The organism is Enterobacter cloacae complex sp. SHL018 (genome assembly GCF_049237905.1).
GTDB lineage: Bacteria > Pseudomonadota > Gammaproteobacteria > Enterobacterales > Enterobacteriaceae > Enterobacter > Enterobacter hormaechei_C.
In genome coordinates this window covers 168,576-226,246 of sequence record NZ_JBMKJE010000002.1, presented here as the reverse complement: position 1 = coordinate 226,246, position 57,671 = coordinate 168,576, and the positions used below count along the sequence as shown (strand labels likewise).

Here is a 57,671-nt window from a genome sequence, read left to right as displayed (position 1 = left end):
CCTTTTTGCACAGCCTCTTTGAAGAGCTTGATTTCACCCAGCCTGTCAGTGAGGAGTGGGTGCTGAAGATGTTGCAGAGCGGAGGCTATGACGCGCACTGGCAGCCCGTTCTCACTGACTGGATCAACGCCATTTTGCAGGCGCCGCTGACGACGCAGGGCTTCTCTCTTCGCCAGTTAACGGCCAAAAATAAGCAGGTTGAGATGGAGTTTTATCTGCCCGTCGCAGGCCCGCTTAAGGCCGACGCGCTCGATGCGCTTATCCGTCAGTACGATCCGCTGTCAGCCGGTTGCCCGCCGCTGAACTTCCGTCAGGTGCAGGGCATGCTGAAAGGGTTTATCGACCTGGTCTTCCGTCACGAAGGACGGTACTACCTGCTGGATTACAAATCGAACTGGCTGGGCGAGAACAGCGAAGCCTATACCCAGCAGGCGATGGCGGCAGCCATGCAAATGCATCGCTACGATCTGCAATATCAGCTCTATACCCTGGCGCTGCACCGCTATTTGCGCCACCGTATTGCGGATTATCGCTACGACGATCATTTTGGCGGTGTCATCTATCTGTTCCTGCGCGGGGTTGATGCTGCCGATCCGCGCTCCGGGATCTTCAGCACTCGTCCGGATGCGGAATTGATTAATAAAATGGATAACCTGTTTGCAGCAAACACGGAGGAGATGGCATGACGATGCAGGACTTATTGCTGGATGCGGTAGAGCAACGCGTGCTGCGTCAGCTGGACGTGCAGTTTGCCATGATGATTGCCGCTGACCAGCCCGCCGTGATGCTTGCCGCTGCCCTGTTGAGTAAAGATGCCGGAGAGGGGCATGTGTGTCTGCCGCTCTCGCGTCTGGTGGCTGACGAGAAAATGCCGCCTGTCCTCCAGTCCTGCTTTGCGCTGCTGGGAGATAAGGTGGACTGGCAGAAAATCTTGCGTGAATCGTCAGCCGTCGGGCCGGGAGACAACCAGGCACCGCTGATCCTGACGGGGGAGCGCTTATACCTGAACCGCCTGTGGCGAAACGAACTGACGGTAGCGCGTTTCTTTAGTGAGACCAATGCGCCGCTTCCCTGCGACGAAGCACAGCTTCGCCAGACGCTGGACAGGCTGTTTGACTCCGGTGAGGCCACAGACTGGCAGAAAGTGGCGGCAGCCGTCGCCCTGACGCGGCGGATCTCGGTGATATCCGGCGGCCCGGGAACCGGGAAAACAACGACCGTCGCAAAGCTGCTGGCAGCCCTGATACAGCTTTCAGGCGAGCAGCGATGCCGTATTCGTCTGGCGGCGCCCACCGGGAAGGCCGCGGCGCGTCTGACCGAATCACTGGGCGGTGCGATGCAACGGCTGCCGCTCACCCAGGAGCAGCTTGCGCTTTTCCCGGGTGAAGCAAGTACTCTGCACCGTCTGCTCGGCGCGCAGCCGGGTAGCCAGCGGCTGCGCTACCATGCGGGCAATCCGCTGCATCTGGACGTGCTGGTGGTGGATGAAGCCTCCATGATCGACCTGACCATGATGTCGCGCCTGATCGATGCGCTACCACCCCATGCGCGCGTGGTTTTCCTGGGCGATCGCGATCAGCTCGCCTCTGTAGAAGCCGGGGCGGTGCTGGGAGATATCTGTACCTACGCCAGTTACGGTTATACCGCCGCGCGGGCGCAGGAGCTCGCCCGTCTGACCGGTTGCTCGCTTGAACCCGATCACACGCCGATCGCGGGCGCACTGCGTGACAGCCTGTGCCTGCTGCAAAAAAGCTACCGTTTCGGTAGCGACTCCGGCATCGGCCAGCTGGCTGCGGCGGTCAACCGTGGCGACAGGCACGCCACGCGCACGGTGTTTGACGGTACCTTCACTGACATTGAAAAGAAATCGCTGCAAAGCGGGGAAGAGTATCAGGCTATGCTTGAGGAGGCTCTCCAGGGATACCAGCATTTTCTGAGCTGCGTGCAGCAGCGCAGTCAGCCCGGGCAGGTCATCGCCGCATTTGGCGAATACCAGCTTCTGTGCGCATTACGGGAAGGGCCGTTTGGCGTCGCGGGCCTGAACGACAGGCTGGAGCAGCTGCTGGTGCAGAAACGCAAAATTAACCGTCAGCTGCATTCGCGATGGTATGAGGGCCGACCAGTGATGATCTCCCGCAACGACAGTGCGCTGGGGCTGTTCAACGGGGATATCGGCATTGCGCTCGATCGCGGTAACGGTCTGCGCGTCTGGTTCCAGCTACCGGACGGTAGCGTGAAGTCCGTCCAGCCCAGCCGCCTGCCAGAGCATGAAACGGCATGGGCGATGACGGTACATAAATCTCAGGGCTCCGAGTTCAACCATGCGGCGCTGATCCTGCCGACACAGCTGTCGCCGGTTGTGACCCGCGAGCTGGTCTACACCGCCATTACCCGTGCGCGCCAGCGTCTTTCACTGTATGCGGATGAGCGCGTGTTGAGTCAGGCGATTGCCACTCGTACCGAGCGCAGAAGCGGATTAAGCGCGATATTTGAATCTGTCTGAGTGAACGCCCTCTCCAGCAGGAGAGGGTGACTGTTATCCCAGGTCCGCCATTAACACCTTCGAGCGGCGCTGGTAGTTGTACATCTCTTTCTTACTTTCCGGCAGGGAATCAATATCCACCGGCGTGAAGCCGCGCTCCTGGAACCAGTGAATGCTGCGCGTGGTAAGCACGAACAGCTTGCTCAGACCCATCTGGCGCGCCTGTGCCGCCACGCGTTCAAGCAGCAGCTCCCCCCGTGAGGAGCTTCGGTAATCAGGATGCACGGCGACGCACGCCATTTCACCAATCTGCTCTTCCGGGAACGGATAAAGTGCCGCACAGGCAATGGTCAGGTTATCCCGCTGAATGATGGTGAACTTGTCGATCTCCATCTCCAGCTGCTCGCGGGATCGGCGAACCAGAATGCCCTGTTGTTCCAGCGGACGGATCAGCTCCAGAATGCCGCCGATATCGTTGATGGTGGCACGGCGGATCTGCTCGGCGCTCTCCATGACGATCTGCGTACCGATCCCGTCACGGGAGAACAGCTCCTGCAACAGCGCGCCGTCTTCCTGATAGCTGATCAGGTGGCTGCGGCGCACCCCGCTACGGCACGCTTTAACGGCGCCGCGCAGAAAACGCACGGTACCGGAATAGTAATCGCCTTCTGCTTCCAGCGCTTCGACGCGCGCCTGGGCTTCATTCGGAAAAAGTTCTGGCACAATCACGCCCTCATCGTTCACGACACCCTGTGAGGAGCAAAAGCCGATCATTTTTTCCGCTTTCAGCTTGATGGCCAGCTGGGTGGCAATCTCTTCTGAGGTCAGATTAAAACTTTCACCCGTTACGGAGACGGCAACAGGGCCCATCAGAACGATCGCGCCATTGTCTAACTGGCGGTGAATGGCTTCTTCATCAATACGGCGGATGCGGCCGCTGTGGCAGTAATCCACGCCATCGTCCACGCCGAGCGGCTGAGCGATGATAAAGTTGCCGCTCACCACGTTGATGTGCGCGCCCTGCAACGGCGTATTATTCAGGCTCATCGACAGGCGGGCGGTGATATCGAGCTGCAACAGACCCGCCGCCTGTTTGACCAGCTCGAGGGTTTTCGCATCCGTCACGCGCGTGTGTTTGTGGTAGATCGGCTCATGGTGATGGGCGGCCAGGTTGGCTTCAATTTGCGGACGTGCGCCATACACCACCACCAGACGGATGCCGAGGCTGTGCAGCAGGCCGATATCATTGACGATGCTGGAAAAGTTTTCATGCTCAATGGCTTCGCCGCCAAGCATGATGACAAACGTTTTTCCCCGATGGGTGTTGATATAGGGAACAGAATGGCGGAATCCCTGGACCAGTTCGGTTCTGCGTTCCTTAACCATGACACAACCCTTAGTGAATGTTTATTCGTAATTTCTGTATTTTTATTCGATTGTGACCGCGTGTGCAAGCCTAAATTTTCTGCGACCCACAGAAAATAATAAGTAATCCGTGCGTTAACGTATGATTGTTTACCCTTTTATAGATGACAGTTTATGCGTCATTCGTTAAAGTTTTCGGTCAATTTGGGCGTTTTGTTCATCAATCAGATTTCTTGCTCGGGAGAAGCATGTCGGGATCCAATTCAGCAATAAGCCGCCGCCGCCTGTTAAAAGGGGCCGGGGCGATGTGGTTGCTTAGCGTCAGCCAGGTGGGTCTTGCCGCCACAAGCCAGGTAGTCGCGGTGCGCGTCTGGCCGTCGTCGACCTATACGCGCGTGACGGTCGAGTCCAATCGCGTGCTGAAATACAAGCAATTTGCCCTCAGCAATCCTGAACGTGTGGTGGTTGATCTCGAAGGTGTAAACCTCAACTCCGTGCTTAAAGGCATGGCAGCTCAGATCCGTGGCGACGATCCGTTTATCAAATCGGCGCGCGTCGGGCAGTTCGATCCGCAAACCGTGCGCATGGTGTTTGAGCTGAAGCAGAACGTGAAACCTCAGCTCTTTGCCCTTGCGCCTGTAGCCGCCTTTAAGGAGCGTCTGGTGATGGATCTCTATCCGGCGAATGCGACGGATATCCAGGATCCGCTTCTGGCATTACTTGAGGATTACAACAAAGGCGATCTCGACAGCCAGGTTCCGCCAGCGCAAAGTGGCCCACAGCCGGGCAAGGCGGGGCGCGATCGCCCGATTGTGATCATGCTCGATCCTGGCCACGGCGGAGAAGATTCCGGCGCCGTCGGGAAATATCGCACCCGCGAAAAAGATGTGGTGCTGCAAATTGCCCGTCGTCTGAAGGCGTTGATCGACAAAGAGGGCAATATGCGCGCCTACATGACGCGCAACGAAGATGTCTTTATCCCGCTGAAGGTCCGCGTGGCAAAAGCGCAAAAGCAGCGCGCGGATCTGTTTGTCTCTATTCACGCGGATGCCTTCACCAGCCGCCAGCCGAGCGGATCTTCAGTGTTTGCCCTGTCAACGAAAGGGGCGACCAGTACCGCCGCGAGATACCTGGCGGACACGCAGAACGCCTCGGATTTAATTGGTGGCGTGAGCAAAAGTGGCGACCGTTACGTCGACCATACGATGTTTGATATGGTGCAGTCGCTGACCATTACCGACAGCCTGAAGTTTGGTAAAGCGGTGCTGGGCAAGCTGGGCCGGGTCAACAAGCTGCACAAAAACAGCGTCGAGCAGGCCGGATTTGCGGTACTGAAAGCGCCGGATATTCCGTCCATTCTGGTCGAAACCGCGTTTATCAGTAACGTGGAAGAGGAACGTAAGCTCAAGACGGCTAAATTCCAGCAGGAAGTGGCGGAGTCGATTCTGGCGGGGATCCGGGCCTACTTCTCAGACGGGGAAACGCTGGCGCGGCGGGGGTAGGGCATTAAGCCGGGTATCATGCCCGGCATTTTCACAAACGCCAGATACAAAAAAACACCCTTCAGGGTGTTTATTGTTTTAAGAAGTGTTGGTTGCGGGGGCCGGATTTGAACCGACGACCTTCGGGTTATGAGCCCGACGAGCTACCAGGCTGCTCCACCCCGCGTCCGTCTTTCTACACTTGTAGAAACTTACTTCTTCAAATTTGATTGGTTGCGGGGGCCGGATTTGAACCGACGACCTTCGGGTTATGAGCCCGACGAGCTACCAGGCTGCTCCACCCCGCGTCCGTCTTTTTGCTTCGTATTTCAAACCACATCTGCGTTGACTTTCCTCGTTCACCTCAGTCACTTACTGGAGTAAGTTCCTAAGGATTCACTGCGTCGTCGCCTTGCTGTGATTCGAACTACTTCGCAAAAACTTCTACTGTCGTAGAAGATACTTCATCAAATTTTAATTGGTTGCGGGGGCCGGATTTGAACCGACGACCTTCGGGTTATGAGCCCGACGAGCTACCAGGCTGCTCCACCCCGCGTCCGTGGAAGCGCACTATACTCGGATAGGTTTGTGATGCAACCCCTTTTTCACATAATTCATTATTTTGTATGCAAAATGAACGGTAAAAGCCACTTTGGACTATTTTTTGTGCAGAATTTGCCAAAGGGAAGGCGATTGCATTTCATTAACACGGTGGGTTTGTTATCTTCATCTCGCGGAATTGGGCAACTAAAAGACGAGATATAATGAAAGGACGTTGGGCGAAGTATCTGATGACAGGCGCAATGGTGGCGATTCTTGCGGCTTGCTCTTCCAAACCGACCGATCGCGGTCAACAGTATAAAGACGGGAAGTTATCCCAGCCTTTCTCTTTAGTTAACCAGCCAGACGCCGTGGGCGCTCCGATCAATGCCGGAGACTTCTCCGAGCAGGTCTACCAGATCCGCACTGCTTCTCCGCGTTTATACGGTTCGCAGAACAACGTCTATAGCGCCGTGCAGGACTGGCTGCGTGCAGGCGGTGATACCCGCAATATGCGCCAGTTTGGTATCGATGCCTGGCAGATGGAGGGGGCGGATAACTACGGTAACGTCCAGTTTACCGGTTACTACACCCCGGTTGTCCAGGCGCGACACACACGCCAGGGCGAGTTCCAGTATCCCATTTACCGTATGCCGCCGAAACGCGGTCGTCTGCCGTCCCGCGCCGAGATCTACGCTGGCGCGCTGAGCGAAAATTACGTGCTGGCCTACAGCAACTCCCTGATGGACAACTTCATTATGGACGTGCAGGGCAGCGGCTATATTGATTTTGGCGACGGCTCGCCGCTGAACTTCTTTAGCTACGCCGGGAAAAATGGCCATGCCTATCGCAGCATCGGTAAGGTGCTCATCGACCGTGGCGAAGTGAAACGAGAAGATATGTCGATGCAGGCGATCCGCGAGTGGGGCGAAAAACACAGCGAAGCGGAAGTGCGTGAGCTGCTTGAGCAGAACCCATCGTTTGTCTTCTTCAAACCGCAGAACTTTGCGCCGGTGAAAGGGGCGAGCGCCGTCCCGCTGATTGGCCGCGCTTCTGTGGCATCGGATCGTTCGATTATCCCGGCAGGTACTACGCTGCTGGCGGAAGTTCCACTCCTCGACAACAACGGCAAATTCAATGGCAAGTATGAATTACGCCTGATGGTGGCGCTGGACGTGGGTGGGGCGATCAAAGGCCAGCACTTCGACATTTATCAGGGCATCGGCCCGGATGCCGGCCATCGTGCAGGCTGGTATAACCACTACGGACGCGTGTGGGTGCTGAAGGCAGCGCCGGGTACCGGAAACGTATTCAGCGGCTGATTGTGGTATTCTGAGGGCAAGACGGATTACGGTTCAGGGTGAGGAATACCTCACCCTTTTTACATCTGAGGTTTTATGTCTGTGGTAATCAGCGATGCCTGGCGCCAGCGTTTCGGCGGCACGGCACGGTTATATGGTGAAAAAGCCCTGCAACTGTTCGCGGATGCGCATGTCTGCGTGGTGGGCATTGGTGGTGTGGGTTCGTGGGCGGCAGAAGCGCTGGCGAGAACCGGCATTGGCGCAATTACGTTGATTGATATGGATGACGTCTGCGTCACTAACACTAACCGTCAGATCCACGCCCTGCGTGATAACGTCGGTCTGGCGAAGCCCGAGGTGATGGCGGAGCGTATTCGTCTCATCAACCCGGAGTGTAGTGTGACGGTGATCGACGACTTTGTGACGGCAGATAACGTCGCGGAGTACATGAGCAAAGGCTACAGCTATGTGATTGATGCCATCGACAGCGTGCGGCCAAAAGCGGCGCTGATCGCTTACTGTCGTCGTTACAAGGTGCCGCTGGTGACAACGGGCGGCGCGGGTGGACAAATTGATCCGACGCAGATCCAGGTGGCGGATCTGGCGAAGACCATTCAGGATCCGCTGGCCGCTAAGCTACGCGAGCGCTTAAAAAGCGACTTCAACGTGGTGAAAAATAGCAAAGGCAAGCTGGGCGTGGACTGTGTGTTCTCGACAGAAGCGCTGGTTTATCCGCAGGCGGATGGTTCGGTCTGTGCAATGAAAAGCACGGCGGAAGGGCCAAAGCGGATGGATTGTGCCTCAGGGTTTGGAGCGGCCACCATGGTGACCGCCTCCTTCGGCTTTGTGGCGGTCTCTCACGCCCTGAAGAAGATGATGGCGAAGGCGGAACGTCAGGCCTGAGCCTGATGGGCGGCATCCAGTACCGCGTCGTTTAGCGCAATCAGTCCCTGACCGCGCGAGGCGCTAAGCTGCGCGCGAAGTCCCAGCTCATCAAACAGCGCCAGCGGAGAATGCGCCAGCAGCTCTGCGGCGCTTTTCCCTTCGATTGCGGTCAACAGCACCGCCAGCAGACCGCGAACAATGCGTCCCTCGCTGTCGCCGAAGAAATGCAGTTTCTCTCCGGATACGCTAAACCCAAGCCAGACGCGGTTCTCGCAGCCTGCGATCTCCTTCGCCTGTGATTTCAGCTCGTCTGACAGCGTGGGCAACTGTTTACCCAGCAGGATCAGCTGACGATATTTATCTTCCCACTGCGTGAGCGGGACGAAGGTCTGTTTTAACGTCTCTTCAGTAATAACGGTGCCGAACGGGTGCCCGGCTAAAGCTGAACTTGTCATTAATCCACCAGTAATTCCAGGGCGCGGTCGACGGCGGAAACCAGCGCATCGACGTCGCTTTTTGTATTGTACGGTGCAAACGAGGCGCGCAGGGTACCGCTCACGCCAATGGCCGCCAGCAGCGGCTGGGCGCAGTGCTGTCCGGCACGCAGGGCAATGCCGTATCCGGCAAGCAACGTCACCATGTCGCTATGGTGCACGCCCGCGAAATCAAAGGCGAGCAGGCTGGAGTCCTGGACGCGGAACGAGCGAAAACCCGGACGTTTTTTCAGTTCTTCTTCCGCCAGCGTCGCCAGACCCCGGCTCCAGCTTTCAGCCTGAACCACGTCCGTTTCTGCCAACCATTCGAGCGCTGCGCTCAGACCGATAACCCCGGCCACGTTTGGGGTACCGGCTTCCAGGCGGTAGGGTACATCCTGCGTTTTAAAACCGTCGAAGGTGACTTCGGTAATCATCTTGCCGCCGCCGAGCCACGGCGTCATCCGGGCCAGCAGTTCAGCTTTGCCGTACAGCGCGCCGATACCGGTTGGCCCGTACAATTTGTGTCCTGAGAAGGCATAGAAGTCGATATCCAGCGCCTGAACGTCAGCCGGAAAATGCACCACACCCTGCGCACCGTCGACCATCACCACCACGCCGCTGGCATGGGCAATCTCAATGGCACGCGCCAGATCCGGGCAGCCGCCGGTGACGTTGGACATCTGCCCCAGCGCCAGAATACGGCTGCGCGGCGTAATCAGCTCAGGCAGACGCGCCACGTCAGGCAGGAAGTCCGCACCCAACGGGAGCTTTACAACCTGTGCCCCGGTTTGTTCGGCCACCATCAGCCAGGGTACCAGGTTGGCGTGGTGTTCCGCCTCGCTGACGATGATCTCATCCCCGGGCTGCAACAGCGGACGCGCGTAACATTGCGCCACCATGTTAATGGCCTCGGTGGTGCCCCGCGTCCAGACGATGTTCTTACCGCTGTCAGCATTGATCAGGCGCGCGACCTGATCCCGTGCGGCTTCGTATTGCGCCGTTAAGCGCTGCGCGTCGGCATACTGGCTGCGGTGCACGTTCCCGGCGCTCAGGCTGTAAAACTGGCGGGTTGCCTCAATCACCGCCTGCGGTTTAAGGGCCGTGGCGGCGCTATCAAGATAAATGCCGGCATCGGCCAGCGCAGGAAACTGTGCGCGAAACTGCGCAGGACTGAAAGCGTTCATGGAATTCCTCATATCGATTCTACGATCGTCGCGCAAATTCATCGGCAGGGCAAGGAAGTTGATATCTATCAGATTTGTCTGCTTATCCTGGCGAGTCTGAAAAAGCAGGTTATGCTAAATAGTGTTAGGCGGATGTTTTAGCCTGTTATAAATCGAGGTTTGAATAGCATTAATTGCTAAAGGAGATAATCATGAAAAAGACAGCTGCAATCATTTCTGCCTGTGCGTTGACCTTTGCCCTGAGCGCCTGTTCTGGTAATAACTACGTAATGCATACCAACGATGGTCGATCTATCGTCTCTGAAGGGAAACCGACAACCGATAATGATACCGGGATGATTTCATACAAAGATGCTAACGGGAACAAACAGCAGATCAACCGCAGTGACGTGAAAGAGATGAAGGAAATCGAGCATTAACAGTTAGATAAGCGAAAAAAAAGCACCGCAAGTTGGCGGTGCTACATTAATCACTATGGACAGACAGGGTAAATGTACAGGAAGTGAAAAATTGGTAGCGTTGCTACCGTGGTCTGAATCGCAGACCAATTGCAAACACAACAACACAACATCACAACCGTAAGCCAAAAGCCCTTCAGAACACGCATTCCAAAAAAAGCTTTTCGTTCCGGCTCAGGAAGTGCCGCCACTATAGGTATTTGCTGGTAGTTCCTCAACGGACAAATTATAATGGCTCAGATAAAAAAAACTAATAGGTTAAACGTTGTTTCCTATATGTTAAATCTCGTTAACATCTAAGCCAGATAACCATGTCCAAGCGATTGCCACCCCTAAATGCATTACGTGTTTTTGATGCAGCAGCACGCCACCTCAGCTTCACCCGCGCAGCCGATGAGCTTTTTGTGACACAGGCCGCAGTAAGTCATCAAATCAAGTCTCTGGAGGATTTTCTGGGGCTTAAGCTGTTCCGTCGACGCAACCGTTCGTTGCTGTTGACCGAAGAGGGGCAGAGCTATTTTCAGGATATTAAAGAGATTTTTTCCCAGCTGACGGAAGCCACGCGCAAACTTCAGGCCCGGAGCGCAAAAGGCGCCCTGACTGTGAGTTTATTGCCCAGTTTTGCCATTCAGTGGCTGGTGCCGCGACTCTCAAGCTTTAACTCAACTTATCCGGGAATCGATGTCCGAATCCAGGCGGTGGACCGTCAGGAAGACAAGCTGGCAGATGATGTGGACGTGGCGATTTTTTACGGTCGCGGTAACTGGCCGGGCTTGCGTGTGGAAAAATTATACGCAGAATATCTGTTGCCGGTCTGTTCACCGCTGCTGCTGACGGGGGATAAAGCGCTCAAAACGCCCGCCGATCTGGCGCAACATACGCTTTTGCACGATGCTTCGCGTCGCGACTGGCAAACTTATACCCGCCAGTTAGGTCTTAATCATATAAACGTGCAGCAGGGTCCCATTTTTAGCCACAGCGCGATGGTGCTACAGGCTGCTATTCACGGGCAGGGCGTGGCGTTGGCAAACAACGTTATGGCGCAGTCCGAAATTGAGGCAGGCCGTCTGGTTTGCCCATTTAACGATGTACTGGTCAGCAAGAATGCATTTTATCTGGTTTGTCATGACAGTCAGGCAGAACTGGGTAAAATAGCCGCTTTCCGGCAGTGGATACTGGCGAAAGCGGCAAGCGAGCAAGAAAAATTCCGCTTCAGGTATGAACAATAACGTTTGTGTGCCGGGCACGCATCAATTCAGGACTTAAACATGACCAGCCGATTCATGCTGATTTTCGCCGCGGTGAGTGGCTTTATTTTTGTAGCTCTGGGCGCGTTTGGCGCGCATGTCTTAAGCAAATCTCTGGGCGTTGTGGAGATGGGCTGGATCCAGACCGGCCTTGAATATCAGGCGTTCCACACGCTGGCAATTTTTGGGCTGGCGGTGGCGATGCAGCGCCGCATCAGCATCTGGTTTTACTGGAGCAGCGTCTTTCTGGCGCTGGGTACCGTACTGTTCAGCGGCAGTCTTTACTGTCTGGCGCTGTCGCATTTACGCCTGTGGGCGTTTGTTACACCTGTCGGCGGCGTCAGCTTCCTGGCGGGTTGGGTGTTAATGTTTATCGGAGCTATCCGTCTGAAACGCAAGGGCGTTGTTCATGAATAAGGTTGTTTTATATTGTCGCCCGGGGTTTGAGAAAGAGTGCGCCGCGGAAATCACCGATAAAGCGGCGAAGCGTGAAGTCTTCGGATTCGCTCGCGTCAAAGAGAACGCGGGCTATGTGGTATTTGAATGCTATCAGCCTGATGATGCCGACAAGCTGGCGCGCGAACTGCCGTTCAGCTCATTGATTTTCGCCCGTCAGATGTTTGTCGCGGGCGAACTGCTGAAAGATCTTCCGCCGGAAGATCGCATCACGCCGATTGTTGGCCTGTTGCAGGGTGTGGTGGAGAAGGGCGGCGATTTGCGCGTGGAAGTGGCCGACACCAACGAAAGCAAAGAGCTGATGAAGTTCTGCCGTAAGTTCACCGTGCCGCTGCGCGCGGCGCTGCGTGATGCGGGTGTGCTGACAAACTACGAAACGCCAAAGCGCCCGGTCGTGCATATCTTCTTTATTGCGCCAGGATGTTGCTACGCCGGCTACTCGTATACCACCAATAATTCGCCGTTCTTTATGGGGATCCCGCGTCTGCGCTTCCCGGCAGATGCGCCGAGCCGTTCAACCCTGAAGCTGGAAGAGGCGTTTCACGTCTTTATCCCGGCGGACGAGTGGGACGAACGTCTGGCAAACGGCATGTATGCCGTCGACCTTGGCGCGTGCCCGGGCGGCTGGACCTATCAGCTGGTGAAACGCAATATGTGGGTTTCGTCTGTGGATAACGGCCCGATGGCGCAAAGCCTGATGGATACCGGGCAGGTCACCTGGCTGCGTGAGGACGGCTTCCGCTATCGCCCGAACCGCAACAACATCTCCTGGATGGTGTGCGACATGGTAGAAAAACCGGCGAAAGTCGCGGCGCTGATGGCCTCCTGGCTGGTGAACGGCTGGTGTCGTGAGACGATTTTCAACCTCAAGCTGCCGATGAAAAAGCGCTACGAAGAGGTGTCGCAGAACCTGGCCTATATTCAGCAGCAGCTGGACGAACACGGGATTAACGCGGAAATCCAGGCGCGTCAGCTTTATCACGACCGCGAAGAAGTGACGGTCCATATCCGTCGCTGGTGGGCGGCAGTGGGTGGGCGTCGCGACGAGCGATAACGTTTGTAACGCCCGGTGGCGCTGCGCTTACCGGGCCTACAAAATCGTGTAGTTGTTTTAACGTTCTAACCTTAACTGCTGTAAATTCCCGTCCAGCTGTAAATCCGTCTGTAGCGTCGCCACCTCCCGGCAGATAAACGCCATCTCTTTATGCGCCTCCAGCTTTTTGCGCCATTTTTCCGGCACTTCATCAAGCCTGGCGTAAATTCCTTCCAGACTCTGAAACTCCGTCAGCAGCTGTGCGGCGCTTTTGGGTCCAATACCGGCGACACCCGGCACTTTAGAGCTGCTGATCCCCGCCAGCCCCCAGTAATCCGGCAGTTGCTCAGGCGATACGCCAAACTCGCTGGCAATGAATGGCGCGTCCAGCCAGCGTTTTTGAAAGTAGTCCCGGATGCGGATCGTTGGAGAGAGCAGCTGGCAGTAGCCTTTGTCGGTTGAAACGATAGTCGCCTGATGCCCGGCGCTCGCGACTTTAACCCCCAGCGTTGCGGCTAAATCGTCAGCCTCATTACCGTGGGCGCCCCAGCACGGAACGCCGCGCTGCTCAAAGGCCGCGCGGATAGCGGGCATTTCTGCGTGCAGATCGTCCGGCATCGGCGCACGTCCGGCTTTGTAGTCCGGCAGGCGCTGGTGCCGCCAGCCGGTATTGCGTGCTTCATCGTCGAATACGGCAACAGCGTGGGTGGGTTCGCTATGGCGAATGAGCTGCTCCAGCGCGTGTAAACAGGTGTCCTTGCAGGGGGTGCCCTGTACTGCATGAATACGGCGAATCAGGTTAAGTGCATCGACGATAAGCAAATGAACGGCCACAGATAATCTCCCTTCTGTCTAATGGGTGAAGGGTAACACTGAGCGCAGCATGAAACTATGAATGGTGGGGAAAACAGGAAGAAGCCTCGCAAAACGAGGCTTCCTGAGAGGCTTAATCGCAGGTGACGATCTTCATCGCCAGGCCACCGCGGGAAGTTTCGCGGTATTTGGCGTTCATATCTTTACCGGTTTCGTACATGGTTTCGATAACCTTGTCGAGGCAGACGCGCGGTTCGCTGGTACGACGCAGCGCCATACGGGCCGCGTTCACCGCTTTCACAGAGGCGATGGCGTTACGCTCGATGCATGGCACCTGGACCTGTCCGCCGACCGGATCGCAGGTCAGCCCCAGGTTATGTTCCATGCCGATTTCCGCCGCAATACAAACCTGCGCAGGACTTGCGCCCAGTAATTCGGCCAGACCCGCCGCCGCCATAGAGCAGGCGACGCCCACTTCACCCTGACAGCCCACTTCCGCGCCGGAAATCGAGGCGTTCATCTTGTACAGTGAGCCAATCGCACTGGCGACCAGCATATACCGCGCGAGTGAGTTTGCATTCACTTCACGGATAAACTTGTCGTAATACGCCAGAACCGCCGGAACAATTCCGCACGCCCCGTTGGTTGGCGCGGTGACGACGCGGCCACCCGCGGCGTTCTCTTCGTTCACCGCCAGCGCGAACATGTTGATCCAGTCGACGACGGCCATCGGGTCGGTGGTGGTTTTGTCGGTGCTGACCAGCATGCGGCGCAGCGCAGCCGCACGGCGCGGAACACGCAGTTTACCCGGCAGCACGCCTTCGGTGGTGATCCCGCGCTCAATGCCGCTGCGCATCACTTCCCAGACGTTAGCGAAGTGCTGTTCCAGCTCCTCTTTGCTGTGCAGGGCCAGCTCGTTTTTCATCATCAGGCCGGAGAGAGAAAGGCCTGTCTCCTGGCAGTGACGCTGTAAGTCGGCCGCGTTTTTGTACGGGTACGGCACGTCAACGGCAGAATTAGTGCTTTGACCAAAATGGTCCTCGTCGACGATAAACCCGCCGCCGATGGAGTAATACGTCTGGCTGTAAACCGCTTTGTCACCGGCCAGCGCGGTAATGCGCATGCCATTTTCGTGCAGCGACAGGTTATCCGCATGGAAATTCATGCAGTGATCAACCGGGAATTCAACCTCATGCTCGCCGTTCGCCAGCAGCAAACGACCATGGGTGTTCACGTCCTGGATAAAGCCAGGTATTGCATCAATATCTACGGTATCCGGCAGATTACCCGCCAGCCCCATGATAATGGCAATATCGGTATGGTGGCCTTTACCGGTCAGGGAAAGGGAACCATATACATCGACAACCACGCGGGTGATGTCGTGCAAAATGCCGCGTGCAATCAAGTCATCCGTGAATTGTTTACCGGCTTTCATTGGTCCGACGGTGTGAGAGCTGGAAGGACCAATACCGATTTTGAAGATATCGAATACGCTAATCATGATGCGTCCATTGCTTCAGTCAGAGGGGAGAAGTGCGCCGTCCGCAGACGGCGCAGGAGGTATTAGCTGAACAGCGAGTAGAAAATAGCGGAGATGGCAATCAGGCCCATCACAACAACGAACACGTTGCTGATATGGCCGCTGTATTTACGCATCGCAGGCACTTTCTGAATCGCGTACATCGGCATCAGGAACAGGATCATCGCGATAATCGGGCCGCCCAGGGTTTCAATCATGCCCAGAATGCTTGGGTTCAGGGTGGCTACCGCCCAGGTGGTCACCAGCATGAACAGCGCAGTGATTTTGTTCAGACGGTTGATTTCAATGGTCTTGCCTTTACCACGCAGAGATTTAATCACCATGCCGTTGAAGCCTTCACGTGCGCCCAGGTAGTGGCCCAGGAAGGATTTGGTGATGGCGATAATTGCGATGATCGGCGCCATCCACGCAATCAGCGGTGCGTTAAAGTGGTTTGCCAGGTAAGACAGAATAGAGATGTTCTGCTCTTTCGCCGCCGCCAGATCCGCCGGGGAGAGGCTCAGCACGCAGCTGAACACGAAGAACATTACGGTCAGTACCATCATGATGTGCGCGCGAGCCAGGATGCTGGAGCACTTCTTCTCTGCGCCATTGCCGTACTCTTCACGCTTCGCTACTGCGAAGGAAGAGATGATTGGCGAGTGGTTGAAGGAGAACACCATCACCGGGATCGCCAGCCACAGGGTCAGCAGCAGACCGTTGCCGGTCGTGGATGCGCTGCTCAGAGACAGGGTTTCCAGCGCAGCGCCGTTCCACTGTGGGATCAGGTATAGAGCCAGCACCATCAGAGCCGCAACAAACGGGAACACCAGCACGCTCATCGCTTTCACAATCATCTGCTCGCCGAAGCGCACGATGGTCATCATACCGACGATCAGGATCAGGGACAGAATCGCACGTGGCGGCGGGGTCATCTGAAGCTGGTGCATCATAAAGCTTTCTACGGTGTTGGTGATAGCAACGCTGTACACCAGCAGAATCGGGTAAATCGCGAAGAAGTAGAGCAGGGTAATCAGCTTACCTGCGCCGACGCCGAAGTGTTCTTCAACGACTTCAGTGATATCTTCGCCCGGGTTTTTACCGGACAGCACGAAGCGGGTCAGGCCTCGGTGCGCAAAGAAGGTCATCGGGAAGGCAATGAGGGCCATGATGATCAGCGGGATCATACCGCCGACACCTGCGTTGATAGGAAGGAACAGTACACCAGCGCCGATTGCTGTGCCGTACAGGCCAAGCATCCACATGGTATCCGTTTTGCGCCAACCGCTTCGGGATTCAATCGAAGCAACGGTGCTGGTTTGAGTGGTTTCCATCTGTATCTCCTGGAGGAAGCAAATTGTCAGGTTTTTAGTCAAATCCGATGAAAAAGCGCCTGACGGTAATATGAAATTCGTTCAGTGACGGTTTTTTAATAATTTTTGCCCGTAACTATTGGCGGGCGGAAAGATACATTCTAGTTATGAATCTATCAGTGATCTCGATCCCAAATGCAATAATCCACTTGTGATGTGGGTATCTTTAGACCATTTATCTGTTAAAAAAACATCAAAGAGAATTTACGGGCGCGAAGGCTACCATTAACGACATGTTTTCGAAAAGGTCGACCCGCGAGATAGGTGTCTTTCGCTGTAAAGAAATGGGATTTTAGGATTTTCTGGCGGGTAATTTCGATTAAGGCTGATTATTTATGGTTTCAAAAACGAGGTAATCGTTTGCGCAGACGTCAGATTTGTTAATAACATTGAAGATCGCTATGAATTACAACACGAATAAAAAAGCCGGATGACGATCCGGCTTGAGAGGAGAGGAATGTCGCTTTACTTGATGATTTCGTAACACGGAATATAGGCAGAGCCTGGAAGCTTCATGCGGTGCTGAGCGACAAAGCCCTGCAACATATCATCCATGCGGCGCATCATCTCCGGATCACCGTGGATCTTATACGGGCCAAACTCTTCAATTGCGCGTATCCCCACCTCTTTCACGTTCCCCGCCACGATGCCAGAGAAGGCGCGACGCAGGTCGGCAGCCAGCACTTCCACCGGCTGATCCGGATAGAGTTTGAGGTTCGCCATGTTCTCATGCGACGGCTCGAAGGGGATCTGAAGATCCGGTGCGATACGGATGGACCAGTTAAAGCTGTAGGCATCACCGGTATCACGACGATTCTCTTTCACCAGCGGCATTGCTTTTTTCATCTGACGGGCCACTTCTGCGGCATCGTCAATAATAATGCGGTAGTGACGGCGCGCGTCTTCGCCCAGCGTATGCACGATAAACTCGTCCAGCACGCGGAAGTAGTCGGCGCTCTCTTTCGGGCCGGTCAGGATCAGCGGCAGAACCTGATCTTTGTTGGCCGGGTTCATCAAGATCCCGAGCAGATAAAGCAGCTCTTCCGCCGTACCTACGCCGCCCGGGAAGATAATAATGCCGTGCGCGATACGGACAAACGCCTCAAGACGTTTTTCGATATCCGGCATAATAATCAGTTCGTTAACCAGCGGGTTAGGCGGCTCAGCGGCGATGATCGACGGCTCGGTCATGCCGATAAAACGGCCTTCTTTATAGCGTTGCTGCGCGTGACCTACTGCCGCGCCTTTCATTGGTGCTTCCATCGCGCCAGGACCGCAACCGGTACAGATATTCAGTTCGCGCAGGCCGAGCTGCGTCCCCACGCGGCGGGCATACAGGTATTCGGTTTCGTTAATAGAGTGACCACCCCAGCAGACGACCATGTTCGGCGCTTCGCCCACGTGCAGGGCGCGGGCGTTACGCAGAATAGAGAAGACCAGGTTAGTGATATGAACGGAACTTTCCAGGTCAAGATGCTGGAAACGTCCGGCGTTGCTGATCTGTCCGTTAACAAACAGAATGTCGCGCAGCACGGCAAACAGGTTGGCCTGAAGTGAGCGAATAATACGCCCGTCGACAAAAGCGTCTTCCGGCGGGTTGATCACTTCCAGCTTCACCCCGCGCTCGCGGCGCAGCACGTTGATATCAAAACTTTCGAAGCGGGACAGCAGCTCTTTACTGTTGTCGGTCAGGCTTCCGGAGTTCAGTACGGCAAGTGAACAGTTACGAAACAGTTGATAAAGGTCGCTACTGGCGGTGCGTTTAAGCATGTCCACTTCCAGCTGCGACAACATATCCATAGAGCCAAGCGGGCTAATATGTGTAATCAAGTGAGCTCCTTATGGGACGATTATCGTCTTTCCCTGTTGATTACAATAGCCCTGGCTTATGACGTTTCACAACACTTCGGGCGGAATACCGCCCGCATATTGTGAAAATATTTATCTTACTGGCGCACCAGCCGTCCGGTGGCAGGCACAAAATCGGTATTGGTGCGCCACGGATTGATATCCAGGCCGCCGCGACGGGTGTAGCGGGCGTAAACGCTCAGCTTTTCGGGCTGGCAGAAACGCTGGATGTCGTTGAAGATGCGCTCCACGCACTGCTCGTGGAATTCGTTGTGATGACGGAATGACACCAGGTAACGCAGCAGCTTTTCACGGTCAATCTGCGGGCCGCGGTACTGGATCTGTACCGAGCCCCAGTCCGGCTGATGGGTGATAAGGCAGTTGGATTTCAGCAGATGGCTGACCAGCGTCTCGTTGACCACTTTTCCGCCCGCCGCATTTTCCAGGTAGTCGGTGCTAAATTCATAGCTTTCCACCTCAATGTCCTGATCGTCGATGCAGGTGCCGTGGAAATGGGCGACAGGCTGTCCTTCCAGCTCATGCAGACGGTATAACGAGACGGTTACGTTCCCCTGCGCGCACGCGCTTAAATCACGTTCAAGCGTCTGTTGCACCTCGTCCCAGCTGTTGAATTTGGTCTGGTTAAAGCTGTTGAGATAGAGCTTAAAGCTCTTGGATTCGACCAGGTTTACGCTGGCGTAATCCAGCTCGACGTGGCCCACGGCCACCTGCGGCAGACCGCGCGCATTCAGCCAGGAGAGTTCGTACAGCGTCCAGATGTCGCCGCCGACAAACGGCAGCGCGTCAGCGTGCAGCCCGAGCGGATCGCGGTTCAGACTGCGCGGCACGCCCTGCAACAGGCTTGCATCGTAGGTGTCGCGGTAATCGGTCGATTTACCCAGCGTTAAGCCCGTTAACGCCTGATGATTTTCGTAAGACATGTTTCATAGCCACTTTACAGGTACACTTATGGGCTGAGTTTATCCTGTCTTACAAGAAGAGAGAAATCGGTGGATATCGAAACTGCAAATGCCCTGACGTCCTTCACGACCCGCTATTGCGATGCCTGGCATGAAAAGCGGGGGACGTGGCCGCAAAGTACTGACTTATATGGCGTGCCGTCACCGTGCATTATCGCTTCGCAGGATGATTACGTTATCTGGCAACCGAAACCGTTCACGGGCGAGCAGAATGTAAATGCGGTTGAACGCGCGATGGACCTTGTGATACAACCTGCGCTTCATGCATTTTATACCACGCAGTTTGCCGGGGATATGACTGCATGTTTTGCAGGACAGCCGTTGACGCTGCTGCAAACCTGGAGCGAAGACGATCTGCAACGCGTTCAGGAAAACCTCATTGGTCACCTGGTCACGCAAAAACGCCTTAAGCTCTCTCCGACTCTTTTTATTGCGACGCTCGACAGTGAACTGGACGTCATTTCTGTCTGCAACCTGTCTGGCGAGGTCATCAAAGAGACGCTCGGCACCCGCAATCGCGACGTTCTCGCGCCTTCACTTGCGGATTTTCTTACTCAAATTGAGCCGCTTCTGTAATCCATGATGCTACTGGGCGTGTGAGAGATCTCTTACACGCTCTGTGAGACATCGCCGAAACAATTAGCGTTGCCTTAGGAATTTCAGATTAATATTAACTTTTCTTTCAACAGGTTAGTGGTTTTCTGAAAGGAAATCCCCCGTTTCGCCTGGCTTACATTGCTTACAAGGTGGGTTGTAAGACGAAGCAGAATAGCGGATTCTATCTGTGTCGACAGGATGCTGACACGAGAAACGAACATCAGGATGATGGCGTTTCTTACCAGGGACACGTCAGGATGACGCCGCAGGAAGGCTTCAGGATGAAGCAAAGTGGATCACGCAGGATGCGTAAGGGACACCTCCAGGAAGGAGAACGAGAGCCGGTCAGGATGGTCGGTGGGTCAGGATGGCCAGGACGTTTCAGGATGAAACCTACACATCAGGACGATGTGAGCAGGAAGCAAAAGGTAAAGGGATGACCAGGCCTTCGGGCATCAGGAAAAGTTGTCACGGATGAGCAGGGAGCACGTATTGTAGCTGGAATGCTGCGAAACGAACCGGGAGCACTGTTTTTACAGTGCTCCCTTTTTTTATTTCTGTCTTCCGCAATGCTATGCTTCGCGCCATTCCGTTTTTCAGTTGAGGTATATATGTCGCATCATGACAACGTTCGTGCGCAGTTGCACGCCATCGAAGCCCTTATGCGCCAGCATCAGCTGTGGCAGGATAACGCGCCGCAGCCAGACGCGTTCGCCAGCACCCAACCGTTTTGTCTGGATACGCTGGCCCCGTTCGAGTGGCTCCAGTGGGTCTTAATTCCGCGTATGCACGCGCTGCTGGAAGGTGGTCACGCGTTGCCCGCGTCTTTTGCCGTCTCTCCCTATTACGAAATGGCGCTGGAAGCGACCCACCCAGCGCGTGCCATGATGCTGGTGGAGCTGGAAAAGCTCGATGCGCTTTTCGCCGGTGACGATGCATGACGCTTGAGATCCTTTATCAGGATGAGTGGTTAGTGGCGGTGAATAAACCGTCCGGCTGGCTGGTGCACCGTAGCTGGCTCGATCGCGATGAGAAAGTCGTGGTCATGCAAACCGTGCGCGATCAGATCGGTCAGCACGTCTTTACTGCTCATCGTCTGGATCGGCCAACCTCTGGCGTTCTGCTGATGGGGCTTTCCAGTGAGGCGGGTCGACTGCTTTCGCAGCAGTTTGAGCAGCACCAGATGCAAAAGCGCTACCACGCCATCGTGCGTGGCTGGCTGACGGATTCCGCCACGCTTGATTATCCGCTGGTGGAGGAACTGGATAAAATCGCCGATAAATTTGCCCGCGAAGATAAAGGCCCGCAGCCTGCGGTGACCGACTATCGCGGTATGGCGACCACAGAACTGCCGGTGGCGACCAGCAAATTTCCGACCACGCGATACAGTCTGGTTGAGCTTTTGCCCAAAACCGGGCGCAAGCACCAGCTTCGCCGCCATCTTGCACATCTGCGCCACCCAATTATCGGCGACAGCAAGCACGGCGATCTGCGCCAGAACCGCAGCGCGGCCGAGCACTTTGGCTGTAACCGGCTGATGCTGCACGCCAGCGAGCTACGCCTGACGCACCCGTTTACCGGCGAACCGCTGACTATTCGCGCGGGGCTGGACGAGGTCTGGATGCAGGCGCTGTCACAGTTTGGCTGGCTGGGACAACTCCCCGAAAATGAAAGGGTTGAGTTTGCCGCAGTCAACGTTCAGGATGAACAGCAAGCGCAATAATTACGGGAGCAAAGCATGGCTGAAGTAGGCATTTTTGTCGGCACGATGTACGGCAACTCGCTGCTGGTGGCGGAGGAAGCGGAAGCAATCCTTGTAAACCAGGGCCATAAAGCAACGGTCTATGAAGATCCGGAGCTGGCGGACTGGGAAAAGTATAAAGATAAATACATCCTGGTGGTGACCTCCACCACCGGGCAGGGCGATCTGCCGGACAGCATCGTCCCGCTTTTCCAGGGCATTAAAGACCAGCTCGGCTATCAGCCAGATGTTCACTATGGCATCATCGCCCTCGGCGATAGCTCTTATGCTAATTTCTGCGGCGGCGGTAAACAGTTCGACGCGCTGTTGCAGGAACAGAGCGCTCAGCGCGTCGGAGAGATGTTGCTGATTGATGCGGGTGAACACCCTGAGCCAGAAAGCGAGTCAAATCCCTGGGTTGAACACTGGGCAACGCTCCTGAACTAACCCTGTACTATACAAACGCCAGGCCGGGTCAGGCGTAGCCGCCACCCGGCATTACACCCCGCCCCAAACGCCATTTCCGTGAACCACCTTCCACTCCTCTGGGCTTATGCCCTAAACAACCTCCCTCACGCCCTTCAATACTGTGTTTTTGCACGGTGAGGTGAAGAGGCACTCCTTCATATACTTTTCCCGTCACTATAAAACGGCTTCTGGCCGTACCAAAACCAAACACAAATCTCTCATTCTGATTACCCTACAGGTGCTGTACAGAATGAACCAGGCGAAAGCTATGTTTCAGGAGTGCAACAATGAGTACATTAAGCCACGCGGCGAGCAGCGCTGAGAAGCGCACCAACGCCCGCTACTGGATAGTGGTGATGCTGTTTATCGTCACCTCTTTCAACTACGGCGACCGTGCCACGTTATCCATTGCCGGCTCTGAGATGGCAAAGGACATCGGGCTTGATCCGGTAGGTATGGGTTATGTTTTCTCCGCATTTTCATGGGCCTACGTAATCGGCCAAATCCCTGGCGGCTGGCTGCTGGACCGCTTTGGTTCAAAACGGGTCTATTTCTGGTCCATTTTCATCTGGTCGATGTTTACCCTGTTACAGGGCTTCGTGGATATCTTCAGCGGCTTCGGCATTATCATTGCGCTCTTTACCCTCCGCTTCCTGGTGGGCTTAGCGGAAGCGCCATCGTTCCCTGGCAACAGCCGTATTGTGGCCGCCTGGTTCCCGGCGCAGGAGAGGGGAACGGCGGTAGCCATCTTTAACTCGGCGCAATACTTTGCGACGGTTATTTTCGCGCCAATCATGGGCTGGCTGACGCACGAAGTGGGCTGGTCGCACGTATTCTTCTTCATGGGCGGGCTGGGGATCGTCATCAGCTTCATCTGGCTGAAAGTGATCCACGAACCAAACCAGCATCCGGGCGTGAACAAGAAAGAGCTGGACTACATTGCTGAAGGTGGGGCGCTGATCAACATGGATCAGAAAACCCAGAAAGTTAAAGTTCCGTTCAGCCAGAAATGGGGGCAGATCAAACAGCTCGTCGGCTCACGAATGATGATCGGTATCTATCTCGGCCAGTACTGCATTAACGCCTTAACCTACTTCTTTATCACCTGGTTCCCGGTTTACCTGGTGCAGGCGCGCGGGATGTCGATTCTGAAGGCGGGGTTTGTCGCCTCCGTCCCGGCCATCTGTGGCTTCGTGGGCGGGGTGCTTGGCGGGGTCATCTCCGACTGGCTGATGCGTCGTACCGGTTCGCTGAATATTGCGCGTAAAACGCCAATCGTACTCGGCATGCTGCTCTCCATGACCATGGTGTTCTGTAACTACGTCAGCGCGGAGTGGATGATTATCGGCTTTATGGCGATGGCCTTCTTCGGTAAAGGCATTGGCGCACTGGGCTGGGCGGTGATGGCAGATACCGCGCCGAAAGAGATCAGCGGCCTGAGCGGCGGTCTGTTCAACATGTTTGGCAACATTTCCGGCATTGTCACCCCAATCGCTATCGGTTACATCGTGGGCACCACTGGCTCCTTCAACGGCGCGCTGATTTATGTAGGCGTCCATGCGCTGGTGGCGGTGCTCAGTTATCTGGTGCTGGTGGGTGACATCAAACGAATCGAACTGAAACCTGTTGGGGAGCGCGGATGATGACAACGCAATCAAGCCCGATCGTGACGGAGATGAAGGTCATTCCGGTGGCGGGGCAGGACAGCATGCTGCTCAACATTGGTGGCGCGCATAACGCCTGGTTCACCCGCAACATTGTGGTGCTGACCGACAGCGCAGGGAATACCGGCGTCGGGGAAGCGCCTGGCGGAGAGGTGATTTACCAGACGCTGGTCGACGCCATCCCGCAGGTGGTTGGGCAGGAGGTCGCCCGCCTGAACAAGGTGGTTCAGCGGGTGCATAAGGGTAACCAGTCGGCGGATTTTGATACCTTCGGCAAAGGCGCCTGGACGTTTGAACTGCGCGTTAACGCGGTGGCGGCGCTAGAGGCGGCCCTCCTCGATTTACTGGGCAAGGCGCTGAACGTGCCGGTCTGCGAACTGCTGGGGCCAGGCAAACAGCGTAATGCGGTAACGGTGCTGGGCTATCTTTTCTACGTTGGCGACCGGACGAAAACCGATCTGCCGTATCTGGAACGCTCGCCGGGCAGCCACGAGTGGTATCACCTGCGTCATCAGGAGGCGCTCTCTGGCGAGGCGGTGGTACGCCTTGCAGAGGCGGCGCAGGATCGCTACGGCTTCAAAGACTTCAAGCTGAAAGGCGGCGTTCTGCCCGGCGAGCAGGAGATTGACAGCGTGCGCGCGTTGAAAAAAGGCTTCCCGGAGGCACGCATCACCGTCGATCCGAACGGCGCCTGGCTACTGGATGAAGCTATCGCGCTGTGCAAAGGGCTGGGCGACGTGCTGACCTACGCGGAAGATCCGTGCGGCGCCGAGCAGGGATTTTCTGGCCGCGAGGTGATGGCCGAATTCCGCCGCGCTACCGGGCTGCCGGTTGCGACCAACATGATCGCCACCAACTGGCGTGAAATGGGTCATGCGGTGATGCTGAATGCGGTGGACATACCGCTGGCGGACCCGCACTTCTGGACCCTTTCCGGCGCGGTGCGCGTGGCGCAGCTGTGCGATGACTGGGGGCTCACCTGGGGCTGCCACTCCAATAACCATTTCGACATTTCGCTGGCGATGTTTACCCACGTTGGCGCGGCGGCGCCGGGCAACCCGACCGCCATCGATACGCACTGGATCTGGCAGGAAGGCGAAGCGCGCCTGACCAAAAATCCACTTGAAATCAAAAACGGCACCATTGCCGTACCGGATGCGCCGGGGCTGGGCGTGGAGCTTGACTGGGATCAGATCCACAAGGCGCATGAAGCGTATAAAAAACTGCCGGGCGGCGCGCGCAACGACGCAGGCCCGATGCAGTACCTTATCCCCGGCTGGACATTTGACCGTAAGCGCCCTGTATTTGGACGTCACTGATAAAAGGATCGAACGATGAGCACATTTTCTACCCCTGTAGTCACCTCCATGCAGATCATTCCTGTCGCGGGACATGACAGCATGCTGATGAACCTGAGCGGCGCCCATGCGCCGTTCTTCACCCGTAATATTGTGGTGATCAAGGACAACTCAGGGCATACCGGTGTCGGTGAAATCCCGGGCGGGGAGAAGATCCGTAAAACGCTGGAGGACGCCATTCCGCTGGTGGTGGGTAAAACGCTGGGCGAGTACAAAAATGTGCTGACTCGCGTGCGTACGACCTTTGCCGATCGTGATGCGGGTGGCCGTGGTCTGCAAACGTTTGATCTGCGCACCACTATCCATGTGGTCACGGGCATTGAAGCCGCGATGCTGGATCTGCTGGGCCAGCATCTTGGCGTCAATGTCGCCTCCCTGCTGGGCGACGGCCAACAGCGCAGCGAAGTGGAAATGCTCGGCTACCTGTTCTTTATCGGCAACCGCAAACTCACCCCGCTGCCGTACCAGAGCCAGCCGGACGAAAAATGCGACTGGTATCGTGTGCGTCACGATGAAGCGATGACCCCGGACGCGGTAGTGCGCCTGGCGGAAGCCGCGTATGAAAAATATGGCTTTAATGACTTCAAGCTGAAAGGCGGTGTACTGGCGGGTGAAGAAGAAGCAGAGGCGATCGCCACGCTGGCGAAGCGCTTCCCGCAGGCGCGCGTCACGCTGGATCCGAACGGTGCCTGGTCGCTTGATGAGGCGATAAAAATCGGTAAGCAGCTTAAAGGCGTGCTGGCCTATGCGGAAGATCCGTGCGGTGCAGAGCAGGGGTTCTCCGGACGTGAAGTGATGGCGGAGTTCCGTCGCGCCACCGGGCTGCCAACCGCCACCAACATGATCGCGACCGACTGGCGTCAGATGGGGCACACGCTCTCGCTGCAATCGGTGGACATTCCGCTGGCAGACCCGCACTTCTGGACGATGCAGGGCTCGGTTCGCGTGGCGCAGATGTGCCATGAGTTCGGCCTGACCTGGGGCTCGCACTCCAACAACCACTTCGACATCTCGCTGGCGATGTTCACCCACGTGGCGGCTGCCGCGCCGGGCAACATTACCGCCATCGACACCCACTGGATCTGGCAGGAGGGCAACCAGCGCCTGACCAAACAGCCGTTTGAAATCAAAGGCGGTATGGTACAGGTTCCTGCTACGCCGGGTCTGGGCGTAGAGCTGGATATGGACCAGGTCATGAAAGCACATGAGCTGTACCAGAAACACGGCCTGGGTGCGCGTGATGACGCGCTGGCGATGCAATACCTGATCCCAGAGTGGACATTCGACAATAAACGTCCGTGCATGGTACGATAAGCACATTGGGACCGCTCCCATGAGTGGTCCCTTACGTGGTGTATGCTTAACGTAACTAACATGCGTAAGGATGGCTTATGAAAATTGTTATCGCTCCGGACTCGTATAAGGAAAGCTTGAGCGCGCTGGAGGTGGCGACAGCGATAGAGGTCGGTTTTCGCGACATTTTCCCGTCAGCGGACTATGTCAAATTACCGGTTGCCGATGGTGGCGAAGGGACGGTGGAAGCGATGGTGGCAGCCACGCATGGGCGTCTTGTCCATGTTCCCATTACCGGGCCTTTGGGTGAACGCGTGGAAGGGTTTTTCGGGTTATCCGGAGACGGGAAAAGCGCCTTTATCGAGATGGCGGCAGCGAGCGGTCTGGAGCTTGTTGCTCCGGCAAAGCGTAACCCGTTAATCACCACCTCCTGGGGAACCGGGGAACTGATCCGTCATGCGCTGGATGCGGGCGTTAAGCATATCATTATTGGCATTGGAGGCAGCGCGACCAATGACGGTGGCGCAGGCATGGTGCAGGCGCTGGGCGTAAAACTGCTGGATGCGAAAGCGCAGCCCGTAGGGCCGGGCGGTGGCGAACTGGCAAGCCTTGCGCATATCGATCTTAGCGGGCTGGATAAGCGGCTGGCAGACTGTCGAATTGAAGTGGCCTGCGATGTGACCAACCCCCTGATCGGCGAAGCTGGCGCTTCTGCGGTATTTGGTCCGCAGAAAGGGGCGACGCCGGAGATGGTCAGGACGCTGGACAACGCGCTGGCGCATTACGCAAAAATTATCGCCCGGGATCTGGATATTGACGTCTTAAACCTGGCGGGCGGCGGTGCGGCTGGCGGAATGGGGGCGGCGCTGTATGCATTTTGCGGCGCACAGCTCCGTCAGGGGATTGAGATTGTCACCGATGCCCTGCATCTTGATGAACAGGTCGCGGACGCCGATCTGGTGATCACGGGCGAAGGGCGTATCGACAGCCAGACGATCCACGGCAAAGTGCCCGTTGGCGTGGCGAGAGTTGCGAAACGCTATAACAAGCCGGTTATCGGCATTGCCGGCAGCCTGACGGCGGATGTTGGCGTGGTGCATGAGCACGGACTGGATGCCGTATTCAGCGTGATTTACACCATCTGCTCGCTGGAGGATGCGCTGGAAAATGCGCAACAGAATGTACAGATGGCCGCAAGGAATATTGCAGCGGTGATAAAGATGGGGCGGGGGATGTCGCGTTAACGTTCGTGCTCCTGTAAGCCCGGTAAGCGAAGCGCCACCGGGCTTTTGTCTTAGCTCCCCAACACCTTCATTGCTTCCCGCGTCACGTTGTCCATCTCGTCCAGCAGCTCCAGGAACTCCGGTTCGAGATCGGATTCTGGCGTACCCGCGCGGAGCTGCTGTTCAAGCAGCTGGCAGAGATTTTTCAACCGCGGTACGCCGCTGTAGCCGCAGCTGCCGTGCAGTTTATGAATGGCTTCCAGCAGTCCTTCGGGGTTTTCACCCACCAGCTGTTCTTCAACCTTGTTACGGATCTCAGGCAGGAAGTCCACCAGCATTTGCAGCATATCGCGGGCCAGATCCGGTTTGCCCGCCGCCTGGCGCAGCGCCAGTTGCCAGTCAAACGTGGCATTCTGGTTAACGCTGATCTCCGGCGATTCAGCTGTAATGGTGTATGTCCCGCCAATGTGCCCCGGCTTGTAGCGCAGCAGCAGGCTGTGCAGCTTCTCTTCGTCGATCGGTTTCGCCAGATAATCGTTCATGCCCGCACCCAGCAGTTTCTCCTTTTGCCCCGCCATCGCGTGCGCCGTCACGGCAATCACCGGCGTCTGCTGCTGGTGCGGAAGCTGGCGAATCAACTCGCAGGCGCGGATGCCATCCATGCCCGGCATCTGAATATCCATCAGGATCAGGTCGAACTGCATCTGTTTGGCTTGTTCCACGGCTTCGGCGCCGCTGGTACACAGCTCAACATGCTGAACCTGATCCTCAAGCAGCACGCCAATCAGCTTCAGGTTCGCCGGGTTGTCGTCCACGGCCATCACCGTCATCGGCAGCTTATGTTCGTCGTTTTCCAGCGGCAGGGACTGATGCGTCAGACGGCAATATTCGGTCAGCGCAGGTAACAGCCGTGTGGCGGTGAGGGGTTTCAGCAGACACGCCGCCGCTCCGTCGTTTTTCAGCTCTTCGGCGTTGATTTGGGCGTGGCACGGCAGCGCCAGCAGCAGGTAGTCCGTCATTGAGGCCGCCTTCGCCAGGCGTTCCTGCTGCATGGTCAGTTCTCCGGTAAACGTCACCGGAATCCCCAACAACAGGATATCGTAATGATCGTTCGCCAGCGCGGAGAAGGTCGGGCTGTAGATGACCTCCAGCGGCGTGCTGCTTAATACATCAAGCGTACACTGCGCCGCCGCGGCGTTCGGTTCCACATAGGCCAGACGCATCCCCTTCAGGCACCCGGTGACCGGGCCGTCGGTCTGCACGTTCGGGTTAAGATCAAGGTTGATATGGAACCAGAAGGTTGAGCCCCGGTTAGGCTGGCTGTGGAAGGAAATATCGCCTCCCATCTCTTTCACCAGCTTTTGGGTGATCACCAGCCCCAGGCCCGTTCCGCCGTGACGACGGGAAATGCTCGCATCGGCCTGGCGGAAAGCCTGGAACAGACGCGTCTGATCGCGCTCCGGAATACCAATTCCGGTATCCCGGATCTGCACTTCAATCTGGACTTTGTTATTACTGAGCGCCCTTTTTTCGACCAGAATATCGATGTTGCCGCTCTCGGTGAACTTAATCGCGTTGCCCACCAGATTGGTAATGACCTGTTGCAGGCGCAGCGGGTCGCCAATGACGTTATCCGGCACATCATTTTTAATATTGAGCGTCAGTTCCAGACCCTTATCATGCGATGAGTGGGCAAGAAGCGTGACCACGTCATCCAGCGTGCTGCGCAGCGGGAAGGGAATACTCTCCAGAATCAGCTTGCCCGCTTCCAGCTTCGAGAAGTCCAGTACGTCGTTAATAATGGTCAGCAGGTTGTTGGCTGAGCGTTCAATGGTATGCAGATGGTCACGCTGGGTCGGGTTCAACTCGCTTTTGAGCGTCAGACGGGTGAAGCCAATCACCCCGTTCAGCGGCGTGCGCAGCTCGTGCGACATGTTCGCCAGGAACTCAGACTTAATTCGTGCCGCCTCCTGCGCACGTTTTTTCGCCAGATCCAGCTCCACGTTCTGGATCTCCATCTGCTCCAGCGTTTCGCGCAGGTCAGAGGTGGCCTGGTCAACGTTGTGCTGCATCTCTTCGTGATAAGCCGCCAGCGACATCGCCATTGAGTTGATGCCATTTTTCAGCATATCCAGCTCGCCGAGCATAAAGCCTTCCACGCGGCTGTCGAGCTGACCCCGGCGGATCCGGTCAACGGTATTCACCATGTTGCGGATAGGCCCCGTGACGTCGCGCATAAGTCGCCAGCCGAAGATCAGCGCGATGCCGATACAGAACAGCATCATCACGCCGGAGATGAATATTTCTTTGTACTGCTGGAGCCGTACCGACTTAAGATCCAGCTCCAGCGCCACATATCCCAGCATATTATTGCTGGACTTCGCATCGGACTGGGCGGATTCATCGGGTGAATAGCTTTCGGAGATAATCGGCGTGCGCAGGATCATGATATCGCCGCGCCGCAACACCGTAAGATGACGCGGGAAGGGGGTACCATCCGGGATTTTCAGCGACGTGGGATCCAGATGGAAATTCGAGGTGACGAACAGACGGTTATGCTCATCGTAAACGGAAATGGCGCGCACGATCTCTGAATGACGGCGGTGCAGCACGCTGATTAACTGACCAATGGATTCACGGTTTTGCAGGTTCATACCGTACTCGCTGGAGACGGCCAGCGGTTCGATAATGCTGGCCCCGGCATCTTCAAGCTGTCTCTGCAAATCGTTATAGCGATGCACCACAAAGAAAATGCTCAGCAGCAAACCGATGAGAACGGTAGGAGCGAGGATCAAAATCATCATGCGCGCGCGCAGGCTGTAGTTGGTCATGGAGTTCCGTTATGGGACAATCAGGCTAATTATGTTTATTTGAGAACAATCTCGGCGATGGCGCAATTCTACTCTGCAAAACGACGCGTGACGACGCGTCAGATCATAACTGTTGAAGCCACGGACCTCGATCCTTTTGGACAGGGGGTGGCGCGTCACAAGGGTAAGACACTGTTTATCACAGGTTTGCTGCCAGGAGAACGCGCAGATATTACGCTGACGGAAGAAAAACGTCAGTATGCGCGCGGTCAGGTCAAGCGCCGTCTTAATGATAGCCCGGAGCGCGTGATGCCTCGCTGCCCCCATTTTGGCGTCTGCGGTGGCTGCCAGCAACAGCATGCCAGCACAGAATTACAGCAAAAAAGTAAAAGCAGCGCGCTGGCCCGCCTGGTCGGACACGACGTGAATGACATCATTGCCGATCGGCCCTGGGGCTACCGTCGCCGCGCTCGCCTGAGCCTCAGCTACCAGTCCAAAACCGAGCGGCTGGAGATGGGTTTTCGCAAAGCCGGCTCCAGCGATATCGTCTCTGTCACGCAGTGCCCTGTTTTGGCGCCCCATCTTGAGGCGTTGCTCCCGGACGTGCACCACTGTCTTGCATCGCTGGATGGCGTGCGTTCGCTGGGCCATGTCGAACTGGTGCTGGCCAACAGTGGCCCGCTGATGGTACTGCGCCACACCGCGCCGCTGTCAAAGGCAGATCGCGAAAAACTGGAACGCTTTTCGCATTCTCATGAGCTTGCGCTTTTCCTCGCGCCGCAAAGCGAGATACTTGAGCAGGTCAGCGGAGAAGCGCCCTGGTATGCGTCAGACGGGCTACGCTTAACGTTCAGCCCGCGGGATTTTATCCAGGTCAACGACGGCGTGAACCAGCAGATGGTAGCGAACGCGCTGGCGTGGCTGGACGTACAGCCCACCGATCGGGTGCTCGATCTGTTCTGCGGTATGGGGAACTTTACCCTGCCGCTGGCCCGCAAAGCAGCAAGCGTGGTCGGGGTGGAAGGCGTTGAGGCGCTGGTGGTGAAAGGCCAGGAAAACGCCCAACAGAACGGCTTGCAAAATGTGACATTCTTTCATCAAAATCTTGAGGATGATGTTACTCAGCAACCGTGGGCTAAGCAGGGCTTTGATAAGATCCTGCTCGACCCGGCGCGCGCAGGTGCGCCGGGCGTGATGCAGCATATAATTAAACTCGCGCCTGAACGCGTGGTCTATGTTTCCTGTAACCCGGCGACGCTTGCCCGTGACAGCGAAGCATTATTGAGCGGGGGTTACCAGATTCGACGTCTGGCAATGCTGGACATGTTCCCGCACACTGGTCATCTGGAATCGATGGTGTTGTTCGAGCACATCTAATGAGTTTGGCTTGTCGACTTCGACAGGCCCTTGTCCCTAAAGGAGAGGACGATGGTTGCGGTAAGAAGTGCACATTTAAATAAAGCTGGTGAGTTTGACCCTCAAAAATGGATCGCAAGTCTGGGGATTTCCAGCCAGCAGTCGTGTGAACGCTTAACCGAAACCTGGGCCTATTGTTTACGCACAACGCAGGGGCATCCGGACGCTGAACTGCTGTTGTGGCGCGGCGTGGAGATGGTTGAAATTCTCTCCATGCTGAACATGGATATCGAAACGCTACAGGCCGCACTGCTGTTCCCCCTGGCGGACGCCGACGTGGTGACGGAAGACGTCCTGCGTGAAAGCGTCGGCCAGTCCGTCGTGGCGCTTATCCACGGCGTGCGTGACATGGCAGCCATTCGTCAGCTTAAAGCCGCGCAAACGGACTCTGTCTCTTCCGAGCAGGTGGATAACGTCCGTCGCATGCTGCTGGCGATGGTAGATGATTTCCGCTGCGTGGTGATCAAGCTGGCCGAACGGGTTGCCCATCTGCGTGAAGTGAAGGATGCGCCGGAAGACGAGCGCGTCCTGGCCGCTAAAGAGTGTACGAATATCTATGCGCCGCTGGCGAACCGTCTCGGTATCGGGCAACTGAAGTGGGAGCTGGAAGATTACTGCTTCCGCTACCTGCATCCGGCGGAATACAAACGCATTGCAAAATTGCTGCACGAACGCCGCATTGACCGCGAGCACTATATCGAGGAATTTGTCAGCGGGCTGCGCCAGTCGATGAAAGAGGAGAATGTGCGCGCCGAGGTCTACGGGCGTCCGAAGCACATCTACAGCATCTGGCGCAAAATGCAGAAGAAACATCTCGCCTTTGACGAGCTGTTTGACGTGCGCGCCGTACGTATCGTGGCGGAGCGTCTCCAGGACTGCTATGCCGCGCTGGGGATAGTGCATACTCACTTCCGCCATCTGCCGGATGAGTTCGATGACTACGTCGCCAACCCCAAACCAAACGGCTATCAGTCTATTCATACCGTGGTGCTCGGCCCTGGCGGCAAAACGGTGGAAATTCAGATCCGTACCAAACAGATGCACGAAGACGCCGAGCTGGGCGTGGCGGCGCACTGGAAATACAAAGAGGGTACCTCCGGCGGCGGTCGCTCCGGTCACGAGGACCGTATCGCCTGGCTGCGTAAGCTGATTGCGTGGCAGGAAGAGATGGCCGACTCCGGCGAAATGCTCGACGAAGTGCGCAGTCAGGTCTTCGACGATCGCGTCTACGTCTTTACCCCGAAAGGGGATGTTGTTGATTTGCCGGCAGGCTCCACGCCGCTCGATTTCGCCTACCACATCCACAGCGATGTGGGACACCGTTGCATCGGGGCGAAGATCGGCGGACGTATCGTACCGTTTACCTACCAGCTCCAGATGGGCGATCAGATTGAAATCATCACCCAGAAGCAGCCAAACCCAAGCCGCGACTGGCTGAATCCGAACCTCGGTTACGTTACCACCAGCCGTGGGCGCTCTAAAATTCACGCCTGGTTCCGCAAGCAGGATCGTGACAAGAACATCCTTGCCGGTCGTCAGATCCTGGACGACGAGCTGGAACATATCGGGATAAGCCTGAAAGAGGCGGAGAAATTCCTGCTGCCGCGCTACAACTTCAACGAGCTCGACGAACTGTTAGCGGCGATTGGTGGCGGCGATATCCGCCTGAACCAGATGGTGAACTTCCTGCAAGCGCAGTTCAACAAGCCAAGCGCAGCGGAGCAGGATGCGGCGGCGCTGAAACAGCTCCAGCAGAAAACCTACGCTCCGCAGCAGCGCAGTAAGGACAATGGCCGCGTGGTGGTTGAAGGGGTGGGTAACCTCATGCACCATATTGCCCGCTGCTGCCAGCCGATCCCGGGAGACGATATTGTCGGCTTTATCACCCAGGGGCGCGGGATCTCGATTCACCGCTCCGACTGCGATCAGCTTGCAGAGCTGCAATCGCATGCGCCGGAACGTATCGTGGAAGCCGTCTGGGGGGAGAGCTACTCGGCGGGTTACTCGCTGGTGGTGCGCGTCACTGCCAACGACCGCAGCGGCCTGCTGCGCGACATCACCACCATTCTCGCCAACGAGAAGGTCAACGTGCTGGGCGTTGCCAGCCGCAGCGATACCCGCGAGCAGCTTGCTACCATCGATATGACTATCGAAATCTATAACCTTCAGGTGCTGGGCCGCGTACTCGGCAAACTGAACCAGGTGCCGGATGTGATTGACGCGCGTCGTCTGCACGGCGGCTAAACATCCTCTTCTGTAGGCCGGGTAAGGCAACGCCGCCACCCGGCTCAGGCATTTAATGGAATCTGTTATGACTCAAATCGACCGCCTGCTTGGCATCATGAAACGCCTGCGCGACCCGGAAAACGGCTGCCCGTGGGATAAAGAGCAGACTTTCGCCACCATTGCGCCTTACACGCTGGAAGAGACCTACGAAGTGCTGGACGCGATTTCGCGCGAAGATTTCGACGACCTGCGCGGTGAGCTGGGCGACCTGCTGTTCCAGGTTGTGTTCTACGCGCAGATGGCGCAGGAAGAGGGGCGCTTTAACTTTGACGATATCTGCGCCGCTATCAGCGACAAGCTGGAGCGTCGTCATCCGCATATTTTTGGCGATGCCTCCGCAGGCAACAGTGCGGAAGTGCTGGCGCGCTGGGAGCAGATAAAAAGCGCCGAACGCGCTGAAAAATCCCAGCACTCGGCGCTGGACGACATTCCCCTGAACCTTCCCGCGCTGATGCGCGCGCACAAAATTCAAAAGCGCTGCTCGGCGGTAGGGTTTGACTGGAACTCTCTCGGCCCGGTGCTGGAAAAAGTGCACGAAGAGATCGACGAAGTGATGCATGAAGCGCAGCAGGCCGTTGTGGATGAAGCAAAGCTGGAAGAGGAGATGGGCGATCTGCTGTTTGCGACCGTCAACCTTTCGCGCCACCTCGGTGTAAAAGCGGAAACCGCCCTGCAAAAAGCGAACATTAAATTCGAGCGACGCTTTCGCGAAGTTGAGCGGATTGTGGCCTCGCGCGGCCTGGAAATGAGCGGGATTGACCTCGACGCGATGGAAGAAGTCTGGCAGGAAGTAAAACGCCAGGAACATGATCTCTAACGAGATTTTGCGATCAAGCGCAATTTGTGTGATTTTTTAAATGACAAGCGCTTGATTTGCGTCAAAAACATTTACCCAAAAGGGGCTATTTTCTCACTCCTTATGTTTGTCATGGCCTGGAGTGGAGACGGAGAATGAAAGTTTGTGGCGCTCGTCGTGTTCGGGTATACTACTTTCCCGTCCTGGTTATTCCATCGTTTCACCCTAACTTCTCAGGTTCAGCATGACAACGAACTATATTTTTGTGACCGGCGGGGTCGTATCCTCTCTGGGTAAAGGCATTGCCGCAGCCTCCCTCGCAGCCATTCTTGAAGCCCGTGGCCTCAATGTGACCATGATGAAACTGGATCCGTACATCAACGTCGATCCTGGCACCATGAGCCCAACCCAACACGGGGAAGTGTTCGTTACTGAAGACGGCGCTGAAACCGATCTGGATCTTGGCCACTACGAGCGTTTCATCCGTACCAAAATGACCCGTCGTAACAACTTTACGACTGGCCGTATCTACTCTGACGTTCTGCGTAAAGAGCGCCGTGGTGACTACCTGGGCGCGACCGTGCAGGTCATCCCACACATCACTAACGCCATCAAAGAACGTGTCCTTGCCGGTGGCGAAGGGCATGACGTTGTGCTGGTTGAAATCGGCGGTACCGTAGGGGATATCGAATCCCTGCCGTTCCTCGAAGCGATTCGTCAGCTGGCGGTAGATATTGGTCGTGAGCACGCGCTGTTCATGCACCTGACGCTGGTGCCTTACATGGCGGCAGCAGGTGAAGTGAAAACCAAACCGACTCAGCACTCTGTTAAAGAGCTGCTCTCCATCGGTATTCAGCCTGACATCCTGGTTTGCCGTTCCGATCGCGCGATTCCGGCGAACGAACGCGCGAAAATTGCATTGTTCTGTAACGTGCCTGAAAAAGCCGTTATTTCAATGAAAGATGTCGATTCCATTTATAAAATCCCGGGCCTGTTGAAATCACAGGGTCTGGACGATTATATTTGTAAACGATTCAGCTTGAACTGTCCGGAAGCTAACCTGTCTGAATGGGAGCAGGTGATTTACGAAGAAGCCAATCCGGGCGGCGAAGTGACTATCGGTATGGTCGGCAAGTACATCGAACTGCCGGATGCCTATAAGTCAGTTATCGAAGCGCTGAAACACGGTGGTCTGAAGAATCGCGTCTCTGTGAACATCAAGCTGATTGATTCACAGGATGTGGAGACGCGCGGCGTTGAAATTCTTAAAGATCTGGATGCTATCCTCATCCCTGGCGGCTTCGGCTACCGTGGTGTTGAAGGCAAGATCGCCACTGCACGCTATGCGCGTGAAAACAATATTCCATACCTCGGTATCTGCCTGGGTATGCAGGTTGCGCTGATTGAATTTGCGCGCAACGTAGCGGGAATGGAAAACGCGAACTCTACGGAATTTGTGCCAGACTGTAAGTACCCTGTTGTGGCGCTGATTACGGAATGGCGCGACGAAGACGGTAACGTCGAAGTCCGTACCGAGAAGAGCGATCTGGGTGGCACCATGCGTCTTGGCGCACAGGCCTGCCAGCTGTCCGACGATAGCGTGGTACGCAAGCTGTACGGCGAGCCGGTCATCACCGAGCGCCATCGTCACCGCTATGAAGTCAACAACATGTTGTTGAAACAAATTGAAGCTGCGGGTCTGCGTGTTGCGGGCCGTTCCGGGGATGATCAGTTAGTCGAGATCATCGAAGTGCCTAACCATCCGTGGTTCGTGGCCTGCCAATTCCACCCGGAATTTACTTCAACGCCGCGTGACGGGCATCCGCTGTTTGCAGGCTTCGTGAAAGCCGCCAGCGAGTACCAGAAGCGTCAGGCGAAGTAAAAAAAGTTAGAACGGCAACGCGTACCTTTGGTACGCGTTGTTTGTCTGGAGTTTTAGTTTAACTTGTACTGAGGAAAATCTAATGTCCAAAATCGTTAAAGTCATCGGTCGTGAAATCATCGACTCCCGTGGTAACCCGACCGTTGAAGCTGAAGTTCATCTGGAAGGTGGTTTCGTCGGTATGGCTGCGGCTCCATCAGGTGCTTCTACAGGTTCCCGCGAAGCGCTGGAACTGCGTGATGGCGACAAATCCCGTTTCATGGGCAAAGGCGTACTGAAAGCGGTTGGCGCTGTTAACGGTCCTATTGCTCAGGCTATCGTTGGCAAAGATGCTAAAGATCAGGCTGGCATCGACAAGATCATGATCGATCTGGACGGTACTGAAAACAAATCTAACTTCGGTGCGAACGCAATCCTGGCCGTTTCCCTGGCGAACGCCAAAGCGGCAGCGGCAGCTAAAGGCATGCCACTGTTCGAGCACATCGCTGAACTGAACGGCACCCCAGGCAAATACTCCATGCCTGTACCAATGATGAACATCATCAACGGTGGTGAGCACGCAGACAACAACGTTGATATTCAGGAATTCATGATTCAGCCAGTTGGCGCGAAAACCCTGAAAGAAGCGGTACGTATGGGTTCTGAAGTGTTCCACAACCTGGCTAAAGTTCTGAAAGCTAAAGGTATGAACACGGCTGTTGGTGACGAAGGCGGCTACGCGCCAAACCTGGGTTCTAACGCAGAAGCACTGGCTGTTATCGCTGAAGCGGTTAAAGCAGCAGGCTACGAGCTGGGCAAAGACATCACCCTGGCGATGGACTGCGCAGCATCTGAATTCTACAAAGACGGTAAATACGTTCTGGCCGGCGAAGGCAACAAAGCGTTCACCTCTGAAGAGTTCACCCACTTCCTGGAAGACCTGACCAAACAGTACCCAATCGTTTCTATCGAAGACGGTCTGGACGAGTCTGACTGGGATGGTTTCGCATACCAGACCAAAGTACTGGGCGACAAAATCCAGCTGGTTGGTGACGATCTGTTCGTAACCAACACCAAGATCCTGAAAGAAGGCATCGAGAAAGGCATCGTTAACTCCATCCTGATCAAATTCAACCAGATCGGTTCTCTGACCGAAACGCTGGCTGCGATCAAAATGGCGAAAGACGCTGGCTACACCGCGGTTATCTCTCACCGTTCTGGCGAAACTGAAGATGCTACCATCGCTGACCTGGCTGTTGGTACCGCTGCTGGCCAGATCAAAACCGGTTCTATGAGCCGTTCTGACCGTGTTGCTAAATACAACCAGCTGATTCGTATCGAAGAAGCGCTGGGCGAAAAAGCACCTTACAACGGTCGTAAAGAGATCAAAGGCCAGGCATAAGCCTGAACCTTCGTTCTTATGAAAAAACCCGCTTCGGCGGGTTTTTTGTTTTCTATAGCAGAAGCGGCAACGTGGCGCTTGCCGTTTGCTGGCTAACGTCACCGTAATGGCTGTCTACTGCAATAAGGGAAGTGGTTAGCAGTTCAACCAGCAGCATCACGCCAACCTTGGCGTTGAGCGCACCCGCGCTCAGCGGTCCCTCGGGTTTGGCTGCAACCAGCTGTAAATCGCTCAGGGAGGCCAGCGGGCTGCGGGGCGTATTGCTGAGCGCCAGTACCTTAACGCCCCTCTTGCGGGCGAGTTTCACCACGTGAAGCAGATCCCGTGTAGAGCCGGAACTTGAGATGGCCACCACCAGCGTCTCTTTCGAGAGCGTCGTCGCATTCATGGCGGCGCGATGCATATCGCTAAACAGCTGTGCAGGTTTGCCGAGTCGCAGCAGCTTGTAATGCAAATACTCCCCCAGAATTGCGCTGGCCGCCACCCCGTAAATTTGCACTGACTGCGCCTGATGCAGGGCCAGTGTCGCCTGTTCAAGCTGGGCCCGGTCGAGGAGTTTTGCGGTATCTTGCAGCGCCTGGACAGACTCATCCACCACGTTATCTATTGCATCTCCTGCCTGACGCTCTGGCAAACCCTGCTGAATATCCAGCGCAAGCGCCATTTTAAATTCGTTATATCCCTTACAGCCCAGCGTGCGGCAAAGGCGTGTGACGCTGGCCTCGCTGGTGCCGCTTTCACGCGCCAGCTCGGTGATCGTCAGGTAGAGCACCCTGGCAGGATCGTTGAGGACAAACTCCCCCAGTTTTTGTTGCGTTGGGCTGTACCCGGAAGCCTCCTGGCGTAGCTTCAGCAGCAGGTTTTCATGGTCCGACATGCTAGATCCTTAATGCGTTTCTCTGCCAACTAGTGTGGCGGAAAGCGGGGGAGAGATGCCAGTCATTTCGAAAAAGTATGATCGGTGTCCTGGTTTTTGGTGGTAATTTTCATAATTAAAAATACATATGGTAAAAATTTTCATCAATAACCAGGGGGATAAAAAAATGATGCAAATGTTCAGCGGAGCGTCTTCCGGCGGATGGTTTGAAAAAGCGCAGCGCTTCGGCAAATCCTTTATGTTACCCATCGCCATACTGCCCGCAGCAGGTCTGTTGCTGGGGATCGGCGGGGCGCTATCGAATCCAAATACGCTTACTGCGTATCCATTTTTAGACGTTGGCTGGCTACAGGCCATCTTTACCATCATGAGCAGCGCAGGCTCGATTGTGTTTGCAAACCTGTCGGTACTGTTTGCTGTTGGGGTCGCCGTTGGGCTGGCGAAAAATGATAAAGGCACGGCAGGGCTGGCGGCGTTGCTCGCTTATCTGGTGATGAATGCCACTATCAATGCGCTGCTGATCCTGACCGGAAAACTGGCGCATGAGAACCCGGGCGCCGTAGGGCAGGGCATGACGCTGGGTATTCAGACGCTTGAAACGGGCGTGTTTGGTGGGGTAGTTATTGGGCTGGTGACCTGCGCACTGCATCATCGGTTTAATAAAATTGCGCTTCCGCAATTCCTGGGCTTTTTTGGCGGCTCACGCTTCGTTCCCATTATCAGCTCACTGGCGGCGATACTCGTCGGCGCGCTGATGACCGTGGTCTGGCCGCATTTTCAGAAGCTGATCTTTGGCCTCGGCGGGCTGGTGGATGCCACTGGCTATCTGGGGACTTTGCTGTACGGCTTCATCCTGCGCATGCTTGGCCCGTTTGGTTTGCACCACATCTTCTATCTTCCGTTCTGGACCACCGCGCTTGGCGGCAGTGAAATTGTTAACGGTCACCTGGTTGAGGGCACGCAGCGGATCTTCTTCGCCCAGCTCGCCGACCCGAACACGCAGCATTTCTATGAGGGCACGTCGCGCTTCATGTCCGGGCGCTTTATTACCATGATGTTTGGTCTGCTCGGCGCCTGCCTTGCGATGTACCACACGGCCAGGCCGGAGAACAAAAAGCGGGTTGCCGGGCTGCTGCTCTCTGCGGCGTTAACCTCATTCCTGACGGGAATTACCGAGCCCATAGAGTTCTCATTCCTGTTTATTGCCCCGGTGCTGTACGTCATTCATGCGCTGTTTGACGGGCTGGCGTTTATGCTCGCGCACATGCTGCACATCACCATCGGACAAACATTCTCCGGCGGGTTTATTGATTTCGTGCTGTTCGGCATTTTGCAGGGGGAAGCGAAAACTAACTGGATGTTCGTCCCGCTGGTGGGCGTACCGTGGTTCTTCCTTTACTACTGTACCTTCCGCTATCTGATCAAACGTTTTGATTTTGCCACGCCGGGCCGTGAAAAGGAGGCGTTGGCTGACGAGGCTACTCTGCCGCAAAGCGAGCGCGCCGCGGCGGTGATCGCCGGGCTGGGTGGAAGAGACAATCTGGATGACGTTGACTGCTGCGCCACGCGCCTTCGCGTCACGGTGAAAGACGGTAGCAAAGTCAATGAATCTGCACTGAAAGCGACCGGCGCGCGCGGCGTTATCGTCCACGGCAACGGTGTCCAGGTCATCTATGGCCCGCACGTCACCATTATCAAAAACGAAGTGGAAGAGATTTTATCGTAATGAAAACTGTACTGGATAACCTGAAAGGAAAACTGGTCGTCTCCTGCCAGGCGCTGGAAAACGAACCGCTGCACAGCCCGTTTATTATGTCGCGAATGGCGCTGGCGGCGGCCCAGGGCGGTGCCGCGGCGATCCGCGCCAATAGCGTGGCGGATATCGAGGCTATCAAAGGGCTGGTCTCACTGCCGGTCATCGGCATCATCAAACGGGACTATCCGGATAGCGAGGTGTTCATTACCGCGACGCTCAAAGAAGTGGATGAGTTGATGGCGGTCGGCCCGGAGATCGTTGCGCTGGATGCGACCGCCCGGAAACGGCCCGGTGGCGGATCGCTGGACATGCTGATCGCGCAGATCCGCACCCGTTACCCTTCGCTGCTGCTGATGGCGGATATTGCCACCGTGCAGGAGGCCGTGGCCGCGCAGGTGCTGGGGTTTGATTGCGTCGGAACCACCCTTTACGGTTATACGGCGGAGACTGCGGGCCATTCGCTACCGGAAAATGACTGCGCGTTTTTGAAAGAGGTGCTGTCTGCCGTCACGATCCCCGTGATTGCTGAAGGTAACGTGGATACGCCTGAACGCGCGGCCAGGTGTCTGGCGCTGGGGGCGCACACGGTTGTCGTCGGCGGGGCGATCACCCGACCACAGCAAATTACGGAACGGTTTATGGCGGCAATTGGCGCGCAAAGCACCGATGGAGCATGATCATCTGACGGGGATCTGCGATACTTATCGTTTATCCCCTTAACAGAGTTGACTATGCAGTACCCGATTAACGAGATGTTCCAGACCCTGCAAGGCGAGGGTTACTTTACCGGCGTTCCCGCTATCTTTATTCGTTTACAGGGATGCCCGGTTGGCTGCGCCTGGTGTGATACCAAACATACGTGGGATAAGCTCGCAGATCGGGAAGTGTCGCTGTTCAGCATTCTGGCGAAAACCAAAGAGAGCGATAAATGGGGCGCGGGCAGCGCGGAAGATCTGCTTGCCATCATTGGTCGTCAGGGCTGGACGGCGCGGCATGTGGTGATCACCGGCGGGGAACCCTGCATTCACGATCTGATGCCGCTCACCGAACTGCTCGAGAAGAACGGCTATAGCTGTCAGATCGAAACCAGCGGCACCCATGAAGTGCGCTGCTCCCATTCAACGTGGGTCACGGTTTCACCAAAAGTGAATATGCGCGGCGGGTATGACGTACTGTCGCAGGCGCTTGAGCGTGCTGATGAGATCAAACATCCGGTGGGGCGCGTGCGTGACATCGAAGCGCTGGATGAACTGCTGGCGACGCTGACGGACGAAAAGCAGCGCGTGATCGCGCTACAGCCTATCAGCCAGAAAGACGATGCGACCCGTCTGTGCATTGAAACCTGTATCGCCCGCAACTGGCGGCTGTCGATGCAGACGCACAAATATCTGAACATTGCCTGATACTTTTGTGGCCCCGCTTAACGCGGGGCTTTTGTTGTTGGCAGTAAAGCCCAGGTCACGACTGCCGACCCAAGGCAAATCGCACTGTTGAAAAGCAAGGCATACTGCGCGGCACTGGCCGTTCCCATCGGCAGCCATAGCGCGTACAGCGATGCGGTGACCGCGATACCCATTGCGCCGCCCAGGGAACTGCCCATCTTATAGATCCCAGAAGCCACCCCCACTTTGTTTTCAGGGGCATTCATTACCGCCGTGTCCGTTGAGGGCGTGGCGTAACATCCGAGCCCCAGCCCGAATAAAATATTGCTCAGAAAAACGGTGACAATGTAGACCTCTTTGCTTAAGAAGGTGCATGAAATCAGCGAAATACCTGTTGCGGTCAGCAGCGGGCCGGTCATCATCGGCAGCCTGGCGCCATAGCGCTGAAGCAGTTTTTCACCCACCCGGATCATCGCCAGTACGGTAACCAGATACCCCAGCGTCATCATGCCGGTCTGTAGCGGTGACAGATGATGGCCCTGCTGCAACCAGATGCTGGCGATCATCATGGTGCCAATGCAGCCGTTGAGCAGGAAATTTGAGAATACCGAGGCGCTATAGGCCCGGTTTTTAAACAGGGCGAAATCGATCAGCGCCGCATCGCCTTTCCGCCGCCCGGTAACGACAAAACACATCAGTGCAATCACGGCTCCACACAGTACAAGAAGCGATAAACTGCTGCTCCAGCCCCAGCTGTGTCCTTTGCTGATAAACAGATTGAACAGCACCAGCATAAGGACAAAACTCACCAGGCCGCTGATATCCAGTTTGTGTCGACACGCATCAGGGCTGCGGCTTTCCGGCGTGGCGCGGATAAGCAATAGCGCGACCAGCGCTACCACCATCGACAGAATAAAAATCCAGCGCCAGCCCAGCGTGGTGGCGATGGCACCTCCCACAAACGAGCTCAGGCCACTCCCGCCCCATGAACCGATAACCCAGAAACTGATTGCGCGCTGGCGTGCTTTACCTTCATACCAGGTTTTAATCAGCGCCAGCGTGGCGGGCATAATGCAGGCCGCTGATAGCCCCTGTATCGCTCGTCCCAACAGAAACAGGACGGGCTCCCATGAAATGAACAGCAGACCACTCCCGATCATGCTCAGGATCAGGCCAATCATGGTCAGGCGCATGCGCCCAAACTTATCGGCAAACCCACCGCAGGCGACGACAAAACAGCCGCTGAACAACGCGCTCAGGCTGACGGCCAGCGTAAGGGTTTCGAGGGCAATATCGAGGCTATTCTGCATGGCCGGAACCACGTTGATAACCGACTGGGCAAACAGCCAGAATGTCAGAACGCTCATGACGATACCCGCCAGCAGCCGATCGTTACCGGCGTAGGCGGATGCGCCTGTCAGGGAAACGGTACTCATAGTGCAGCCCTCCCGGGAAGGTGCGAATCAGCGCAGATAGTGTTCGGTCAGTGCGGCCCACAGCGCCGCGCCGGTGAGGAGAATGTTGTCGTTAAAGTCGTAGCCCGGGTTATGTACCATGCAGCTGTCAGGCTCATCCCCGGCGCCAAGCGTGAAATAGCATCCATTGGGATTTTTCTCGAGCATGAAAGCAAAGTCCTCGCTGCCCATAAACGCATTGACCTCCGCGACGGCATCCTGACCGAACAGATCGGTGGCGACGCTGCGCACCATCTCGTTGGCTTGCGGATTGTTTTTCAGCACCGGGCTGCCGTTAATGTGTCGAATGGTGGCCGTCGCATTGAAACTTTCCGCCTGTGCAACGGCGATATCATGGATACGCTGTAACACGGTTTGCCGCACGCGTTCATCCAGCGTGCGCACGGTAAGTTTCATCAATACTTTGTCGTTGATAATGTTGGGAGCGTGCCCGGCCTGAATGCTGCCTACGGTAACGACGGCAGGCTGGAAGGGGGTAATGTTGCGCGAAACAATGGACTGCAACGCGATAGTGATATGACAGGCAACCAGGGTGGCGTCAACGGTATGTTCTGGCACCGCGCCGTGCCCCCCCACGCCGTTAACCTCAATATGAAGGGTGTCGGAAGAGGCCATCATGGCGCCATCGCGCAGACCAATTTTTCCGAGGGGCTGTGACGGCATATTGTGCAGACCAAAGATGTGGTCGCAGGGGAACAGGTCAAACAAACCGTCCTCTACCATAACGCGTCCGCCATACAGAAGTTCTTCCGCGGGCTGAAAAATAAGGTGCAGCGTGCCGTTAAAATTGCGGGTGCGTGCCAGGTACTCCGCTGCATACAGGAGCGTTGTGGTGTGGCCGTCATGACCGCAGCCGTGGAATTTACCCTCAACGGTACTGCTCCACGCCTTGCCGTTGTTTTCCTGCATTGGCAGCGCATCCATATCGGCGCGCAGGCCCAGGCGTTTATGCCCGTTACCCACCTTCAGTGTGCCAACCACACCGGTTTTCGCCAGGCCGCGATGAACCTCATATCCCCATTCCTGAAGCAGCGCTGCAACGCGATCGCTCGTGTTGTGCTCCTCAAAACCAATTTCAGGATGCTGATGAAAATAGCGACGTAATTCAGTGAACCGAGCTTCGTTGCCACGCAGAGCTTCGATAATTGGATGTGTCATTTTTGTTATCCTTTTTCTGCCAAACGATGATAATTTCGAGTCTATGACGATCGTCCCGCCTGAAAATGCATTTTTTTGTTGTAAAGCGACGGCTTTATTTTGATTGTTTTTCATACAATTCAGTTATGACAAAAAAGATCAGGTCATTTTTTGTCTTTGGTGAGGGGTAAGATGGCGCAACGGGGAGATGAGTTTTGGATAGAGATTCAGGACATTCGCCACTGCGTGGAGGATGAAGGCGATACGCTAACGTTGCTCTGGGTGCTGGAAGGGCGGGCAGAGCTGAACACCGATGTGGGACGTGACATCCTGGAGGCCAATACCCTTGCTATCATCAACCGTCATCGGCGCTGGCAGTTCACGAGCGAAACGGCAAATGTCACCCTGCGCGTAACCCTTTCCGGGCGCTGGGTCGTCCAGCTCTGCAATGATTTTTTTGCCCATGATTATGCTGTACCGGCAGAAGCCGGAGGCGTCTGGCCCCAATGCGATGCGCTTCGCGATCTGCTGCGCCAGCTTCTTGTGGTCACCCTCATCAACGACCCGCACCGCTACCGGCTGGAGGCGTACCGCTGGCTGAGCGAGATATTGCTGTTGCTGACCAGCCGCTTTCAACAGCCCGCCCGTATGCTGTCCCGGGAACTTTCATCAGCGCACAGCAAACGCATCGCCCGGGTGATAGAGCGGATCAATGCCAGTTATTCCCGCCGTATTACGCTTGCGGAAATCGCCGCGAGTGAATATGTCTCTGAAGCCTGGCTCTCTCGTCTCTTTCGCAAGGAGGTGGGGATCAGTTTCATGCAGTACATCACCCACCTGCGGCTGGAAAAGGCGGCCGACGCTCTCCGGCTGACGAACCGACCGCTGCACCAGATTGCGCTTGAGCAGGGTTTCGCCAGCACGCGTATGATGAGCGATCGGTTCAGGCGTGTTCACAATATGTCTCCGGGTGAGTTTCGTAAGGCCCGGCGCCAGCACCCGGAGGCGGCACGTATTCGGACGGACAGGCGTGAGCAGCGCTATCCGGTCGCCGTGGACAAGCTGTTTAGCCTGCTCAATGAACCGGTGGCGCGCGGTTGGGGAGCCTCGCCGCTCATCGTTCATCCGCAGCAGGAGCAGAGCCTGGATCTTGAGCAGCTTAATCCTCTTTCTGCCTCGCTGCGCCGTATGCGGGTGGTCATTACCCTGCGTGAGCTCGACGATTTGCTGCGTGAGGACGTTCGACAAAATCTGGAGGCGATAAATGAGGCCATTCCCATTGAGGGGATTGATATCGCCGAACCTTTTCTCAGCAGTCGACTGTTTGCCACCGGGTGGGATGACCCCCAGATGGCGGGCTACGCCTGCTGGTACAATCTGCATCAGCTCTTCACCTGGCTGGCAAAAAAGCAGTGGACGGTGCTACTGCACACCGGCGTAACGACCCGTCGCGATCTTCTTACCCGTTTTTTACAACAGTCGGTTAATCATTTTTCGCCAGAGATCACCGCGGGCTGGCACTTCGTCATGCACTGGTCAACACAGGCAAGTGAGGAGACCCGGGAGCAGGTCTGGCTGGCCCAGCAAAAGGCGATACGAACTTATCTTCCGCAGGCAAAGTTTGGTTTATGGCACCGATTTGCCCCCGTCAGCGCGGGCGTAAGCGAGGATACCCTGTTCAGTTCAGCCATCCTGATGCAGGCCGATTTTCTTGCCTGTTCGGCCGATGCCAATGAGCTTCTCGATCCCGCGCAGTTGGAGGCAACCCCTCTCTCCTCAACGGAAAATTATCCGATACTGAAGGTCCGCCAGATCCTCGCTGCCCTTCGCTTGCGTAAATGTTCGCTTCCCGTCTGGCTTCTCTCCTGGAATACCCTCACCGGCAACACGCGGGCGACAAACGGCTGGTTTTTTCGTGGGGCGCTGCTGATGCAGAACCTGCTCGGGCTTTCGGAGCAGGTCTGGCTGGCGGGATTCTGGCTCAATTCGGGCCTTCAGGGAGAAGCCCGTGCGAACAACACCATCGATACCTCAAGCCTGGCGCTACAGTATAACCATGGTCTGCCGCGTCCGGTTTATTGGGTACTCTGGCTCTGGCAACGTCTGCGGGGCGAGGTGCTGGTCAATGATAAGCGTGTCCTGCTTACGCGCCATCGCAATGGTTATCAGCTGTTGCTGCGTAATGTGGTGGTTTTTAATCCGCTCCTTTCCAGTGAAGAAGCCTTCATCCAGCGTTTTCGCCAGCAGTATCATTTACACCTGAAGGGAATGCGCGGTAAATGGCGAATTAAATGCCATCTTTTTGATCAGCACAACGGCGCGCTCTATCCGTTGCTTGAAGGGGTTGGCAGCGAAAGCGGCCCTGATGAAGAGATGTGGCGCTGGATAGCGCATAAAGCGCGTCCAACGCTTTCCGTACGCGATGAACGCCTTTATGACGGCTGGCAACTGACTGAATCACTGGAGAGTAATGCGCTGGTGCTCTACGAGTTTACGCCGCTCGTGCCTCGTGAGGCCGAAACGGAGGAGATTCACTCCCCGCGGTAGACGCAGCCTGCCGTGCAGGTCTCTTTGATCATCACCGCGCTCAGCAGCGGCACCAGCGGTTTCATCTGATCCCAAATCCATTTCGCCAGCACTTCGCTGGTCGGGTTTTCAAGGCCCGGAATATCATTCAGATAGTAGTGATCGAGACGATCGTAGGTCGGCTTAAACGCAGCCTTCAGTTCGGCAAAGTCCATGATCCAGCCCGTATGGGGATCGACTTCACCGGTGATTTCAAGACGCACCATAAACGAGTGTCCATGCAGGCGGCCACATTTGTGCCCGGCAGGAACGTGTGGAAGGTGGTGTGCGGCTTCGAAGGTGAAATCTTTAAACAGTGTGGTGGACATCATAGCTCTCAGGAATGCGGAAAAAACCGCCGCATAGTACCGGAAAGCACAATTTTTATCATTAACTAAAACGGCTCTGAACGGTCACCGCCTCGTATTCATGGTGTTTATCGGCCTTTATTGTTTTATTTCAGATAGTTATTTAATCGCTTTTATCGTTAAGAACGATAACTAAAACAGGTTAGTCCATTTGGTTATTTATTATTTCCATCCCTTCTTTAATTGTTATTATCCCCGCCGTTAACCTTATCTTCAGTTTGGATTTATTCGCTTAAAGTCCGCTTTGCTACTGGAACATAACGACGCATGACAACACAGGCCCCACCTTCAAATTTGCTTCCCCTTAACCCGGAGCAACTGGCGCGCCTACAGGCCGCGACTTCCGATTTTTCACCCACCCAGCTCGCCTGGGTCTCCGGCTATTTCTGGGGAATGCTCAATCAGCAGCCGGGTGCTGTGGCTGGCGTCCCGCCAACGGCCGTTGAAATTCCTGCCATCACGCTTATCTCCGCTTCGCAAACGGGTAATGCCCGTCGTGTGGCCGAAGCGCTGCGTGATGACCTGCTCGCCGCGAAGTTGAACGTCAACCTGGTCAACGCCGGGGATTATAAATTCAAACAGATCGCGTCAGAAAAACTGCTGGTGGTGGTGGCGTCAACGCAGGGGGAAGGTGAGCCTGCGGAAGAAGCCGTCGCGCTGCATAAGTTCCTGTTCTCGAAAAAAGCGCCCAGGCTGGAGGGCACCGCCTTTGCCGTCTTCGGCCTCGGTGATACGTCCTATGAATTTTTCTGCCAGTCCGGTAAAGACTTCGACAGCAAGCTGGCGGAGCTGGGTGCAGAGCGCCTGCTGGATCGCGTAGACGCTGATGTCGAATACCAGGCCGCCGCCGCCGAATGGCGGACGCGCATCGTTGAGGTGCTGAAGGCCCGCGTCCCGAAAGAGACGCCAGCGCAAGCCGCCGTTATCGCAGCGGGCACCGTCAACGAAATCCACACCAGCCCTTACACGAAAGAGGCGCCGCTGACGGCGAGCCTGTCGGTAAACCAGAAAATCACGGGCCGTGATTCGGAAAAAGACGTGCGCCATATCGAAATCGACCTCGGTGACTCCGGCCTGCGTTATCAGCCTGGCGATGCGCTGGGCGTCTGGTATCAGAACGATCCGGCGCTGGTGAAAGAGCTGGTCGAGCTGCTGTGGCTGAAAGGCACGGAGCCGGTCCAGGTGGAAGGTAAAACCTTACCGCTCTCTGAGGCGCTTCAGTGGCATTTCGAGCTGACGGTGAACACCGCCAATATCGTTGAAAACTACGCCACCTTAACGCGCAGCGAGTCCCTTCTGCCGCTGGTGGGGGACAAGACGAAGTTACAGCATTACGCCGCGACGACGCCGATTGTCGACATGGTGCGTTTCTCCCCGGCACAGCTGGATGCCGACGCGCTGATCGGCCTGCTGCGTCCGCTGACGCCGCGTCTTTACTCCATCGCCTCTTCACAGGCGGAAGTGGAAAACGAAGTCCACATCACCGTTGGCGTGGTGCGTTACGACATCGAAGGCCGCGCGCGGGCGGGCGGGGCGTCGGGCTTCCTGGCCGACCGCGTGGAAGAAGAGGGCGAGGTGCGCGTCTTTATCGAACACAACGACAACTTCCGCCTGCCGGCAAACCCGGAAACGCCGGTGATCATGATTGGCCCGGGCACCGGCATCGCACCGTTCCGCGCCTTTATGCAGCAGCGTGCAGCGGACGAGGCGCCGGGTAAAAACTGGCTGTTCTTCGGCAACCCGCATTTTACTGAAGATTTCCTCTACCAGGTTGAATGGCAGCGCTACGTCAAAGAGGGCGTGCTGACCCGCATCGATCTGGCCTGGTCCCGCGATCAGAAAGAAAAAGTATACGTACAAGACAAACTGCGCGAACAGGGCGCAGAGCTGTGGCGCTGGATCAATGACGGCGCCCACATTTATGTCTGCGGCGACGCCAATCGCATGGCGAAAGACGTTGAGCAGGCACTGCTGGAAGTGATTGCCGAATTCGGCGGTATGGATGCCGAAACGGCGGATGAATTTTTAAGTGAGCTGCGCGTAGAGCGCCGTTATCAGCGAGATGTCTACTAATGAGCGAAAAACATCCTGGCCCACTGGTGGTCGAAGGCAAACTGTCTGATGCCGAGCGCATGAAGGTAGAGAGCAACTACCTGCGCGGTACCATTGCCGAAGATTTAAATGACGGCCTGACCGGCGGTTTCAAAGGCGACAACTTCCTGCTGATCCGTTTCCACGGTATGTACCAGCAAGACGACCGCGATATCCGCGCCGAACGTGCCGAACAGAAGCTGGAGCCGCGTCATGCGATGCTGCTGCGCTGCCGCCTGCCGGGTGGCATCATCACCACCAAACAGTGGCAGGCGATTGACAAGTTTGCCGGTGAAAACACGATTTACGGCAGCATCCGTCTGACTAACCGTCAGACCTTCCAGTTCCACGGCATTCTGAAGAAAAACGTCAAGCCGGTGCACCAGATGCTGCACTCCGTGGGGCTGGACGCGCTGGCGACCGCCAACGACATGAACCGTAACGTGCTTTGCACCTCGAACCCGTATGAGTCCGAGCTGCACGCCGAAGCGTACGAGTGGGCGAAGAAGATCTCCGAGCACCTGCTGCCACGCACGCGTGCCTATGCGGAGATCTGGCTCGATCAGGAGAAAGTCGCGACCACGGACGAAGAGCCGATCCTCGGTCAGACCTACCTGCCGCGCAAATTCAAGACCACGGTGGTTATCCCGCCGCAGAACGATATCGACCTGCACGCCAACGACATGAACTTCGTGGCGATTGCCGAAAATGGCAAGCTGGTCGGCTTTAACCTGCTGGTGGGCGGCGGTTTGTCCATCGAGCATGGGAACAAGAAAACCTATGCCCGCACCGCGAGCGAGTTCGGCTTCCTGCCGCTGGAGCACACGCTGGCCGTGGCTGAGGCGGTGGTTACTACCCAGCGCGACTGGGGCAACCGTACCGACCGTAAAAACGCGAAAACCAAATACACCCTGGAGCGCGTGGGCGTCGAGACGTTCAAAGAAGAAGTGGAGCGTCGCGCGGGGTTCAAGTTTGAGCCGATCCGCCCTTACGAATTCACCGGTCGCGGCGATCGCATTGGCTGGGTGAAAGGTATCGATAATAAATGGCACCTGACGCTGTTTATTGAAAACGGTCGTATTCTGGATTATCCGGGCCGCCCGCTGAAAACCGGTCTGCTGGAAATTGCGAAGATCCATAAAGGCGAGTTCCGCATTACCGCCAACCAGAACCTGATTATTGCCGGCGTGCCGGAAAGCGATAAGGCGAGAATTGAAGAGCTGGCGCGCGATCATGGGTTGATGAATGCGGTTAAACCGCAGCGTGAAAACTCGATGGCCTGCGTGTCGTTCCCGACCTGCCCGCTGGCGATGGCCGAAGCGGAACGTTTCCTGCCGTCCTTCACTGATAAAGTGGAAGCGATTCTGGAAAAACACGGTATTCCGGACGAGCATATTGTTATGCGCGTCACCGGCTGCCCGAACGGCTGCGGTCGCGCGATGCTGGCCGAGCTGGGTCTGGTGGGCAAAGCGCCGGGTCGCTATAACCTGCACCTGGGCGGTAACCGTATCGGGACGCGTATTCCGCGTATGTACCGTGAAAATATTACGGAACCGGAAATTCTTGATTCCATCGACGAGCTTGTCGGGCGCTGGGCGAAAGAGCGCGAAGCGGGTGAAGGCTTCGGCGACTTTACGGTGCGTGCGGGCATCATTCGCCCGGTGCTCGATCCCGCAAGGGATTTCTGGGAGTAACGCATCCTTTGCCCGGTGGCGCTTCGCTTACCGGGCCTACGGGTTTTGTAGGCCGGGCAAACGCAGTGCCGCCCGGCAAAACAGGCAAACGAGGTTCTTATGTCCGTACTCGATCTAAACGCCCTTAATGACCTGCCAAAAGTCGAACGCATTCTGGCCCTGGCAGAAACCAACGCCCAGCTGGAAAAACTCGACGCCGAAGGGCGCGTGGCGTGGGCGCTGGAAAACCTGCCGGGTGACTATGTGCTGTCGTCAAGCTTTGGCATCCAGGCGGCGGTCAGCCTGCACCTGGTGAATCGGATCCGCCCGGACATTCCGGTGCTCCTCACCGATACCGGCTATCTGTTCCCGGAGACCTACCAGTTTATTGACGAGCTGACGGACAAGCTCAAGCTGAACCTCAAAGTTTACCGCGCGACGGAAAGCGCGGCCTGGCAGGAGGCGCGCTACGGCAAGCTGTGGGAACAGGGCGTTGAGGGCATTGAGAAATACAATGAGATCAACAAGGTCGAGCCGATGAACCGGGCGCTGAAAGAGCTGAACGCTCAGACCTGGTTCGCGGGCCTGCGCCGCGAGCAGTCCGGGAGCCGGGCAACGCTGCCGGTGCTGGCGGTGCAGCGCGGCGTGTTCAAAGTGCTGCCGATCATCGACTGGGATAACCGCACGGTGTACCAGTATCTGCAAAAGCACGGGCTGAAGTACCATCCGCTGTGGGATCAAGGCTACCTGTCGGTAGGCGACACCCACACTACGCGTAAATGGGAACCGGGAATGGCGGAAGAAGAGACGCGATTCTTTGGGCTGAAGCGCGAGTGCGGGCTGCACGAAGGGTAATGTTTTTTCGCCCGGTGGCGCTGCGCTTACCGGGCCTACAACGGCACAAAACGTAGGCCCGGTAAGGCGTAGCCGCCACCGGGCTTAACGACATCAGGCTTTCCCTGCTTTCGCCAGCTCCTTCACCAGCGGCAGCATCACTTTCACGACATCCCGGCTGCGGTGCTCAATCCGCTGCGGCAGCGCTTTATCAATGTGCTGCTGATTATCCAGCCGCACATCATGCCAGCTGGTCCCGTCCGGAAAGGCTTTCGATTTGCTGCGCTGCTGATAGCCATCTTTTTTGCCCAGCGCCCAGTTCGTCGCCTCGACGTACAGCACCGGAATGCCCGCCTTATCAAACACTTCACCGTCATTACAGCAGCCTGTGCCTTTAGGATACTGCGGGTTACCGCCCGGATTTGTCGCGGCATAGACGCCATGCGTGCGGGCAAGCGCCAGCGCGCGGTCGCGGGTGAGTTTACGTACGCTACTCGGCGTGCTCTGTCCGCTATTAAAATAGAGCTTATCCCCCACGATCAGATTATCGAGGTTAATCACCAGCAACGTATTTTTCTTCTCCTCAGCGCTCATGCGCTTAAGGAGATTCTCAGCGCCGAGTTTTCCTTCTTCTTCGCCGCTGGTCGCAACAAAGCGAATGCTGTATTTCGTCGGAATATTCTTCAGGCGTTCGGCCAGCTCAAGCATCACGCCCAGACCCGCCGCATTGTCATCCAGTCCCTGAAGCGTCAGCCCGCCGAGGTTATTATCGACATCGGCGTCGCTCAACGGCGTGTAGGTATCAAGGTGCGCCATAATAATAATCTGCTCAGCCGCCTTTCCTTCGTGCGCCGCAATAACCGTGCTGCCGGTTACGTTATGCCAGTTTTGCGTTTTATTGCGTGTGGTATAGATGTAGCGGCTGTGGAAAGCGCGAATGTCGCTCTCATAGCCCATATCCGCAAATTGCTGACGGATATAGTCTGCCGAGAGCATCTCGGCTGGGGTTCCGGTCATACGGCCCGGAAAGACCGTCGCAATATGCCGCGCCTGCATACTGGCTATTTCACCGTAAGATTGATTTTTTGCCTGAGCCGGAAGGATAAAGCAAACGCCGAGCGCCAGGGCAACGAATCGGTGGCGCATTGCGGAAAACATAGTGAGTCCTTAAAAACAGAGCAAAATTTTAACCCGCATAGTATGAAACTGTGATCGGGTAGACACAATTTGAATTGCTCCTAAATGCCCGAAATTTCGCGTGTTAAGCACTTTTTGATATTTGCTTTTCCACGGCGTTATTCCATTGAGTAACTACTCATTCCAATTCGTAATTTCATTCGATCTAAGCCGCCCCCTATAGTCCCTTTATTCGTGGTTGTTAGTGAGTTGTTGCCTGTGGACTATCTCCCCCTTTTTGCTGCCTTAAAAGACCGACCGGTACTGGTTGTCGGGACGGGTGAAATTGCCGATCGCAAAATCGCCTTCCTGCAACGCGCCGGGGCGCAGGTGCAGATCGTTGCAGAGGCGGATTTTGAAGAGTCTCAGATCGACAGCGTGGTGCTGGTGATTGCGGCAACCGAAGATCGGGCGCTCAACCGCCGCATCTCCGACGCAGCTCAGGCCCGTCACCGTCTGGTGAACGTGGTAGACGACCAGCCGTTATGTTCATTTATCTTCCCGTCGATTGTCGACCGCTCGCCGCTGCTGGTAGCGATCTCCTCCGGCGGCACCGCCCCGGTGCTGGCGCGCGTGCTGAGAGAAAAAATCGAAGCGCTGCTGCCGACCAGCCTCGGACGCATGGCGGAGAAGGCCAGCTACTGGCGCAACCATTTGAAAACGCGTCTGACCAGCGTGACGGAACGCCGTCGCTTCTGGGAGCGTGTGTTTCGCGGCCGCTTTGCCAGCCTGATGCAGGCCGGTAACGAGACGGCGGCGCAACAAATTCTCGAAGACGAACTGGATAACCCCGGCAGTACGGGCGGAGAGATCATTCTGGTGGGCGCCGGGCCGGGCGATGCCGGGCTGCTCACGCTGCGTGGCCTCCAGGTTCTTCAGGATGCGGATATCGTGTTCTATGACCACCTGGTCACCGACGGTATTCGCGAGCTGATCCGCCGTGACGCGGAGCAAATTTGCGTCGGCAAACGTGCTGGCGAGCACTCTGTGCCGCAGCACGACACCAACCAGATGCTGATTGCCGCCGCGAAAGCGGGCAAGACCGTGGTGCGCCTGAAAGGGGGCGACCCGTTTATCTTCGGTCGTGGTGGCGAGGAGTTGCAGGCGGCAGCCGAAGCGGGCGTTCCGTTTCAGGTGGTCCCAGGCATTACGGCGGCGTCTGCCGTTACGGCCTACGCCGGTATTCCGCTGACCCATCGCGATTACGCCCAGAGCGTGACCTTTGTGACCGGGCACTATAAAGCCGACAGCACGCCGTTTGACTGGTCGCATCTCGCCCAGAACCGACAAACGCTGGCGATTTATATGGGCACGATGAAAGCGGCAGACATCAGCGAACAGCTTATTCAGCACGGTCGCGATGCGACGACGCCGGTAGCGGTGATCTCCCGCGGGACACGCGTCGATCAGCATGTCGCCATCGGCACCTTACAAGACCTTGCAACCCTGGCGAAAGACGCCCCAATGCCCGCCCTGATTGTGGTGGGAGAAGTGGTGCAGCTGCACAGCACGCTCGCCTGGTTCCAACACACAACCGACACAGAAGGCTTTGGCGCTTCTGTTATAAATTTGGCTTAAGGAACGGTTATGGACCAAAAACGACTTACTCACCTGCGGCAGCTCGAAGCGGAAAGTATCCACATTATCCGCGAAGTGGCCGCCGAGTTTTCTAACCCGGTGATGATGTACTCCATCGGTAAAGATTCCAGCGTCATGCTGCACCTGGCGCGTAAAGCGTTTTATCCGGGTACGCTGCCGTTCCCGCTGTTACACGTGGATACCGGCTGGAAATTCCGCGAGATGTACGAGTTTCGTGACCGTACCGCCAAAGCCTACGGCTGCGAGCTGCTGGTGCACAAAAACCCGGAAGGGGTGGCGATGGGCATCAACCCGTTCGTGCACGGCAGCGCCAAGCATACCGACATCATGAAAACCGAAGGGCTGAAGCAGGCGCTGAATAAATACGGTTTTGATGCGGCCTTCGGCGGCGCGCGACGTGACGAAGAGAAATCCCGCGCCAAAGAGCGTATCTACTCTTTCCGCGACCGCTTCCACCGCTGGGACCCGAAAAACCAGCGTCCGGAGCTGTGGCACAACTACAACGGCCAGATCAACAAGGGCGAAAGCATTCGCGTCTTCCCGCTCTCCAACTGGACCGAGCTGGATATCTGGCAGTACATCTATCTGGAAAATATTGAGATCGTTCCGCTGTATCTGGCGGCCGAGCGCCCGGTGCTGGAGCGCGACGGCATGCTGATGATGATCGACGACGATCGCATTGATTTACAGCCGGGCGAAGTGATCAAAAAACAGATGGTCCGTTTCCGTACTCTCGGCTGCTGGCCGTTGACCGGCGCGGTGGAATCCAGTGCGCAGACGCTGCCCGAGATCATCGAGGAGATGCTGGTGTCGACCACCAGTGAGCGACAGGGCCGCGTGATTGACCGCGACCAGGCAGGCTCCATGGAGCTTAAGAAACGTCAGGGTTATTTCTAAGGAGCCGCCATGAATACGACTATTGCCCAACAAATTGCCGATGAAGGCGGCGTAGAAGCTTATCTGCACGCCCAACAGTACAAAAGCCTGCTGCGTTTCCTGACCTGCGGCAGCGTGGATGACGGGAAAAGTACCCTGATTGGTCGTCTGCTGCACGACACGCGCCAGATCTACGAAGATCAGCTCTCTTCCCTGCACAACGACAGTAAACGCCACGGCACCCAGGGCGAAAAACTCGATCTGGCGCTGCTGGTGGACGGCTTGCAGGCGGAGCGCGAGCAGGGCATTACCATTGATGTCGCCTATCGCTACTTCTCTACCGAAAAGCGCAAATTTATTATCGCCGACACCCCGGGGCACGAGCAGTACACCCGTAACATGGCGACCGGCGCGTCCACCTGTGACCTGGCGATCCTGCTGATCGACGCCCGTAAAGGTGTGCTGGATCAGACTCGTCGTCACAGCTTTATCTCTACGCTGCTTGGGATCAAACACCTGGTGGTGGCAGTGAACAAAATGGATCTGGTGGACTACAGCGAAGCGCGTTTCGACGAGATCCGCCAGAGCTACCTGACCTTTGCTGAACAGCTGCCGGGCAACCTCGATATTCGCTTTGTGCCGCTGTCGGCGCTGGAAGGGGATAACGTCGCCTCTCAGAGCGCGAACATGCCGTGGTACAGCGGCCCGACGCTGCTGGAAGTGCTGGAAACCGTTGAAATTCAGCGCGTGGTCGATACCCAGCCGATGCGCTTCCCGGTGCAGTACGTGAACCGTCCGAACCTCGATTTCCGCGGTTTCTCCGGTACTCTCGCTTCAGGCTCCGTGAAGGTGGGTCAGCGCGTCAAGGTGCTGCCATCCGGCGTGGAATCGACCATCGCCCGTATCGTCACCTTTGATGGCGATCTGGACGAAGCCGGGGCAGGTGAAGCGGTAACCCTGGTACTGAAAGACGAAATTGATATCAGCCGCGGCGACCTGCTGGTCGACGCGCAGGAAACGCTGGCGGCGGTGCAGGGCGCATCCGTGGATGTAGTGTGGATGGCCGAACAGCCGCTGACCGCAGGCCAGAGCTATGACATTAAAATCGCCGGCAAGAAAACCCGCGCCCGCGTGGACGGCATTCAGTTCCAGGTGGACATCAACAACCTGACCCACCGTGACGTGAGCGAGCTGCCGCTGAACGGCATCGGTCTGGTGGATATGACCTTCGACGAGCCGCTGGTGCTGGATCCGTATCAGCAGAATCCGGTGACGGGCGGGCTGATCTTCATTGACCGCCTGACCAACGTCACCGTCGGTGCCGGCATGGTCCGCGAGCCTGACGCACAGGCGAGCGTGACGTCTGAGTTCAGCGCCTTCGAGCTGGAACTGAATGCGCTGGTGCGTAAGCACTTCCCGCACTGGGGCGCACGCGATCTGCTGGGAGGCAAGTGATGGCCGCCCATGATGAGAACGTCGTCTGGCATCCTCATCCGGTCACCGTCG

General features: G+C 56.3%; 47 protein-coding genes and 3 tRNA genes (2 of these 50 cut by a window edge). 33 read left to right on the top strand and 17 right to left on the bottom strand.

The features are described from left to right. On the top strand, nucleotides 1–686 hold the 3' portion of the coding sequence (recB, locus tag ACOTY5_RS10880) for an exodeoxyribonuclease V subunit beta (protein WP_045141973.1). It extends 2,857 nt beyond the left edge of the window; the window shows 686 of its 3,543 coding nt (coding positions 2,858–3,543); the start codon falls outside the window, past its left edge; its stop codon occupies nucleotides 684–686. Beyond that, nucleotides 683–2,503 (top strand): exodeoxyribonuclease V subunit alpha, encoded by a 1,821-nt coding sequence (gene recD, locus ACOTY5_RS10875; protein ID WP_045141974.1) that lies wholly within the window; start codon nucleotides 683–685, stop codon nucleotides 2,501–2,503. Before recB ends, recD begins: the two co-directional genes overlap by 4 nt. Nucleotides 2,504–2,536: 33 nt before the next feature. On the opposite strand, the gene argA is transcribed toward recD, so the two are convergent. After that, on the bottom strand, nucleotides 2,537–3,868 hold the full coding sequence (gene argA, locus ACOTY5_RS10870; RefSeq protein ID WP_015571744.1) for an amino-acid N-acetyltransferase: 1,332 nt from the start codon (nucleotides 3,866–3,868) through the stop codon (nucleotides 2,537–2,539). Between the two features lie 227 nt (nucleotides 3,869–4,095). Between argA and amiC the strand changes: the two genes are divergently transcribed. Beyond that, nucleotides 4,096–5,349, top strand: a complete 1,254-nt coding sequence (amiC, locus tag ACOTY5_RS10865) for an N-acetylmuramoyl-L-alanine amidase AmiC (protein ID WP_017382840.1) — start codon at nucleotides 4,096–4,098, stop codon at nucleotides 5,347–5,349. A gap of 89 nt (nucleotides 5,350–5,438) precedes the next feature. Here amiC and ACOTY5_RS10860 read toward each other — a convergent pair. The 3 genes from ACOTY5_RS10860 to ACOTY5_RS10850 form a co-directional block, all read right to left on the bottom strand. Next, nucleotides 5,439–5,515, bottom strand: a tRNA-Met gene (locus tag ACOTY5_RS10860). 44 nt (nucleotides 5,516–5,559) lie between these two features. Beyond that, nucleotides 5,560–5,636, bottom strand: a tRNA-Met gene (locus tag ACOTY5_RS10855). A gap of 171 nt (nucleotides 5,637–5,807) precedes the next feature. Beyond that, nucleotides 5,808–5,884 (bottom strand) — tRNA-Met (locus tag ACOTY5_RS10850). Between the two features lie 208 nt (nucleotides 5,885–6,092). Here ACOTY5_RS10850 and mltA point away from each other — a divergent pair. Both mltA and tcdA read left to right on the top strand, forming a co-directional pair. Further along, nucleotides 6,093–7,190, top strand: a complete 1,098-nt coding sequence (mltA, locus tag ACOTY5_RS10845; RefSeq protein ID WP_015571742.1) for a murein transglycosylase A — start codon at nucleotides 6,093–6,095, stop codon at nucleotides 7,188–7,190. A gap of 75 nt (nucleotides 7,191–7,265) precedes the next feature. Then, nucleotides 7,266–8,072 (top strand): tRNA cyclic N6-threonylcarbamoyladenosine(37) synthase TcdA, encoded by an 807-nt coding sequence (gene tcdA, locus ACOTY5_RS10840; protein WP_045141975.1) that lies wholly within the window; start codon nucleotides 7,266–7,268, stop codon nucleotides 8,070–8,072. Here the strand turns inward: tcdA and csdE are convergent. Then, nucleotides 8,063–8,509 carry a cysteine desulfurase sulfur acceptor subunit CsdE gene (gene csdE / locus ACOTY5_RS10835; RefSeq protein WP_015571740.1) on the bottom strand — a complete coding sequence of 149 codons (447 nt, stop codon included), beginning with the start codon at nucleotides 8,507–8,509 and terminating at the stop codon, nucleotides 8,063–8,065. The two genes, tcdA and csdE, sit on opposite strands and share 10 nt — an antisense overlap. Then, nucleotides 8,509–9,714, bottom strand: coding sequence for a cysteine desulfurase CsdA (gene csdA, locus ACOTY5_RS10830; protein ID WP_015571739.1), 1,206 nt, complete (start codon nucleotides 9,712–9,714; stop codon nucleotides 8,509–8,511). Before csdA ends, csdE begins: the two co-directional genes overlap by 1 nt. A gap of 191 nt (nucleotides 9,715–9,905) precedes the next feature. Between csdA and ACOTY5_RS10825 the strand changes: the two genes are divergently transcribed. From ACOTY5_RS10825 to rlmM, 4 genes are all read left to right on the top strand, one after another. Next, complete coding sequence (locus ACOTY5_RS10825; RefSeq protein ID WP_015571738.1) at nucleotides 9,906–10,133, top strand: YgdI/YgdR family lipoprotein; 228 nt, start codon at nucleotides 9,906–9,908, stop codon at nucleotides 10,131–10,133. Nucleotides 10,134–10,483: 350 nt separating this feature from the next. Continuing rightward, a complete protein-coding gene (gcvA, locus tag ACOTY5_RS10820) occupies nucleotides 10,484–11,401 on the top strand; it encodes a glycine cleavage system transcriptional regulator GcvA (RefSeq protein ID WP_003862758.1) in 918 nt (305 codons plus the stop codon). A gap of 39 nt (nucleotides 11,402–11,440) precedes the next feature. Continuing rightward, nucleotides 11,441–11,836 (top strand): DUF423 domain-containing protein, encoded by a 396-nt coding sequence (locus tag ACOTY5_RS10815; protein ID WP_003862756.1) that lies wholly within the window; start codon nucleotides 11,441–11,443, stop codon nucleotides 11,834–11,836. Further along, the gene (rlmM, locus tag ACOTY5_RS10810) at nucleotides 11,829–12,929 is read left to right on the top strand and encodes a 23S rRNA (cytidine(2498)-2'-O)-methyltransferase RlmM (protein WP_003862754.1); all 1,101 of its coding nucleotides are present in this window, start codon (nucleotides 11,829–11,831) and stop codon (nucleotides 12,927–12,929) included. Before ACOTY5_RS10815 ends, rlmM begins: the two co-directional genes overlap by 8 nt. A 57-nt stretch (nucleotides 12,930–12,986) precedes the next feature. Here the strand turns inward: rlmM and xni are convergent, their stop codons facing one another. The 5 genes from xni to queF form a co-directional block, all read right to left on the bottom strand. After that, the gene (gene xni / locus ACOTY5_RS10805) at nucleotides 12,987–13,742 is read right to left on the bottom strand and encodes a flap endonuclease Xni (protein WP_045141976.1); all 756 of its coding nucleotides are present in this window, start codon (nucleotides 13,740–13,742) and stop codon (nucleotides 12,987–12,989) included. 112 nt (nucleotides 13,743–13,854) lie between these two features. Beyond that, nucleotides 13,855–15,222 carry an L-serine ammonia-lyase gene (locus tag ACOTY5_RS10800; RefSeq protein WP_015571736.1) on the bottom strand — a complete coding sequence of 456 codons (1,368 nt, stop codon included), beginning with the start codon at nucleotides 15,220–15,222 and terminating at the stop codon, nucleotides 13,855–13,857. A 62-nt stretch (nucleotides 15,223–15,284) separates the two neighbouring features. Next, nucleotides 15,285–16,574: an HAAAP family serine/threonine permease gene (locus tag ACOTY5_RS10795; RefSeq protein ID WP_003862749.1), complete on the bottom strand. Its 1,290-nt coding sequence runs from the start codon at nucleotides 16,572–16,574 to the stop codon at nucleotides 15,285–15,287. A 504-nt stretch (nucleotides 16,575–17,078) separates the two neighbouring features. Further along, a complete protein-coding gene (ppnN, locus tag ACOTY5_RS10790) occupies nucleotides 17,079–18,443 on the bottom strand; it encodes a nucleotide 5'-monophosphate nucleosidase PpnN (RefSeq protein ID WP_003862748.1) in 1,365 nt (454 codons plus the stop codon). A gap of 116 nt (nucleotides 18,444–18,559) precedes the next feature. Next, nucleotides 18,560–19,402 (bottom strand): NADPH-dependent 7-cyano-7-deazaguanine reductase QueF, encoded by an 843-nt coding sequence (gene queF, locus ACOTY5_RS10785; RefSeq protein WP_015571734.1) that lies wholly within the window; start codon nucleotides 19,400–19,402, stop codon nucleotides 18,560–18,562. A gap of 69 nt (nucleotides 19,403–19,471) precedes the next feature. Here queF and syd point away from each other — a divergent pair, with 69 nt between their 5' ends. The 8 genes from syd (at nucleotide 19,472) to ACOTY5_RS10745 (ending at nucleotide 27,806) form a co-directional block, all read left to right on the top strand. Beyond that, on the top strand, nucleotides 19,472–20,017 hold the full coding sequence (syd, locus tag ACOTY5_RS10780) for a SecY-interacting protein (RefSeq protein WP_045141977.1): 546 nt from the start codon (nucleotides 19,472–19,474) through the stop codon (nucleotides 20,015–20,017). A gap of 632 nt (nucleotides 20,018–20,649) precedes the next feature. Then, on the top strand, nucleotides 20,650–20,979 hold the full coding sequence (locus tag ACOTY5_RS10775) for a YqcC family protein (protein ID WP_017382834.1): 330 nt from the start codon (nucleotides 20,650–20,652) through the stop codon (nucleotides 20,977–20,979). Further along, nucleotides 20,976–21,761, top strand: coding sequence for a tRNA pseudouridine(65) synthase TruC (gene truC / locus ACOTY5_RS10770; RefSeq protein WP_045141978.1), 786 nt, complete (start codon nucleotides 20,976–20,978; stop codon nucleotides 21,759–21,761). The genes ACOTY5_RS10775 and truC overlap by 4 nt, the downstream gene beginning before the upstream one ends. Before the next feature lie 15 nt (nucleotides 21,762–21,776). Further along, nucleotides 21,777–22,226, top strand: coding sequence for a flavodoxin (locus ACOTY5_RS10765; protein ID WP_023295346.1), 450 nt, complete (start codon nucleotides 21,777–21,779; stop codon nucleotides 22,224–22,226). A gap of 308 nt (nucleotides 22,227–22,534) precedes the next feature. After that, a complete protein-coding gene (gene gudP, locus ACOTY5_RS10760) occupies nucleotides 22,535–23,890 on the top strand; it encodes a galactarate/glucarate/glycerate transporter GudP (RefSeq protein WP_421631916.1) in 1,356 nt (451 codons plus the stop codon). Further along, nucleotides 23,890–25,230 (top strand): enolase C-terminal domain-like protein, encoded by a 1,341-nt coding sequence (locus ACOTY5_RS10755; RefSeq protein WP_045142000.1) that lies wholly within the window; start codon nucleotides 23,890–23,892, stop codon nucleotides 25,228–25,230. Before gudP ends, ACOTY5_RS10755 begins: the two co-directional genes overlap by 1 nt. A 15-nt stretch (nucleotides 25,231–25,245) precedes the next feature. After that, nucleotides 25,246–26,583: a glucarate dehydratase gene (gudD, locus tag ACOTY5_RS10750; protein WP_421631915.1), complete on the top strand. Its 1,338-nt coding sequence runs from the start codon at nucleotides 25,246–25,248 to the stop codon at nucleotides 26,581–26,583. 77 nt (nucleotides 26,584–26,660) lie between these two features. Continuing rightward, a complete protein-coding gene (locus ACOTY5_RS10745) occupies nucleotides 26,661–27,806 on the top strand; it encodes a glycerate kinase (protein ID WP_045141979.1) in 1,146 nt (381 codons plus the stop codon). 50 nt (nucleotides 27,807–27,856) lie between these two features. Here ACOTY5_RS10745 and barA read toward each other — a convergent pair whose 3' ends face one another. After that, nucleotides 27,857–30,616, bottom strand: coding sequence for a two-component sensor histidine kinase BarA (barA, locus tag ACOTY5_RS10740; RefSeq protein WP_003862726.1), 2,760 nt, complete (start codon nucleotides 30,614–30,616; stop codon nucleotides 27,857–27,859). 57 nt (nucleotides 30,617–30,673) lie between these two features. On the opposite strand from barA, the gene rlmD reads away from it, so the two are divergent. From rlmD to eno, 5 genes are all read left to right on the top strand, one after another. Then, on the top strand, nucleotides 30,674–31,972 hold the full coding sequence (rlmD, locus tag ACOTY5_RS10735) for a 23S rRNA (uracil(1939)-C(5))-methyltransferase RlmD (protein ID WP_045141980.1): 1,299 nt from the start codon (nucleotides 30,674–30,676) through the stop codon (nucleotides 31,970–31,972). Nucleotides 31,973–32,023: 51 nt separating this feature from the next. Next, on the top strand, nucleotides 32,024–34,255 hold the full coding sequence (relA, locus tag ACOTY5_RS10730) for a GTP diphosphokinase (RefSeq protein ID WP_003862722.1): 2,232 nt from the start codon (nucleotides 32,024–32,026) through the stop codon (nucleotides 34,253–34,255). A 67-nt stretch (nucleotides 34,256–34,322) separates the two neighbouring features. Beyond that, the gene (mazG, locus tag ACOTY5_RS10725; RefSeq protein WP_017382826.1) at nucleotides 34,323–35,114 is read left to right on the top strand and encodes a nucleoside triphosphate pyrophosphohydrolase; all 792 of its coding nucleotides are present in this window, start codon (nucleotides 34,323–34,325) and stop codon (nucleotides 35,112–35,114) included. Nucleotides 35,115–35,337: 223 nt separating this feature from the next. Then, nucleotides 35,338–36,975 (top strand): glutamine hydrolyzing CTP synthase, encoded by a 1,638-nt coding sequence (gene pyrG, locus ACOTY5_RS10720; protein ID WP_003862718.1) that lies wholly within the window; start codon nucleotides 35,338–35,340, stop codon nucleotides 36,973–36,975. Between the two features lie 82 nt (nucleotides 36,976–37,057). Further along, nucleotides 37,058–38,356: a phosphopyruvate hydratase gene (gene eno / locus ACOTY5_RS10715; RefSeq protein ID WP_006811784.1), complete on the top strand. Its 1,299-nt coding sequence runs from the start codon at nucleotides 37,058–37,060 to the stop codon at nucleotides 38,354–38,356. A gap of 52 nt (nucleotides 38,357–38,408) precedes the next feature. Here the strand turns inward: eno and ACOTY5_RS10710 are convergent, their stop codons facing one another. After that, entirely contained in the window at nucleotides 38,409–39,233 is an 825-nt protein-coding gene (locus ACOTY5_RS10710; RefSeq protein WP_015571725.1) for a MurR/RpiR family transcriptional regulator, read from the bottom strand. Between the two features lie 166 nt (nucleotides 39,234–39,399). Between ACOTY5_RS10710 and ACOTY5_RS10705 the strand changes: the two genes are divergently transcribed. Genes ACOTY5_RS10705 through queE form a run of 3 tightly spaced genes read left to right on the top strand, consistent with a single transcriptional unit; the run spans nucleotide 39,400 to nucleotide 42,392 of the window. Then, on the top strand, nucleotides 39,400–40,959 hold the full coding sequence (locus ACOTY5_RS10705; RefSeq protein ID WP_045142001.1) for a maltose/glucose-specific PTS transporter subunit IIC: 1,560 nt from the start codon (nucleotides 39,400–39,402) through the stop codon (nucleotides 40,957–40,959). Continuing rightward, complete coding sequence (locus ACOTY5_RS10700; RefSeq protein WP_045141982.1) at nucleotides 40,959–41,666, top strand: N-acetylmannosamine-6-phosphate 2-epimerase; 708 nt, start codon at nucleotides 40,959–40,961, stop codon at nucleotides 41,664–41,666. Before ACOTY5_RS10705 ends, ACOTY5_RS10700 begins: the two co-directional genes overlap by 1 nt. Nucleotides 41,667–41,720: 54 nt before the next feature. Beyond that, nucleotides 41,721–42,392: a 7-carboxy-7-deazaguanine synthase QueE gene (gene queE / locus ACOTY5_RS10695; RefSeq protein WP_006811780.1), complete on the top strand. Its 672-nt coding sequence runs from the start codon at nucleotides 41,721–41,723 to the stop codon at nucleotides 42,390–42,392. 17 nt (nucleotides 42,393–42,409) lie between these two features. On the opposite strand, the gene ACOTY5_RS10690 is transcribed toward queE, so the two are convergent. Both ACOTY5_RS10690 and ACOTY5_RS10685 read right to left on the bottom strand, forming a co-directional pair. After that, nucleotides 42,410–43,807, bottom strand: a complete 1,398-nt coding sequence (locus ACOTY5_RS10690) for an MFS transporter (RefSeq protein WP_032102901.1) — start codon at nucleotides 43,805–43,807, stop codon at nucleotides 42,410–42,412. Nucleotides 43,808–43,834: 27 nt separating this feature from the next. Then, the gene (locus ACOTY5_RS10685; protein ID WP_062934067.1) at nucleotides 43,835–45,004 is read right to left on the bottom strand and encodes a M20 aminoacylase family protein; all 1,170 of its coding nucleotides are present in this window, start codon (nucleotides 45,002–45,004) and stop codon (nucleotides 43,835–43,837) included. A gap of 171 nt (nucleotides 45,005–45,175) precedes the next feature. Between ACOTY5_RS10685 and ACOTY5_RS10680 the strand changes: the two genes are divergently transcribed. After that, nucleotides 45,176–47,530: a helix-turn-helix domain-containing protein gene (locus tag ACOTY5_RS10680; RefSeq protein ID WP_045141983.1), complete on the top strand. Its 2,355-nt coding sequence runs from the start codon at nucleotides 45,176–45,178 to the stop codon at nucleotides 47,528–47,530. On the opposite strand, the gene queD is transcribed toward ACOTY5_RS10680, so the two are convergent. Further along, on the bottom strand, nucleotides 47,515–47,880 hold the full coding sequence (gene queD, locus ACOTY5_RS10675; RefSeq protein ID WP_006811776.1) for a 6-carboxytetrahydropterin synthase QueD: 366 nt from the start codon (nucleotides 47,878–47,880) through the stop codon (nucleotides 47,515–47,517). The genes ACOTY5_RS10680 and queD overlap by 16 nt on opposite strands. Nucleotides 47,881–48,183: 303 nt before the next feature. On the opposite strand from queD, the gene cysJ reads away from it, so the two are divergent. From cysJ to cysH, 3 genes are all read left to right on the top strand, one after another. After that, nucleotides 48,184–49,989 carry an NADPH-dependent assimilatory sulfite reductase flavoprotein subunit gene (gene cysJ, locus ACOTY5_RS10670; RefSeq protein WP_421631914.1) on the top strand — a complete coding sequence of 602 codons (1,806 nt, stop codon included), beginning with the start codon at nucleotides 48,184–48,186 and terminating at the stop codon, nucleotides 49,987–49,989. Beyond that, nucleotides 49,989–51,701 (top strand): assimilatory sulfite reductase (NADPH) hemoprotein subunit, encoded by a 1,713-nt coding sequence (cysI, locus tag ACOTY5_RS10665; RefSeq protein WP_045141985.1) that lies wholly within the window; start codon nucleotides 49,989–49,991, stop codon nucleotides 51,699–51,701. The genes cysJ and cysI overlap by 1 nt, the downstream gene beginning before the upstream one ends. A gap of 99 nt (nucleotides 51,702–51,800) precedes the next feature. Continuing rightward, the gene (cysH, locus tag ACOTY5_RS10660) at nucleotides 51,801–52,535 is read left to right on the top strand and encodes a phosphoadenosine phosphosulfate reductase (protein WP_421631913.1); all 735 of its coding nucleotides are present in this window, start codon (nucleotides 51,801–51,803) and stop codon (nucleotides 52,533–52,535) included. A 93-nt stretch (nucleotides 52,536–52,628) separates the two neighbouring features. On the opposite strand, the gene ACOTY5_RS10655 is transcribed toward cysH, so the two are convergent. Continuing rightward, the gene (locus tag ACOTY5_RS10655) at nucleotides 52,629–53,672 is read right to left on the bottom strand and encodes an aminopeptidase (protein WP_015571715.1); all 1,044 of its coding nucleotides are present in this window, start codon (nucleotides 53,670–53,672) and stop codon (nucleotides 52,629–52,631) included. Nucleotides 53,673–53,909: 237 nt separating this feature from the next. On the opposite strand from ACOTY5_RS10655, the gene cysG reads away from it, so the two are divergent. The 4 genes in view from cysG to cysC are tightly spaced (at most 9 nt apart) and all read left to right on the top strand, a layout consistent with a single transcriptional unit that may run on beyond the window. Continuing rightward, a complete protein-coding gene (gene cysG, locus ACOTY5_RS10650) occupies nucleotides 53,910–55,268 on the top strand; it encodes a siroheme synthase CysG (protein ID WP_045141986.1) in 1,359 nt (452 codons plus the stop codon). A gap of 9 nt (nucleotides 55,269–55,277) precedes the next feature. Next, a complete protein-coding gene (cysD, locus tag ACOTY5_RS10645; RefSeq protein WP_006811770.1) occupies nucleotides 55,278–56,186 on the top strand; it encodes a sulfate adenylyltransferase subunit CysD in 909 nt (302 codons plus the stop codon). Nucleotides 56,187–56,195: 9 nt separating this feature from the next. Beyond that, the gene (gene cysN, locus ACOTY5_RS10640) at nucleotides 56,196–57,620 is read left to right on the top strand and encodes a sulfate adenylyltransferase subunit CysN (protein ID WP_015571714.1); all 1,425 of its coding nucleotides are present in this window, start codon (nucleotides 56,196–56,198) and stop codon (nucleotides 57,618–57,620) included. Then, nucleotides 57,620–57,671, top strand: partial view of an adenylyl-sulfate kinase gene (gene cysC / locus ACOTY5_RS10635; RefSeq protein WP_015571713.1) — the 5' end (the start) only. 554 nt of this gene lie beyond the right edge of the window; only the first 52 of its 606 coding nucleotides appear in the window; the start codon lies at nucleotides 57,620–57,622; its stop codon lies beyond the right edge, outside the window. The genes cysN and cysC overlap by 1 nt, the downstream gene beginning before the upstream one ends.

Coding starts and splice junctions, on each gene's coding strand:
- recD (WP_045141974.1), top strand. CDS start 683: ATGACGATGCAGGACTTATTGCTGGATGCGGTAGAGCAACGCGTGCTG.
- argA (WP_015571744.1), bottom strand. CDS start 3,868: ATGGTTAAGGAACGCAGAACCGAACTGGTCCAGGGATTCCGCCATTCT.
- amiC (WP_017382840.1), top strand. CDS start 4,096: ATGTCGGGATCCAATTCAGCAATAAGCCGCCGCCGCCTGTTAAAAGGG.
- mltA (WP_015571742.1), top strand. CDS start 6,093: ATGAAAGGACGTTGGGCGAAGTATCTGATGACAGGCGCAATGGTGGCG.
- tcdA (WP_045141975.1), top strand. CDS start 7,266: ATGTCTGTGGTAATCAGCGATGCCTGGCGCCAGCGTTTCGGCGGCACG.
- csdE (WP_015571740.1), bottom strand. CDS start 8,509: ATGACAAGTTCAGCTTTAGCCGGGCACCCGTTCGGCACCGTTATTACT.
- csdA (WP_015571739.1), bottom strand. CDS start 9,714: ATGAACGCTTTCAGTCCTGCGCAGTTTCGCGCACAGTTTCCTGCGCTG.
- ACOTY5_RS10825 (WP_015571738.1), top strand. CDS start 9,906: ATGAAAAAGACAGCTGCAATCATTTCTGCCTGTGCGTTGACCTTTGCC.
- gcvA (WP_003862758.1), top strand. CDS start 10,484: ATGTCCAAGCGATTGCCACCCCTAAATGCATTACGTGTTTTTGATGCA.
- ACOTY5_RS10815 (WP_003862756.1), top strand. CDS start 11,441: ATGACCAGCCGATTCATGCTGATTTTCGCCGCGGTGAGTGGCTTTATT.
- rlmM (WP_003862754.1), top strand. CDS start 11,829: ATGAATAAGGTTGTTTTATATTGTCGCCCGGGGTTTGAGAAAGAGTGC.
- ACOTY5_RS10800 (WP_015571736.1), bottom strand. CDS start 15,222: ATGATTAGCGTATTCGATATCTTCAAAATCGGTATTGGTCCTTCCAGC.
- ACOTY5_RS10795 (WP_003862749.1), bottom strand. CDS start 16,574: ATGGAAACCACTCAAACCAGCACCGTTGCTTCGATTGAATCCCGAAGC.
- queF (WP_015571734.1), bottom strand. CDS start 19,402: ATGTCTTACGAAAATCATCAGGCGTTAACGGGCTTAACGCTGGGTAAA.
- ACOTY5_RS10775 (WP_017382834.1), top strand. CDS start 20,650: ATGTCGCATCATGACAACGTTCGTGCGCAGTTGCACGCCATCGAAGCC.
- truC (WP_045141978.1), top strand. CDS start 20,976: ATGACGCTTGAGATCCTTTATCAGGATGAGTGGTTAGTGGCGGTGAAT.
- ACOTY5_RS10765 (WP_023295346.1), top strand. CDS start 21,777: ATGGCTGAAGTAGGCATTTTTGTCGGCACGATGTACGGCAACTCGCTG.
- gudP (WP_421631916.1), top strand. CDS start 22,535: ATGAGTACATTAAGCCACGCGGCGAGCAGCGCTGAGAAGCGCACCAAC.
- ACOTY5_RS10755 (WP_045142000.1), top strand. CDS start 23,890: ATGACAACGCAATCAAGCCCGATCGTGACGGAGATGAAGGTCATTCCG.
- gudD (WP_421631915.1), top strand. CDS start 25,246: ATGAGCACATTTTCTACCCCTGTAGTCACCTCCATGCAGATCATTCCT.
- ACOTY5_RS10745 (WP_045141979.1), top strand. CDS start 26,661: ATGAAAATTGTTATCGCTCCGGACTCGTATAAGGAAAGCTTGAGCGCG.
- barA (WP_003862726.1), bottom strand. CDS start 30,616: ATGACCAACTACAGCCTGCGCGCGCGCATGATGATTTTGATCCTCGCT.
- rlmD (WP_045141980.1), top strand. CDS start 30,674: ATGGCGCAATTCTACTCTGCAAAACGACGCGTGACGACGCGTCAGATC.
- relA (WP_003862722.1), top strand. CDS start 32,024: ATGGTTGCGGTAAGAAGTGCACATTTAAATAAAGCTGGTGAGTTTGAC.
- mazG (WP_017382826.1), top strand. CDS start 34,323: ATGACTCAAATCGACCGCCTGCTTGGCATCATGAAACGCCTGCGCGAC.
- pyrG (WP_003862718.1), top strand. CDS start 35,338: ATGACAACGAACTATATTTTTGTGACCGGCGGGGTCGTATCCTCTCTG.
- eno (WP_006811784.1), top strand. CDS start 37,058: ATGTCCAAAATCGTTAAAGTCATCGGTCGTGAAATCATCGACTCCCGT.
- ACOTY5_RS10710 (WP_015571725.1), bottom strand. CDS start 39,233: ATGTCGGACCATGAAAACCTGCTGCTGAAGCTACGCCAGGAGGCTTCC.
- ACOTY5_RS10705 (WP_045142001.1), top strand. CDS start 39,400: ATGATGCAAATGTTCAGCGGAGCGTCTTCCGGCGGATGGTTTGAAAAA.
- ACOTY5_RS10700 (WP_045141982.1), top strand. CDS start 40,959: ATGAAAACTGTACTGGATAACCTGAAAGGAAAACTGGTCGTCTCCTGC.
- queE (WP_006811780.1), top strand. CDS start 41,721: ATGCAGTACCCGATTAACGAGATGTTCCAGACCCTGCAAGGCGAGGGT.
- ACOTY5_RS10690 (WP_032102901.1), bottom strand. CDS start 43,807: ATGAGTACCGTTTCCCTGACAGGCGCATCCGCCTACGCCGGTAACGAT.
- ACOTY5_RS10685 (WP_062934067.1), bottom strand. CDS start 45,004: ATGACACATCCAATTATCGAAGCTCTGCGTGGCAACGAAGCTCGGTTC.
- ACOTY5_RS10680 (WP_045141983.1), top strand. CDS start 45,176: ATGGCGCAACGGGGAGATGAGTTTTGGATAGAGATTCAGGACATTCGC.
- queD (WP_006811776.1), bottom strand. CDS start 47,880: ATGATGTCCACCACACTGTTTAAAGATTTCACCTTCGAAGCCGCACAC.
- cysJ (WP_421631914.1), top strand. CDS start 48,184: ATGACAACACAGGCCCCACCTTCAAATTTGCTTCCCCTTAACCCGGAG.
- cysI (WP_045141985.1), top strand. CDS start 49,989: ATGAGCGAAAAACATCCTGGCCCACTGGTGGTCGAAGGCAAACTGTCT.
- cysH (WP_421631913.1), top strand. CDS start 51,801: ATGTCCGTACTCGATCTAAACGCCCTTAATGACCTGCCAAAAGTCGAA.
- ACOTY5_RS10655 (WP_015571715.1), bottom strand. CDS start 53,672: ATGTTTTCCGCAATGCGCCACCGATTCGTTGCCCTGGCGCTCGGCGTT.
- cysD (WP_006811770.1), top strand. CDS start 55,278: ATGGACCAAAAACGACTTACTCACCTGCGGCAGCTCGAAGCGGAAAGT.
- cysN (WP_015571714.1), top strand. CDS start 56,196: ATGAATACGACTATTGCCCAACAAATTGCCGATGAAGGCGGCGTAGAA.